Source organism: Nocardioides sp., from assembly GCF_025965415.1.
Taxonomy (GTDB): Bacteria; Actinomycetota; Actinomycetes; order Propionibacteriales; family Nocardioidaceae; genus Nocardioides.
On record NZ_JAOPWY010000107.1, the window covers coordinates 1 to 56,189 of the forward strand.

The following is a 56,189-nucleotide window of genomic DNA, read 5'->3' on the forward strand; positions in this document are numbered from 1 at the left end:
GAGACGCCCACGTCGAGCACCGCCGCACCGGGCTTGACCATGGCGGCGGTGATGATGCCGGGTACGCCGGCTGCGGCGACCACGATGTCGGCCTGCCGAACGTGCGCCGCCAGGTCTCGGGTGCCGGTGTGGCAGAGCGTGACGGTGGCGTTCTCGGAGCGGCGGGTCAGCAGCAGGCCGAGCGGGCGTCCGACGGTGAGGCCGCGACCGACGACCACGACCTCCGCGCCGGCGATCTGCACGTCGTGGCGGCGCAGCAGCTCGATCGCGCCGACCGGGGTGCAGGGCAGCGGACCGGACTCCCCGAGGACCAGCTTGCCGAGGTTCATCGGGTGCAGGCCGTCGACGTCCTTGTCGGGGTCGACCCGCGAGAGCAGCGCGAACTCGTCGAGCCCCGTCGGCTGCTGCACGAGGAAGCCGGTGCACTCGTCGTCGGCGTTCAGCTCGTCGATGACGGCCTCCACCTCGGCCTGCGTGGCCGTGGCGGGCAGGTCGCGGCGGATCGAGGTGATGCCGATCTCCGCGCAGTCCTTGTGCTTGGCGCCGACGTACCACCGCGAGCCGGGGTCGTCGCCGACGAGCACCGTGCCGAGGCCCGGGGTCACCCCCTGCTCCTTGAGGGCGGCGACGCGCTGCGCCAGCTCTGCCTTGATGGTCCGCAGCGTGGCTGCGCCGTCCAGGGTCTGTGCCGTCACGGCGGCCAGTCTAGGGCGGGTGCGCCTAGGCACCGACCGGCGCACCGATCGTGACCAGGTGCCGCTCGGCGGCACGGGCCGCGGGGTGCGCCACGACCGCCGCAGGGACCCCGATCAACGCCGGTGGTCCACCCACATTCTCGGCACGCGGAACGTGGCTGGACCACCGGTGTGACCGGACACGTGCGAGATCGCCTGCGTGGCGGTGGTCCACCCACACTCTGCGGCCCAACAATGTGGCTGGACCACCGCCCGAGGCGCAGATCAGTGGAAGAAGTGCCGCGTCCCGGTGAAGTACATCGTCACGCCGGCCGCCTCGCACGCGGCGACGACCTCGGCGTCGCGCACCGACCCGCCGGGCTGCACGATCGCCTTCACGCCGGCGTCGATGAGGATCTGCGGGCCGTCGGCGAAGGGGAAGAACGCGTCGGACGCGGCCACGGCGGACGAGGCCCGCTCCCCCGCGCGCTCGACCGCGAGCCGGCACGAGTCGACCCGGTTGACCTGGCCCATGCCGATGCCCACCGAGGCGCCGTCTGCGGCGAGCAGGATCGCGTTGGACTTCACCGAGCGACAGGCGCGCCAGGCGAAGGCGAGGTCGGACAGGACCTCGGCGGAGGCGGCCTCACCGGTGGCGAGGGTCCAGGCCGCGGGGTCGTCACCCTCGGCCGAGATCACGTCGCGCGCCTGGAGCAGGAGCCCGCCCGAGATCGACCGCACCTCCGCACCACCGCGCACCAGCGGCGGGCACTCGAGGATCCGGATGTTCTTCTTCGCCTGCAGCGCCTCGACCGCACCGTCCTCGTAGCCCGGGGCCACGATCACCTCGGTGAAGATCTCGGCCACCTGCTGGGCCATCTCGACGGACACCGGCACGTTGGTGGCGATGACGCCGCCGAAGGCACTCACCGGGTCGCACGCGTGGGCCAGGCGGTGCGCGGCGGCCACGTCGTCGGCCACCGCGATGCCGCACGGGTTGGCGTGCTTGATGATCGCGACGGCAGGCTCGTCGAAGTCGTACGCCGCCCGGCGGGCCGCGTCGGCGTCGACGTAGTTGTTGTAGGACATCTCCTTGCCGTGGTGCTGCGTCGCCTGGGCGAGGCCGGGCCCCTCAGGCAGGAAGCCGTTGGCGTAGAGCGCGGCGCGCTGGTGCGGGTTCTCGCCATAGCGCAGCACCGCCTCCTTGTTCCAGGTGGCGCCCATCCAGGCCGGGAAGCCGGAGCCCTCGCTGGTGTCGGTCAGCACGTTGCCCATCCACGACGCCACGTGGACGTCGTACGTCGCGGTGTGGACGAAGGCCTCCGCGGCCAGGCGCTGCCGCTCGGCCAGCGTGAAGCCGCCGGCGGCCACGGCGGCCAGCACGGCGTCGTACGCCGCGGGCGAGGTCACGATGGCGACGCTCGGGTGGTTCTTGGCGGCGGCGCGCACCATCGACGGACCGCCGATGTCGATCTGCTCCACGCACTCGTCGGGGCTGGCGCCCGAGGCGACGGTCCGGGTGAAGGGGTAGAGGTTGCTCACCACGAGGTCGAACGGCTCGATGCCGAGCTCCTCGAGCTGCGCGACGTGCGACTCCAGGCGACGGTCGGCGAGGATGCCGGCGTGCACGCGCGGGTGCAGCGTCTTGACCCGGCCGTCGAGGCACTCGGGGAAGCCGGTGAGGTCCTCGACCTTGGTCACCGGCAGGCCCAGCGACTCGATCAGTGCGGCGGAGCCGCCGGTGGAGACCAGCTCGACGCCGGCCTCGTGCAGGCCGCGGACCAGGTCGTCGAGACCGGCCTTGTCGTAGACGGAGACGAGTGCTCGGCGGATCGCGATGCGGGACTCGGGCTCAACAGGTGACACGGGACTCCTCGGATGGTTGCGAGTCGAGGCACCCAGGCGTTCGATGCTCTCGCGCGTCACTCCCTGGTGGTGGCCCACCTGCGCCAGTCGTGTGGCAGCAGACTATCGACTGGAGGCCCCGATGCGAACCCGGCGACCCTCCACCGTGATGCCCTCGCGGGCGATCCGCCCGACGGAGTCGACCAGCATCGCGCGCTCGGCCGTCTTGATCCGCTCGTGCAGCGACGCGACGTCGTCGTCCTCGGCCACCTCGACGGGCACCTGGGCGACGATCGGACCGTCGTCGACACCGGCGTCGACGACGAAGAGCGTCGCCCCGGTGACCTTGACGCCGTGCTCGAGCGCGTCCCGGGGGCCGTGCATCCCCGGGAAGGCCGGGCAGAGCGCCGGGTGCGTGTTGAGGGTGAGGAAGCGCTCGAGGAAGTCGGCGGAGACGAGCTTCATGAAGCCCGCCGAGACCACCAGGTCGGGCTCGAAGGCGCCGACCTTGTCGGTCAGTGCCCGGTCCCAGTGCTCGCGGGAGGAGTAGTCGTCGACCTTCGCCACGAAGGTCGGCACCCCGGCCCGGTCCGCGCGCGCCAGGCCCTCGATGTCGTCGCGGTCGGCGCCGACGGCCACCACGCGGGCGCCGTACGACGACTCGGCGCACGCGTCGAGCAGGGCCTGCAGGTTGGTGCCGGCCCCGGACACCAGGACGACGAGACGGGCGGGTCGGTTCACGACACCGGAGTCTAGGCGCGGTGGGAGGGAGCGGCCGCCGCCGTCCGCCGGTCGCGGACCAGCCGCCCCGCGACCAGGGCCGCGATCGCGGTCGTGAGGGGCACGGCGGCGAGGATGCCCAGGCCGCCGACCAGGCCCCGCACGACCTCCTGCGCCACCACCTCCTGGCTGACGGCGATCCCGAACGGCAGCTCGAGGGCGGAGAAGACCAGCATCAGCGGCAGGGTCGCGCCGACGTAGGCGAGGACGAGGGTGTTGACGGTGGAGGCGGCGTGCGAGCGCCCGATGCGCATGGCGCGCACGAACAGGGTGCGGGTGCTGGCGTCGGGATCGACGTCGGCCAGCTCCCACACCGCCCAGGTCTGGGTGACGGTCACGTCGTCGAGCACACCGAGGGCGCCGATGACGAGGCCGGCGAGCAGGAGCCCGCGGAGGTCGACCTGCGCTGCGATGCCGGAGATGTACTGGCTGCCCTCGTCGACCACGCCCGTGAAGTGCCCCACGCCGGTGAAGACCCAGCCGACGACGCCGATCACCAGCAGCGAGACGAGCGTGCCGAGCATGGCCACCGTCGAGCGGACGTCGAAGCCGTGCGAGAGGTAGAGCGTGACGACCATGATCGCCGCGGCGGTCACGACCGCCACCGCGAGCGGCGACGAGCCCTCCATGATGGCCGGCAGGGTGAAGACCGCGATCAGGACGAGGGAGTACGCCAGGCTCGCGAGCGCGCCGATGCCGCGCCACCGCGACAGGGCGAGCACCCCGACCGCGAACAGGAGCGTGAGGACGAGCAGCGGCGGTCCGCGGTCGAAGTCCTGGAAGGCGTACTGCTCCCCCTCCGGGGCCTGACCTGCATAGGAGACGATGATCCGGTCGCCCGGCTCGACGACGGGCGCCTGCGAGCCGTAGGGCAGGAGTGCCTCCGCCGTCCCGGGCGCGCCCGGTCCGGTCAGCAGCTCCACCGTCGCGAGGCTGCAGCCCTCCACGTCCTGGCGGCAGGCACCGATCGACTGCACCTCGGCCGTGCCGCGCTGCACGTCGGCCCCGGGCGCGGTGATCTCCAGGTCACCGTCGGGCCACAGCAGCGCCAGCCCGACCACGGTCGCCAGCACCAGCGGACCGACCAGGAGGCCGATGAGCAGCCGCAGGTCGCGCGGGGCGGGACCGAGGGAGGGTCGCTCGCCGTGGCCGTGACCAGCGCCCACGCTCAGTCCTCCGAGCGGTCGGCGTCGCCCCAGGCGCGGGCCGCGCGCCAGACCAGCAGCGCCACCACCCCGGCGCCGAGGAGGGCGCCGATGCCGCAGGCGGGTACGCCGTGCACGAGCACGTCGCGGGTGAACGGGCCGACGAAGCGCATCCGGCCGGGGCCGGCAGCGCCGCCGGACAGCGAGGCGAGGAGGGCGAAGCCGACGCCCGCCACGAGGCCGCCACCGCAGCCGGCGAGCGCGACCCGGTCCCAGGTGAGCGGCCGGCGGCGCAGGCTCCGGAACGCCGCGACGGCCGCCGTCAGCGGGGGCAGCACCATCAGGCCGCCGATCCAGCCGGCGGGTGTGCCGACGGCCGGCAGGGCCGCGACCAGGGGCACGAGGGGCAGCGGTCCCAGCACGACGGCGCTCGGGGAGACGACGGTGGCCCCACCGACGGCGAACCCGGGTCCGAGCAGGTAGGAGCCGGCGAAGAGGGCGGCGTTGGGGCCGAAGGCCGCGTTGACGAGGGCGTAGAGCACGGCCTCCCCCGGGCTGGGGTGCAGCTGTGCGGTCACGGTCGCCGCGTCGTCGAAGGAGACGGCGAACGCCACGAGGAACACGAGCGCGGACACGATCAGGAAGGTGCTGAGCACGGCCCCGGCCACCGCGGCGCCCGCACGCACGGTCGCGGGCATGAGGGCCGTCCAGATCGCGGCGCGGCCGGACCCGACCGCGATCGCGGGGGCAGCGACGAGCGCCGTCATGGCGATCGTCCAGGCCAGCACGCGTGGCACGGACGGGTCGGCCGTGGAGCCGGCAGCGAGCGTGGCGACGACGACGGCCACCACGGCGTAGCCGGCGAAGAAGGTCGCGATCGCGATGGGCACGGTGAAGTCGCGCTCGCCGTCGGAGATCCGGTCGGCATCCGGGCCGTGGCCCGACACCGCGTCGCCGACCCGGTGGCCCAGGCGCCACATCGACCACACCGAGATCGCGGTGATGCCGAGGGGCACGATCGTGATCCGGGCGCCGAGCACGGTCAGGCCGGAGCCGTGGCCGGCGAGCCAGGCGAGCGCACCCATCCGCATGCCGTCGCGCGGTGCACCGTGCACGCCGGCGTCGGTGACGAACCACCCGATCACGCCCACCGCCAGCAGCACCACCAGCGGCCCCAGGGCGGCGAGCACGCCGCCGAGGGTCGCGACCAGCACCAGCGGCCGGGGGCGGGCAGCGTCGGTCCGGGCGCTGTCGGGTCGGGTGAGGAGCGACGTCATGGCCGGGTCATCATCACCCGGCCCGCAGCGCGGATCGCGCTCCCACGCCGCCCGGCGCGGGCAGGGGGAGCGATGTGCGCCGTGTGTGTGGCTCCCGTACCGTGGAGCGGTCATGAGGAGCCCGGAAACCTTCGACGCCTACTACGGCGAGACGCGCACGCGACTCCTGCACGAGGCGTACGCCCTGACCGGCGACGCGCCGGCGTCGCGGGCCGCCGTGCGGGACGCGTTCGTCGTGGCCTGGCACCGCTGGCGCAAGATCGGCGTCCTCGACGACCGCGACGCCTACGTCCGGCCCCTCGCCTTCCGCCGCGCCCGTCGCCGGCACACCGCGCGCATCTGGCACCGGGACAAGTCCCTGGCCCCCGAGGCCCGGTCCACGCTCGACGCCCTGTCCAAGCTCACCACGCGCCAGCGCGAGCTCCTCGTGCTCAACGGCCTCTCCGCGCTCTCGCTCAACGACATCGGCCGGATGGTCGGGCTGCCGCGCTCCGACGCCGAGCGCGAGCTGCAGACCGCCACCTCCCAGTTCTCGCTGCACCGCGACGTCCCGACGACCGAGGTCCGCCGGCTGCTCGACGACCTGGCCGAGCCGCTGGAGTCGATCCGTTGGCCCCGCGCCACCGCGATCCGCCGCGCCGGGGCCGCCCGACGGCGTACGCACACGGTGATCGGTGCCGGCCTGGCCACCGCCGCACTCGTGGTCTCGGGGTCGCTGGTGGCGACGGGGTCGCAGGCGGAGGCCACCAGCCTCAGCGACGAGAAGGCCACCGCCGGTGTCACCGTCCACGCTCCCGCGTCGGCCACGGGCGAGGAGATCATCGACGAGGGGTCGCTGCTCTCCGCCGCGCAGCTGTCGCGCTTCGGCCCCGGGCTGGAGTGGGCAGAGACCGCCACAACCGACAACCTCGCCGGCGACGGGCTCCTGGCGCCGTGCCAGCGCGAGCGCTTCTCCGACCCCGACGGCATCACCGCCCTCGCGCGCACCTGGGAGGGCTCGGCGACCCGCACCGTGACCACGCAGGTCGGCAAGGGCGACCAGCGGCGCACCCGCAAGCGTCGGGTGACGCGCACCGAGTCGACGGCGGTCCAGATCGTCGAGATGTCCCGCGACGCTGAGCAGGCCGTGCAGAGCTTCGAGACCGCCTCGATGTGGTACGCCGGCTGCATCGACCCCCGCACCCAGCTGATGTCGACCCGCACGGTGAAGCGGGTGGGCGACGACGCCCGCGCGTTCCGGTTGCGGGCGTGGGGCAGGTCGCCGGCCACGATCAGCGTCGCCGTGGCCCGCACCGGCAACCTCGTGGTCACCAACGTCGTCCGCAGCCAGGGGCGACCGGTCAGCGACAAGGCCACCCAGACCGCCCTCGCCGCAGCCGTCAACGGCCTCTGCGGCTCCGACGGCGCCGCCACCTGCGCGGGGCGCTCCCGGTCGCGCTCCGTCGTGCCACTGGACATCGGCATGCCTCCGGGTCTGCTCTCGTCCGTGGACCTCCCGCCCGTCTCGGGAGTGCGCGGCCCGTGGGTCGGCACCGACCCCGAGCGCGCCCGCACGAACGACGCCGCGACCCGCTGCGACCGCACGAGCTTCACGGGCCCCGGCATCCGCCGCGCGCTGACCCGGACGTTCCTCTTCCCCGAGACCCGCAACGCCCGCCAGCTCGGCCTCACGCAGACCGTCGGCGCGATGCGCCCGGGCGCGGCCCGCGACTTCGTCGAGACCGTCCGCACCCGGATCCGCCAGTGCGGCCAGGCCAACCTCGGCACCAGCGTCACCCAGCTCGCGTCCACGTCGACGCAGGCGCGCGACCTGAGCGTGTGGTCGCTGTCGATCGAGCTCAACGACACGCAGTCCTTCCCGTTCCTCATGGCGATCGCGCGCGACGGGACCGCTGTCTCCCAGCTCGGCTTCACCCCCGACCCCGGCATGACGATGTCGCGCACCGACTTCATCGCCCTGTCGCGCCGCGTCCTCGAGCGGCTCGAGGCGCTGCGCAGCAAGACCTGACGCAACCTTTTCGCCGCCGGCGGTGTCCTACCTGCCATGAGGCTCCGCTCGACGCTCCTGACCGCCGCCCTGGCGGGCACGCTCGCCGTGGGCGCGTGCGGTGGCGGGTCGCCGGAGGACGCGACCGACAGCGCCAGTCCGACGGGCCCGTCCGGGGGGTCCGCCGCGGTGCCGGAGACGCCCGGCCCCGGCACCGAGATCCCGGACGACTTCCCGCTGTCAGCCGGCATGGGCGGTCCGCAGGACGCCATCCCCACGTCCCGGACGGGCACGGGGCTGCGGGACCTGGCCCTCTGCGGCACGGCCCCGCTGCGCGGCCTGGGCGTCCGCGACCGGATGATCGCCGACAACAGCGGCGGCGAGTCCGCCAACACCCGCGAGCTGGTGCTGCTGGGCAGCCCCGACGAGGCGGCGCTGGTCGCCCGGGCCTTCACCGACCTGCCGTCCGGGTGTCGGACCCCGACCGTCAACGGCGACATGGAGACGGTCACCGAGGTCCGCCGGTCGCCGTTCGGCCCGACTCCGGCGGTCACCCTCATCCAGACCTACACGTTCGACGGCGAGCCCGGCACGGGTGCGACGGTCATCCACGTCGTGCCCGTAGGGGCCGCGCTCCTGATCACCTCGACGTACGGCGAGTGGACCGACGCCGCCCTCGAGCAGGGTGTCACCGACACGGTCGACGCCATCCGCGAGACCGTCGCGGGCCTCGACCTGTTCGCCGAGGGCACGCCGAGCGGCGGGGCCTCCCCCGAGCCGACCGAGTCCCCCGAGGCCACGGAGCCCACGGAGCCCACCGCACCCGCCACGGCAGCGCCGGACGGCGTCACCGAGATCCCCGCGGACTTCCCGCTGGGCGTCGGGCTGCCGGAGGGCGACGGCGAGACGCGGGTGTCGACGCCCTCCGCGGACGGCGAGGGCGTGGGCGAGGTCGAGATATGCGGCACTGTCGCCTGGCCGCGCGACGGCACCGCCGGGGGCGTACGACGCCTCGTCACGAGGGCGCTCGGGCCGGAGTACTTCGACGGCCGCGAGCTGCTCGTCCACGCCGACGCGGAGGTGGCCGGCAAGGCGATGGCCGCCGTCCGCCAGGCGGCGGAGAGCTGCCGCAGCCTCGACAACCAGGTCTGGACCGTGCTGGACCGCGACACCGGCCACGACACGGTCACGATGGGCCTGACCTACGACCAGGGACTCGGCAGCTCCGTCTTCCAGGTCACTCGCGTCGGTTCGGCACGGCTGATGGTCAGCACCTACGGTGAGGGCTCGCTCGCATCGCTGGACGAGCAGGCCGACCAGGTCACGGGGACCACGGGGAAGATCGTTCCGGCGATGTGTGTGTTCACGAGAACGGGGTGCTAGACATGTCCATTCCTTCGACGCTGGCCAGCTCGGCCTGCCCGACCCTGCCGTCGCCTCGCCGTGTCTCCGCGGTGGCGCCGGTCCGCCTCCTCGGGGCGCACGTCGTGTGGCGCGTGCTCTGGGAGGCGGGACGCCACCCGCGCCCCGAACGCCGGACGGGCCCCGCAGGTGGACCTGCGGAGCCGTCTGGAGTGAGCCGGGGGCCCACGGGGTGGTTCAGAGGTTCGCGAGGACCTCGCGCATCAGCTCGGCCGTCTCGGACGGCGTCTTGCCGACCTTGACCCCGGCGGCCTCGAGGGCCTCCTTCTTGGCCTGGGCGGTGCCCGAGGAGCCGGAGACGATCGCCCCGGCGTGACCCATGGTCTTGCCCTCGGGGGCGGTGAAGCCCGCGACGTAGCCGACGACCGGCTTGGTGACGTGGTCCTTGATGTAGGCCGCGGCACGCTCCTCGGCGTCTCCACCGATCTCGCCGATCATCACGATCGCCTTGGTCTCCGGGTCGTTCTCGAAGGCCTCGAGCGCGTCGATGTGCGTGGTGCCGATGATCGGGTCACCACCGATGCCGATGGCGGTCGTGAAGCCGTAGTCCTTGAGCTCGAACATCATCTGGTAGGTCAGCGTGCCCGACTTCGACACGAGGCCGACCGGGCCCTTGCCCGCGATGGTGTGCGGCGTGATGCCGGCCAGGGACTCCTCCGGCGTGATGATGCCGGGGCAGTTGGGGCCGATCATCCGGGTGGACTTGCCGTCGAGGTAGGCGACGACCTCGGCCGTGTCGAGGACCGGCACGCCCTCGGTGATCACCACGAGGAGCGGGATCTCGGCGTCGATGGCCTCGATGCACGCGTCCTTGGTGAAGGCGGGGGGCACGAAGGCCACCGACACGTTGGCGCCGGTCTCCTTCATGGCTTCCTCGACCGTCCCGTAGACGGGCAGCTCCTTGCCTCCCAGCTCGACGGTGGTGCCGGCCTTGCGCGCGTTGACGCCGCCCACGATGTTGGCGCCGGACTCGACCATGAGGGTGGTGTGCTTGGCACCCATCCCGCCGGTCATGCCCTGGACGATGATCTTGGAGTCCTTGTTGAGGTAGATAGACATCGTTTCTGTTTCTCTCTCTCAGGCCTGGTGGGCGAGCTCGGCGGCCTTGTCGGCCGCGCCGTCCATGGTGTCGACCTGGGTGACCAGCGGGTGGTTGAGCTCGTCGAGGATCGCGCGACCCTGCTCGACGTTGTTGCCGTCGAGGCGTACGACGAGCGGCTTGGTGGCCTCGTCGCCGAGGATCTCGAGTGCGCCCTTGATGCCGTTGGCGACCTCGTCGCAGGCGGTGATGCCGCCGAAGACGTTGACGAAGACGCTCTTGACCTGCTCGTCGTTGAGGATCACGTCGAGGCCGTCGGCCATCACCTGGGCGTTGGCGCCGCCGCCGATGTCGAGGAAGTTGGCGGGCTTCACGTCGCCGTGCGCCTCACCGGCGTACGCGACGACGTCGAGGGTGCTCATCACGAGGCCCGCGCCGTTGCCGATGATGCCGACCTGGCCGTCGAGCTTGACGTAGTTGAGGCCCTTGTCCTTGGCCTTCGCCTCGAGCGGGTCGGCCTCCTCGCGGATCTCGAACTGGGCGTGGTCGGGGTGGCGCACCTCGGAGGCGTTCTCGTCGAGCGAGACCTTGCCGTCGAGCGCCTCGAGCTTGTCGCCCTCGAGGCGGGCCAGCGGGTTGACCTCCACCAGGGTGGCGTCCTCCTCGACGTAGACCTTCCACAGCGCCTGGACCATCTCGATGGCCTGGTCGCGCAGCTCGGCGGGGAACTTCGCCTCGTCGACGATCGCGGCGGCCTTCTCGGGGGTCACGCCCTCGAGGGCGTTGATCGGAATCTGCTTCACGGCGTCGGGGTTGGTCTTGGCGACCTCCTCGATCTCCACGCCGCCCTCGACCGATGCGATGCACAGGTGCGAGCGGTTGGAGCGGTCGAGCAGGAAGGAGAAGTAGTACTCCTCCACCGGCGGCGTCGCCGGGGTGACCAGGACGCGGTTGACCCGGAGCCCCTTGATCTCCATCCCGATGATGTCGCGGGCGTAGGACTCGGCCTCGTCGGCGGTCTTGGCGATCTTGACGCCACCCGCCTTGCCGCGTCCGCCGGCCTTCACCTGCGCCTTGATGACCGTCACGCCGCCCATCTCCTCGGCGGCGGCGCGCGCGGCCTCGGGGGTCTCGGCGATCACACCCAGGGTGGTCACGACTCCATGCTTGGCGAAGAGCTCCTTCGCCTGAAACTCCATCAGATCCACGACGTACCCAGTCCTTTTCGTCTGCAACAGTGCGCGGGATTTCCTCTCGGCACCCTAGACCTGTCGCTGGGCTCGCACGAGTTCGGGCCACCGTGGTGCTGGTCACCCCGGGCTACGTTGTCGGGCATGTCCTCCCCGACCTCAGCGGTGATGTGGTTCCGTCGCGACCTGCGGGTGCGGGACAACCCCGCCCTGCTGGCCGCGCTCGACGACGGATCGGTCACGGCGCTCTTCGTGGTCGATCCCGCGATCTGGGCGGGCGCCGGTCCGGCCCGGCAGGCGTGGCTCGCGGCCAACGTGCTCTCCCTCGCCGAGCGGATCCCGCTGACCATCCAGCTCGGCGACCCGGCCGACGTGGTGCCGCGCGTGGCCGCCGGCCGACGCGTCCACGTCGCGGCGGAGACCACGCCCTACGGCCGGCGCCGCGACGAGGCGGTCGGGCAGGCGGTCGAGCTGGTCGCCACCGGGTCGCCGTACGCCGTCGGGCCGGGCCTGGTGCGCAACGGCAGCGGCAACCCCTACCAGGTGTTCACCGCCTTCGCCCGCGGCTGGCGCGAGCACGGCTGGCCAGAGCCGGCCCCCACTCCCCGCTCCCCCGACGTCGAGCCGGCCGAGTCGCACCAGCGGGCTGTCAGCATGCTCGAGAAGGCCGTCGCCGACGCGCCGTTCGACCTGCCCGCCGCCGGCGAGGACGCCGCCTGGCGTCGCTGGCACGACTTCGTCCGCGACGACATCGCCGACTACCCGCGGGAGCGCGACCGCCCCGACCACGACGGCACCTCCCGCCTCTCCCCCTACCTCCACCTCGGCGTGCTGCACCCGCGCTCCCTGCTGGCCGAGATCGACACCCGATCGACGTACGCCAACGAGCTGGCCTGGCGGGAGTTCTACGCCGACGTGCTGTGGCACACCCCGGCGTCGGCCTGGTCGGACCTCAAGCCGGCACTGGAGGGGATGGCGTACGACGAGCCGGACGACGCCGTCGAGGCGTGGCGGACGGGCACCACCGGCTTCCCGATCGTCGATGCCGGGATGCGCCAGCTGCTCCACACCGGCTGGATGCACAACCGGGTCCGGATGATCACCGCGTCCTTCCTGACCAAGGACCTGCACGTGTGGTGGCCGGTCGGCGCGCGGCACTTCCTCGACCTGCTCATCGACGGCGACGTGGCCTCCAACAACCACGGCTGGCAGTGGGTCGCCGGCACCGGCACCGACGCCTCGCCCTACTTCCGGGTCTTCAACCCGATCACGCAGGGCCTCAAGTTCGACCCGCAGGGCGACTACGTACGCCGCTGGGTGCCCGAGCTCGACCACCTCCCGGGCAAGGCGGCGCACGAGCCCTGGATGTCGGACGTGGGCTACGAGAAGGACTACCCGCAGCGGATCGTGGACCATGCCGACGAGCGGCGCGAGGCGCTCGATCGCTACCAGGCCGCCCGCGGCTGAGCACGGCCCGCGTGGTCGTCCCTCGTCCGGATATCGACCACCCGGCGGGGTGAGGTGAACAAATTGGTCGCTGGTTGCACTATCTCGTGATCTTTCCGTTACAGTCGTGCGCGGTCTGGCCGACCACCCCCCTGAACCGGCAGATTGGTAATCACCCCTATGGGCAACCACCGAGCGGAGCGCGCTCCCCAGCGTCGCACCTCGGCACCGGCAGCTCCCGTGACCGGAAAGCGCCGTGCCACCACGCCGCCCCGCCGCTCGCTGGTCAGCAGCCTGCCGTCCCTCCCGCTCGTGGCGGGCGTCGCCGTGCTGGCGATCTCCGCCGGCGGCGCGGTCACCGCGTCCGGGGTCGGTGCCACCGCCCTCACCTCCGGCTCCTCGCTGGACGCCTCCGGCTCCGTCGGCTCCGCCGCCGGGCAGGCGCTCTCGCGCCGCGGCGCCGTCGTCAGCCGTGACTACACCCGCGACACCGACGTCGAGGCCACCGACCCCGAGCTCGTCGCGCTGGCCGAGAAGCAGATGGCCGAGCGCACCGCCAAGCTCGACCAGATGCGCCAGGCAGCCGAGAAGCAGGCGGCGAAGATCAAGGAGAACAAGTGGGTTCTCCCCCTCGCCAGCTATCAGATCACCGCGACCTTCGGGCAGTACGGCCTCTGGGCCAGCTATCACACCGGCCTCGACTTCAACGGCAACACCGGTGACCCGATCATGGCCATCGCCAACGGCACCGTCACCTCCACGGGCTACGACGGCGCCTACGGCAACAAGACCGTGGTCACCCTCGACGACGGCACCGAGATCTGGTTCTGCCACCAGACCTCGATCTACGTCTCGGTCGGCGACAACGTCACCGGCGGCGAGGTCATCGGCACCGTCGGTGCGACCGGCAACGTGACCGGCTCCCACCTGCACGTCGAGGTCCGCCCCGGTGGCGGCGGCCCGGTCGACCCGTTCCAGGCCTTCGTCGAGCACGGCATCGTTCCCTGACCGACTCGCGGAGCGAGTCGGAAGTCAAGGGAGATTGAGCAAGCCGCGGCTGAGGAACGAAGTAGCCACGGCGCACGTCGAGATCTTCGACCAGTCGGCGTCACCGCCCGAGTCACGGCGATCAGCGGCTGAGGAACGAAGCCGCGGAGGGCGTGACGCTCGAAGCCTCGGTTTCGACACGCTCGCTGCGCTCGCTGCTCAACCAGCGGCAGGCTGCGCTCGCTGCTCAACCAGCGGCAGGCTGCGCTCGCTGCTCAACCAGCGGCGGGCTGCGCTCGCTGCTCAACCCGCGGCGGGCTGCGCTCGCTGCTCACCCAGCGGCAGGCTGCGCTCGCTGCTCAACCAGCGGCAGTCCGCACCCAGCCGCCGGTTGAGCCGGGCGAGGAACGAGCCCGAGTCGAAACCAAGGCCCCCCGCCCGATGACCTACAGCTTCTCCACCGGCGCATACCTGAGCAGCAGCCGCTTCACGCCGTCGGACCCGAAGTCGATCGACGCCACGGACTTCTCCGCGACCCCGTCGACGGCGACGACCGTGCCCATCCCGAACGAGTCGTGCACCACCCGGTCACCCGGTGACAGGCTCGGGATCTCGCGCGCCGGCTTGGACTTGGCGGCGACGTCGGCCCGCATCGCGGCCGAGGAGAAGTTGCGCCGACCGGCGTCGGTGGGGGTGCCGAGGCGGGTAGAGCCGCCGGTGTGGTCGGGCCGCCCCCACCGCGTCTGCTCCGCCGCCGTACGACGCCAGTCGACGAGGTCGACGGGCAGCTCGTCGAGGAACCGGCTGGCGGGGTTGTGGCTCGGCGCCCCCCACGCGGACCGGACCAGGGCCCGGGAGATGTAGAGGCGCTGCTCGGCACGGGTGAGCCCGACGTAGGCGAGGCGGCGCTCCTCCTCCAGCTCGGTCTGGTCGCCCAGCGAGCGCTGGTGCGGGAAGACCCCGTCCTCGAGGCCGGTGAGGAAGACGACCGGGAACTCCAGGCCCTTGGCGGTGTGGAGGGTCATGAGGGTGACCACGCCGGAGTCGTCGCCGTCGGGCGCGTCGGGGATCTGGTCGGCGTCGGCGACCAGGGCCACCCGCTCGAGGAAGTCGCCCAGGCCGACCGCGACGGTGCCGGCCTCGACCTCCGCGGGATCGGCACTGGGACCGGGCTGCGGGTCCTCGGCGAACTCGCGAGCCACCGCGACCAGCTCGGCGAGGTTCTCCACGCGGGTGCCGTCCTGCGGGTCCTCGCTGGCCTCGAGCTCGGTGAGGTAGCCCGAGCGCTCGAGCACCGACTCCAGGATCACGTCGGGGCGCTCGTCGGCCGCCACCATCGACTGCAGCTCCTGCACCATCGCGACGAAGGCCTCGATGTTCTTGAGGCTGCGGGTGGCCAGGCCGGGGGCCTCCGCCGCTCGCGTCAGCGCCTCCCAGAACGTGATCCGGTCGCGGTCGGCCAGGGCGGCGATGCAGGCCTCGGCGCGCTCGCCGATGCCGCGCTTGGGGGTGTTGAGCACGCGGCGCAGCGAGATCTCGTCGGCGGTGTTGACCAGCATCCGGAGGTAGGCCAGCGCGTCGCGGACCTCCTTGCGCTCGTAGAAGCGCACCCCGCCCACGACCTTGTAGGGCTGGCCGGTGCGGATGAACACCTCCTCGAAGACGCGCGACTGCGCGTTGGTGCGGTAGAAGACGGCGACGTCGGCCGGGCGGATGGCGCTGTCGTCGACGAGCCGGTCGATCTCCTGGCTGACGAAGCGGGCCTCGTCGTGCTCGTCGTCGGAGACGTAGCCGACGATGCGCTCCCCCTCCCCCGCGTCGGTCCACAGCCGCTTGGCCTTGCGGCCCCGGTTGTTGGCGATCACGGAGTTGGCCGCGGTGAGGATGGTCTGCGTGGAGCGATAGTTCTGCTCGAGCAGGATCGTCGTGGCGTCGGGGAAGTCCTGCTCGAAGTCGAGGATGTTGCGGATGTCCGCACCACGGAACGCGTAGATCGACTGGTCGGCGTCACCGACGACCATCAGCTCGCTCGGCTCGACACGCTCCGCGGCCTCGTGCCCGTCCTCCTCGAACGCTGTGTCCATCTCGAAGGACGCGCCGCACAGCTGCTGGATGAGGCTGTACTGCGCGTGGTTGGTGTCCTGGTACTCGTCGACCAGCACGTGGCGGAACCGGCGGCGGTAGTTCTCGCGCACGTCGGGGAAGGCCTGCAGCAGGTGGACCGTCGTCATGATCAGGTCGTCGAAGTCGAGCGCGTTGGCGTCGCGGAGGCGGCGTTGGTAGTGGGTGTAGGCCGAGGCGTAGGCCTCCTCGAAGCTGTTGCGGGCCTCCTTGGTGGCGTCCTCGGGGTCGCGCAGCTCGTTCTTCTGGTCGGAGACCCAGTGCAGGACGGCGTTGGGCTGGTAGCGCTTGGGGTCGAGCTCGAGGTCGCGCAGCACCAGCGTCATCAGGCGCTTGGAGTCGGCGGCGTCGTAGATGGAGAAGTTCGACTTGAAGCCGACCCGGTCGATCTCCTTGCGCAGGATGCGCACGCACGAGGAGTGGAAGGTCGAGACCCACATGATCTTCGCCCGGTTGCCGACCAGGTGCTGCACGCGCTCCTTCATCTCGGCCGCGGCCTTGTTGGTGAAGGTGATCGCCAGGATCGAGCCGGGGTGCGCCTTGCGCTCCGAGATCAGCCACGCGATGCGGCGGGTCAGCACGCGGGTCTTGCCCGACCCTGCGCCGGCGACCACCAGCAGCGGGGCGCCCGCGTGCGTCACGGCCGCCCGCTGGGGGTCGTTGAGACCCTCGAGGAGGGGGTGGTCGATCAGGGCTGCGTCGGGGGCGTCGGTGGGGCTCATGTCGAGCCAACCCTATGCGGCGGGTGGGACACCCGCGTGCCCGCGCCCGGCGCTGCGGATCAGGCGTGCACGGGCGACCAGAACACGGCCACCGCGATGTTGGCGATCGTCAGCGCGAGGAGTCCGAAGTAGAGGCCCTTCGGGATGCTCGGCTTGCGCATGTTGACCATCACGAGCACCAGGATGACGAGCCCGACGGCGAACTTCACGCCGATCTTGGCGTGGTCGGGCGTGCCCAGGCTCTCGAGCACCCCCACCAGCAGCAGGCCGGCCAGGAACGCCGTACCGATGCCGTCGCGCATCAGCGAGTTGACCACCTTGGTCTCGTCGCGGACCTGCACCAGGAGGCCGCCGAGCAGCGCGGCGTAGCCGAGGATGTGGACGAAGAGCAGCACCAGCCGCAGGGTCTCCATGCGGACACCCTAGCCAGCCGGCGGGTCAGCCCTTGCGCTTCGTGCGCGGCGCGGGACGTACGACGAGCACCGGGCACGGCGCGTAGTGCTGCACCCGCTGGGCGGTGCTGCCCACCAGGACGCTGTCGCTCAGGCCACGGCCACCGGCGGCCACGACGACGAGGCCGGCGTCGTACTGCTGGGCGGCCTTGATGATCTCGTTGGCCGCCGACCCGCTGCGGATCCGCTTGTGGACCTTCGGGCCCCAGCCGTCGTAGACCTTGGCGATCGCGTCGACCGCGCTCTGCGCGGCCTCGCGGAACGACCCCGCGGCCGGCCACTTGCCCTCGGAGAGGTCGTCGGCGAAGGCGACCGAGGCCAGGGGCCGGATCACCGCGACCACGGAGATGTCCGTGATCTTGGCGGGGTCGGCGAACGCCTTGAGCTGCTTGGCGGCGGCCAGCGACTGCCGCGAGCCGTCCGTGGCGACGATGACGTGCATGTCAGGCCTCCTCGAGGTCGGGCGTGCGGGACCCGGTGCCCCGGCTGCCGAAGAAGTACTCAGCGAGGAAGAGCACGCCACCCACGCCGAGCAGGCCCGCGCACCAGATCAGCGAGTGCGGGTCGTCGTAGACGGTGAAGCCCAGGATCGCGAGGTTGCCGACCAGGCCGACCATCAGCAGCGGCGCGCTGGCGTGGAAGATCTCGTCGTGCTCGTCCTGCCCGCGGAGCTTGAGGCAGGAGACGATCACCAGGGCGTAGATGGCGAGCAGCAGCACGACGGTGACCGTGGCCAGTCGGCCGACCAGGTCGATGCCGCCGCCGGACGCGGTGACCAGGGTGCCGATGACGAGCAGCAGGCCGACCACCAGGCCGCTGAAGAGCAGCCCCACCCACGGGCTGCGCCGGACCGGGTGGATCTTGGCGAAGACACCGGGTACGACGTCCTCGCGGGCCATGCCGTAGAGGATGCGCGGCTGCGTGACGATCGTGACCAGCGTGGTGTTGGTGATCGCGATCAGGGCGATGACCGAGAAGACGGTGGTCATCAGGTCGGTCGAGAAGGGCAGGATGCCCGCCTTCACGACCTCGAGGAGCGCGGCGTCCGAGTTGGCCAGCGTCTCGACCGGCACGGTCAGCGCGGCGGCGATCGAGACCAGCACGTAGACGAGCCCCGCGACGAGCATGCCGCCGACCAGCGAGCGCGGGAACGCCTTGTAGGGCTCGATGGTCTCCTCGGCCACGTTGACGGTGTTCTCGAAGCCGGTCATGGCGAAGAAGGAGAAGGAGATGCCGGCCAGGACCGCGAGCGCGGGGCTGCCGTAGTCGCCGGAGGCGTCGATGTGCGTCAGCACGCCGAAGTCGGCGTTGCCCTGGGCGACGTAGACGATGCCGATGACCAGCACGACCACCAGTCCGAAGACCTCGACGAAGGTCATCAGCATGTTGATGACGACCGACTCGGTGATGCCGATGTAGTTGACGACCACGAGCAGGGCCACGAAGACCAGCGAGACCAGCAGCGCGGGCGGACCGGCCCACAGCTCGGCGAAGTAGGACGCGAAGCCGGTCGCCAGCGAGCCGGACGCCGCCATGCTCGCGGCGAGGAAGGACACCGTGATCAAGAAGGTGAGCGCACGGTTGCCGAAGGCCTTGTTGACGTAGAGCGAGGCACCGGCGGCCTGGGGGTACTTCGTCACCAGCTCGGCGTACGCCGCCCCGGTGATCGCCGCGACCGCGACGCCGAGGGCGAAGGCGACCCAGAAGGCACCTCCGACCGCCGCCGCGACCAGTCCGATGAGGACGTAGATGCCCGACCCGAGCACGTCGCCGAGGGTGTAGAAGAACAGCAGGCGGCCGGTGATGGAGCGCTTGAGCTCGCTCTCGTGCTCGTCCGGACGGGGGACGGTGGCGGTGTCTGACATCCCCCGACCCCACCGTTCGGGGCGGGAGTTGTCAAACGTCGCCCACCCCGTTGGAGGGCATCCCGCCTAGAGCAGTCGACGGTCCGAGGCCCACTTCGTCAGCTCGTGACGACTCGAGAGCTGGAGCTTGCGCAGCACCGACGACATGTGGGTCTCCACGGTCTTCACCGAGATGAAGAGCTCCTTGGCGACCTCCTTGTAGGCGTAGCCGCGGGCGATCAGGCGCATCACCTCGCGCTCGCGCTCGGTCAGCCGGTCGAGGTCCTCGTCGACGGCCGCGACGTCGATGGAGCCGGCGAAGGCGTCGAGCACGAAGCCGGCCAGGCGCGGCGAGAAGACCGCGTCTCCCCCGGCGACCCGGGTGATCGCGTCGACCAGCTCGGGGCCGGTGATCGTCTTGGTGACGTAGCCGCGCGCGCCGCCGCGGATGGTGCCGATGACGTCCTCGGCCGCGTCGGACACCGACAGCGCGAGGTAAAGGGTGTCGGGCGACGGCTGGCGGCGCATCACCTCCACGCCACCCCCGCCGGGCAGGTGCACGTCGAGCAGCACCACCTGGGGCTGGAGGTCGCGGACCACCGCGATCGCGGCGTCGGCGTCGGCCGCCTCGCCGACCACCTCGACCAAGCCGGCGCCGGTCGCGGCCAGCTCGGAGCGGACCCCTGCCCGGAACATCGCGTGGTCGTCCACCAGGACGACGCGCACGGGTCCCCGGGCCGAAGCGGTGGGCTGGCTCAGGCTCATCGGTTCTCCTCGTCGTGTGCACCGGAGCTGGTGCGGGGCATGTGCAGCCGGACCTCGGTGCCCTCGCCGGGAGCCGAGCGTACGTCGGCCCGGCCGCCGTGGCGCGCCATCCGGTCCACGATGCTGTTGCGGACGCCCTGGCGGTCGGTCGCGACCGCGTCGACGTCGAAGCCCGCGCCGCGGTCGCGGACGAAGACGTCCACCGCGCCGCCCGAGGTCTCGGCGAACACGTCGGCGCGCTGCGTGCCGGCGTGCTTGGCGACGTTGACCACGGCCTCGCGGGTGGCGTGCACGAGCGGACGCAGCGACTCGTCCAGCGGGCAGTCGCCGACGGTCACCACGTCGACGACCACGTTGTGCTGGGACTCGACGTCGGCGGCCATCTCCTTGAGGGCACCGGCCAGCGTGGTCGCGTCGCTGGACTCGGCCTCGAAGAGCCACTGGCGCAGGTCGCGCTCCTGCGAGCGGGCCAGCCGGGCGACGGTCGTCGCGTCGTGGGCGTTCTTCTGGATCAGGGCGAGGGTCTGGAGCACGGAGTCGTGGAGGTGGGCGGCCATGGCGGCGCGCTCCTGGGTGCGGACCCGCTCGGCGCGCTCGGCGCCGAGGTCGTTGATCAGCCGCACGGCCCACGGGCCGACCACGATCGCCAGTCCGAGCAGGCCCAGCAGCCCGGCGACCAGGACCGGCACCGCGAAGGTCGCCTGGCCGGCCGCCACCGCGAAGACGATGAGGGCGGTGACGATCAGGCCGAGCCCGGCCGCGATCCGGCCGTAGGCCGCCCACCCGCCGTTGCCGAAGACCGCGCGGAACGGGTCGATCCGTCCCGAGGAGTCGATCCAGCGCTCGCGCTGCGCCTCGTCGGCCTGGCGCCACAGCAGGGCGATGCCCGCGATGCCGAGGACGACCGGCCAGAAGAGGACGCCCTGGCCGAAGATGCCCTCGAAGCCCAGCACCACGCCGAAGAACAGGGCACCGAGCGCGATCGCGGGGCCGGCGTCGCGCAGTCGCGACCGACGGCCGGGGCGCTTGCCGGTGCGGGTGGCGCTCTCGAGGCCGGGGGCGCTGACCTCGAAGCCCTGGTCGGCCGGCAGGAACACCCACAGGCCGGCGTAGAGCATGAGGCCGAAACCGCCGAGGAACGCCGTCGCGACGAAGAAGCACCGCACCCAGAGCACCGGCACCGCCAGGTGCGCGGCCAGGCCTGCCGCGACACCCCCCACGATCGGTGAGTGGGTGTCGCGGTAGGCGCGGCGGGCCTGGCCGGCCCGGGGCGAATGTGTCTGCGTCATCGTGTCTCCATCGTCGCAGGCGCGCACGTGCGCGACCATGAGGACTGACCCCGAGCCGACCCTGAGTCCGTCCGGGGTGGAGGCAGCCGCAATCAGGGCTGTCCCCGATGGTGCGGCCGGCCGCCGCGGACGAGAGTTGAGCCATGGACAACGCCAGCACCGAACCCACCACCGGCACCGCCACCGGCGCGAGCGAGCAGCCCACGCCGCCGCCCACCGGTCCCCGCGTCGACCGGGACCAGATGAGGGACCTCGGCCGACTGCGCCGCAGCGTCACCGACCGGCACATCGCCGGTGTCTCCGGCGGCATCGCCCGGCACCTCGACGTGGACCCGATCATCGTCCGGGTCGCCCTGGTGGTGGCGGCCTTCTTCGGCGGTGCCGGCCTGCTCGCCTACGTCGGCGCATGGATCCTGGTCCCCGAGGAGGGCACCGACGACCAGCCGCTGGGCCTCGACGAGCGCAGCCGCTCGCTCGCCCTCGCCGGGGTCGGCGTCCTCGCGCTGCTCTGCGCGGTCGGCGACTGGGCCGGCGCCTTCTGGTTCCCGTGGCCGCTGGCGATCGTCGCGGCCCTCGCCGTGTGGTTCCTGCACCGCAAGGACCGCTCGTCGCCCGGCCGCAGCCCCCGCCAGGGCTACGACTACGGCCACGGCTACGGCTACGGCTACGACCAGCCCGTGCCTCCCGGCGGGACCGCCGCGAGCGAGACGTCGTACGCAGCTGCGACCGACGACCCGACGGCTCCCCCGACCTACGGTCCGGTCGTCGAGCCGGCGCAGTGGGGCGAGTACACCCGCGAGCCGCGCCGGCCGCGCAACCCGCGTCGCCGCGGACCGATCCTCTTCTTCTTCACGCTCGCGCTGGTCGCGCTGGCCGAGGGCGTCCTCGGTGTGGTCGACCTGGCCGGCGCGTCCGTCGCCGACAGCGCCTACCCCGCGCTGGCCCTCGGCCTCATCGCGACGATGCTGCTGGTCGGCTCCTTCTGGGGCCGTGCCGGGGGCCTGATCGCCCTGGGCGTCGTCGCCGCGGTGGCGACCGCCGGTGCCACCCTCGGCAACGACTTCCCCGACGACCGCTTCGACTACGCCCCGACGAGCGCCGCGCAGGTCGAGGACAGCTACGACTTCGGTGGTGGCGTGCTCACGCTGGACCTGTCCGACGTCTCCGACGTGGACGCCCTCGACGGCCGCGACATCGCCATCGACGGCGTCGGGGGTCGGGTCGAGGTGATCGTCCCCGACGGGATGGACATCTCCGTCACGACCCAGGTCGTGGCCGGCGACAGCCGGGTCTTCGACCGCCAGCAGGACGGCTTCGACGTCGCCCTCGACAACATCCGGGACGGTGGGGACCAGGTCCCCGACATGTCCATCGCCATCGACCTGGTCGCCGGCGAGATCATCGTCCGCGAAGCCGCCTGAGGAGCACACCATGACCGACAACAGCTATGACACCGACCTCTACGGCTACGACGAGCCGATGACCGGCCCGCTCGACGCCCCCTCGAAGCCCTCCGGACGGCACCCGGTCAACATCACCCAGCTCGTCATGGGCGTCGCCTTCGCCGGCATGGTGCTGGTCTGGGCGCTCGTGCAGGGCGACGTGGTCGACACCAGCGAGCTGCGCTGGCTCCTGCCGATCCCGTGGCTCGCCGCCGGCGCGGCCGGGCTCGCCGCCACGGTGTGGCCCTCGCGCTCGCGCTGAGCTCCTACCCGTCGACCTTCGTCGGGATGGGGGTGGTCTCGAGCGAGCAGGCGGGCAGGGCGAACCACCTGAGGTCGTCGAAGTCGGCGCCGAGGTGCGCCGGGTCCGACCAGTCCGGAGCCGATGCGGCAGCCATGATCGCGCGGCCCTCGTCGAGGTGCTCCCTGAGCACCGAGACGGGGGCCGTCGTCGTGTGCGAGGGCCACGTCATCGTGCCGTCGGCGGCGTACGACACGTCGGCCAGGCGCAGCGGCGGCTCGACGGCGCCGGTGCGGTGGTGCCACAGGCCGGTCAGCGGGTCGAAGCGGTAGTCGCCCAGCAGCCGCCAGCCCTCGCGCGCCACGAGGCGGACGGCCTCCACGACGTAGGTGAAGACCTCCTCGTCGACGAAGTAGTTGAAGTTGACCCGCACCCAGCCGGGCTTGATGCCCTCGCAGCCGCCGGCGATCTGGGCCTCGAACTGGTGGCTGGTGGCCAGGTCGATGTCGAGCAGCCGGTGGCCGTAGGGGCCGGCGCAGGAGCAGCCGCCGCGGGTCTGGATGCCGAAGAGGTCGTTGAGCAGCGCGACGACGTAGTTGTGGTGGAGGTAGGACCCGTCGGGCGCCTTGAGCACGAAGGACACGATGGAGAGGCGCTGCGACTCGAGGTTGCCGAGGATCTGGATGGTCGGCTCGGCCACCCACGCCGCGACGGCGCGGCGCAGCATCTCCTCCTCGTGTGCCTGGATCGTCTCGACCCCGACGGCCTCCTTGAGCTGGAAGACCAGCCCGGCGCGGATCGACTCGACGATCGCCGGGGTGCCGCCCTCCTCGCGGTGCGCCTTGTCGTCGAGGTAGCGGTGCTCGGTCGGGTTGACGTACATGACGGTGCCGCCGCCGGGCACCACGGGCACGCGGTTGGTCATCAGCTCGCGGCGCACGACGAGCACACCGGGCGTGCCGGGTCCGCCGATGAACTTGTGCGGGCTGAGGAAGATCGCGTCCTTGCGCGAGCGGCCGGGGCCGTACATCTCGATGTCGACGTAGGGCGCGCAGGCGGCGAAGTCCCAGAAGCTCAAGGCCCCGTGCTCGTGCAGCAGGTCGGCCACGCCCTCCGTGTCGGTGACGATGCCGGTGACGTTGGAGGCGGCCGAGAAGGAGCCGATCTTGAGCGGCCGGTCGGCGTGCCGCTCGAGCTCCTCGCGCAGGTGGTCGAGCGAGACCCGGCCGTCGGCGTCCTCGTGGATGGTCACCACGTCGGCGATGGTCTCGCGCCACGGGATCTCGTTGGAGTGGTGCTCGAAGGGCCCGATGAAGACGACCGGGCGCTGGTCGGCGGGGATCTGGGCGCTCAGGTCGTAGGCGTCGTCGAGCGCCGCCGGGATGCGCAGGCCGAGGATGCCGATCAGCTTGTCGATCGCGGCGGTGCTGCCCGACCCGCAGAAGACGACGACCGTCTCGTCGTCGCCGCCGACCCCGTCGCGCACGAGCCGCCGCGCGTCCTCGCGCAGCCGCGTCGTCTGCAGGCCGGTGCCGCTCGCCTCGGTGTGGGTGTTGGCGTAGGCCGGCAGCACCTCGTGGCGGATGAAGTCCTCGATGAAGCTCAGGCTGCGGCCCGACGCGGTGTAGTCGGCGTACGTCACCCGGCGGGGGCCGTAGGGGCCCTGCATCACCTGGTCGTCGCCGATGACGGACGCGCGGATGCGCTCGAGGAGGGCGGACGCGGCAGCCGAGTCGTGCTTCACGGTCCGAGGGTACGCCGGTGCGAGGGGGCGCCTTCCATCAACGGAAGCCGGCGCCGCGCACCTCCGCCAGCGCCGCCTCGGGGTGGTCGGTGATGACCCCGTCGACGCCGGCGGCGAGCAGCGCCCGCACCTCCGCGGCCATGTCGCCCAGCGCGTCCGGGGCGTCCCCGTGGCGGAGATTGCTCGGCAGGAAGCGGTTCTCGCCCCTCACCGTCCACACGTGGACGGTCAGCCCGCGGCGGTGGGCGTCGCGGACCAGGCTCGAGGGCTCGCCGATCGCCCCGGTGCGGTCACGCGGCAGGACCAGCGAGGTGTGCGGCCCGATGCCGTCGGCGTACTCGTCGATCCCGTCCAACGCCTCCGGGGTCAGCTCGTCCCCGACCTCGATCAGCTGGATCAGCGGCAGCCGGGTCCGGCCGGCGAGCCGGCGGAGGATGGCGGACTCGAACGACAGGAGTCCGACCCGCGCCCAGGGATGGTCGAGGCCCTGGCGCGCCAGCCCGCGCAGCAGGGGGACGTCGAGCGGCAACCCGATCGCGTCGTGGTGGGCGGCGTGCTTGAGCTCGAGGAGCACCCCGACCGGACGGCCGCGACGGATCGACTCCGCGCCGACCATGGCCAGCACCTCGGTGAGCGTCGGGATGCCCTCGGCACCGTCGTACGCCGTGTTGCCGGGGCGCGTCGACGGCATCCGCTCGCGGGTGGCGAGCGTCTTGAGCTGCGGAAGGGTGAGGTCCTGCACGAACCAGCCGTGCTGCTCCTCCCCGTCGACGGTGAGGGTGCGGCGCAGGTCGGCGAGCTCGGTGCGACCCGCGACGTCGGTGGTCGCGCTGAGCTCGAGGTCGTGCCGGGCGACCAGCACCCCGTCACGCGTGGCGACGAGGTCCAGCTCGATGTCGTCGACGCCCATCCGGATGGCCGTCCGGTAGGCGTCGAGGGTGTGCTCGGGACGGTGCCCGCTCGCACCGCGGTGCGCGACCACGGCAGGCGTGAGGACCAACGACGGGGCCGACTCGAGCGCCTCGCGGGTCACCGTCATGCCCACAGGCTGCCGGGCCCCGGAGGCCGTCCGGCGACCTCAGGGTGAATGGCGCATGATGAGCGCGTGACGCTCCCGAGCTTCCCGGCCCTGACCTCCCTCCCCGCCGTCGACCACCCCGACCTGGTGGCCCCACCCGTCGCCGCGGCGCTCGCCGCCTGGCCGGGTGCGGCCGGGATCGCCGTCGTGGACATCGACCCGGACCTCGCCGACACCGCGGCGATGAGTGAGGCGTACGACATCTCGATGACCGCGGGCGGCAACTGCGTCGTCGTCTCGGGGGCGCGGGCCGGTGACGAGCGGATCGCGGCGTGCGTGGTCCGCGCCGACACCCGCGCCGACGTCAACACGCTCGTGCGCAAGATGCTCGACGTCCGCAAGGCGTCGTTCCTGCCGATGGAGCGGGCGGTCGCCGAGACCGGGATGGAGTACGGCGGCATCACCCCGCTCGGGCTGCCCGACGGCTGGCGGGTCCTGGTCCACGACGCGCTCCTCGAGGAGCCGGTCGTCGTCATCGGCAGTGGCGTACGCCGCTCCAAGCTCCTGGTGCCGGGGCGGCTGCTGGCCGACCTGCCGGGCGCCGAGGTGGTGCCGGACCTCGGCCGGTGAGCTGCTGCCGGGCATGACGCACGTCGGCTCGGGTACTGCCGGGACCCACCACCTCGACCACTGGAGACTCCTTGTCCGACCGCCCGGATCCCCGGCCCTCCCGGAGGGGCGGACCCCGCCTGCTCTCCGTCCGGTCGGCCCCCGACCCGGAGGGCATCGTCCTCGTGCTGCACGGCGGCGCGCACCGCGGGGAGCAGGCGATGGTGAGCCCGACCCAGCTGTCGGTGCTGCGGATGGTGCCGGTCGCGCACCGCATCGCCCGCGCAGGACGGTCGCGCCTGGCGGTCCACCGGCTGCTCAACTCCCACCGCGGGTGGGACTCGGGCACGACGCCGGTCATGGACGTCGCGTGGGCGCTCGACCGGGTCACCGAGCAGCACGGCGACGTGCCGGTGGCCCTCGTCGGCCACTCGCTCGGCGGCCGGGCCGCGCTGCTGGGCGGTGACGCTCCGCAGGTGCGCACCGTGGTGGCCCTCAACCCCTGGGTGCTCCCGAGCGACCGGGTCGACCTGAGCGGTCGCCGGGTCCTGGTCGTGCACGGCAGCGAGGACCGCATCGCCCTCCCCGCACGGTCCGCGGAGATGGCACGTCGGCTCTCGGGGGACGCCTCGGTCGGCTACGTCTCCGTGCCCGGTGCCCGCCACGCGATGCTGCGTCAGGGCCGCACCTTCGAGACGCTCGCCGCCGACTTCGTCACCGCGACCCTGCTCGGGGCAGAGCCGCGCACCCGCGCCGTGGCGGCGGTCCTCGACGGCGACACGTTCGTGGACGCCTGACGCTCGATAACCATTCGTTGACCGGGCCCTCCCGAACCTAGGATCGGGCCAGTGAGAACACTGCCTGTCGCCGACCCCGGAACACCGGACCACCGCACCCCCGGCAGGTTCCTGTGGTGGCTGGCCCGGCAGCAGGTGCCCACCCTGCTCGGCGGGATGGCGTTCGGGATCGTGTGGATGTCGTGCCAGGCCGTGATGCCTGCCGTGCTGGGGCGCGCGATCGACCGCGGCGTGGCCGACAAGGACCAGGGACAGCTCGTGCTCTGGGCCGGCGTGATGCTCACGATCGGGCTGCTCCAGGCGGTCACCGGGATCATGCGGCACCGGTTCGCGGTGACCAACTGGCTCACCGCCTCCTACCGGATCGTGCAGCTCACCACCCGGCAGTCGGTGCGGCTGGGCGGCTCGCTGCCGCGCAAGGTCAGCACCGGCGAGGTGATCGCGATCGGCACGACCGACCTCGACCACATCGGCAACGTGATGGACGTGACCGCCCGTTTCGCCGGTGCGATCGTCTCGTTCTTCCTCGTGTCGGCGATCCTGCTCAGCACGTCGGTCCAGCTCGGCCTGCTCGTGCTGCTCGGCGTGCCGCTGCTGCTCCTGGTCATGGGACCGATCCTCAAGCCGCTCCAGGCACGCAGCGCCACCGAGCGCCAGATGCGGTCCGACCTCTCCAACACCGGCACCGACATCGTCGGCGGCCTCCGCGTCCTGCGCGGGATCGGCGGTGAGGGCGTCTTCCTCGACCGCTACCGCCGCGAGTCGCAGGCAACCCGGACGGCCGCCGTCAACGTCGCCAAGCTGCAGTCCGTCCTCGACGCCCTGCAGGTCTTCCTGCCGGGCATCTTCGTGGTGCTCGTGGTCTGGCTGGGCGCCCGCTCGGCCGTGACGGGCGCGATCTCCGCCGGCGAGCTGGTCGCGTTCTACGGCTACTCCGCGTTCCTGATGCTGCCTCTGCGCACCGCGACCGAGTTCGCCAACAAGCTGATCCGCGGCCGCGTCGCCGCCTCGCGCGTGTGCCGCGTGATGGCGCTGGAGCCCGACGTCGTCGAGCCGGTCTCCCCGGCCGCCGTCCCCGCGCCCGGCTCCGAGCTGTACGACGCCCGCTCGGGCCTCCGGGTCCGACCGGGCCTGCTCACCGCGATCGTCTCGGACCAGCCCGACGACTCCGCGCTGCTGGCCGACCGGCTCGGGCTCTGCTCGGCCCAGCAGGACGACGAGGTGTCCCTGGGCGGGACGCCGCTGACCTCGCTGCGCCACGCCGACGTCCGCGAGCGGATCATGGTGTCCGACACCGGCGCGGCCCTCTTCGCCGGCCGGCTGGCCGACCGGATCGACGAGCGTGGCAACGGCGACGTCGAGAAGGCGCTGTTCACCGCGTCGGCCGAGGACATCCTCGAGGCGCTGCCCGAGGGCCTCGACTCCGTCGTCACCGAGAAGGGGCGCTCCTTCTCCGGCGGCCAGCGCCAGCGCCTCGTCCTGGCCCGGGCGCTCGCGGCCGACCCGGAGATCCTCGTGCTGGTCGAGCCCACCAGCGCGGTCGACGCCCACACGGAGGCGCGGATCGCCGCCCGCCTGCGGGCGCACCGCGCGGGTCGGACGACGGTCGTCACGACGGTGAGCCCGCTGCTGCTCGACGCCGTCGACGAGGTGGCCTTCCTGGTCGACGGCCGGGTCGTCGCGGTCGGCACCCACGCGGACCTCCTGTCCGAGGTCGCGGCCTACCGCCGGGTCGTCGTACGCGATGTGGAGGCAGTCGTATGAGTGTCACCACCAGACTTCCCATCGCCGACGGCAAGGCCGTACGCCGTTACGTCGGCCGGGTCGCGCACCGGCACCCCCGCCTCCTGTGGACCGCGCTGGGCCTGCACGTGCTGGCCGCGCTGAGCGCACTGGCCGCGCCGCGCCTGCTCGGCGGGCTGGTGGAGGCGGTCGAGAAGGGGACGACCCGCGCCCACGTCGACCAGATCGTCCTCTGGCTGGCGATCTTCCTCGTGCTGCAGTCGGTGCTGACCCGCTACGCGCGCTACCGCTCGCAGGTGATGGGCGAGCTGGTGCTGGCCGAGCTCCGCGAGGACTTCGTCGCCAACACGCTCGCGCTCCCGGTGGGCACCGTCGAGGCCGCCGGCTCCGGCGACCTGCTCACCCGCACGGGCTCGGACATCGACCGGCTGGGCTGGTCGGTGCGCTGGGCGCTGCCCGAGTGGACGATCGCGGTCGTCTCCGCCGTCCTGACCTTCGGCGCGGCGCTGAGCGTCGGCTGGTGGGTGGCGCTGCCCTGCCTGCTCGCGCTGCCGCCGCTGGTGATCGGGCTGCGGTGGTACCTCGCGCGAGCCAAGGACGGCTACCTCGCCGAGACCGCGTCGTACTCCCAGATCACCACGACGCTGTCGGAGACCGTCGAGGGCGCCCGCACCGTCGAGGCGCTCGGGCTCGGCGAGAAGCGCGTGGAGCTGGGCGATGACGACTGCGCGAAGTCCTTCACCGCGGAGAAGTACACACTGCACCTGCGCACCGTCTTCTTCCCCAGCATGGAGCTGAGCTACCTGCTGCCCGTGGTGGGCACCCTGCTCTTCGGCGGCTGGCTCTACACGCGCGGCGACGTCTCGCTGGCCGAGGTCACCACGGCGACGCTCTACGTGCAGATGCTCATCGACCCGGTCGACCGCATCGTGTCCATCCTCGACGAGCTGCAGCTCGGTGCCGCCGCCCTGGCCCGGCTCCTCGGCGTGGCCCAGGTGCCCGACGACCGGACCGTCTCCGGGCGCGTGCCGGGCTCGGAGAAGCTCGACGCGGAGGACGTCCGCTTCTCCTACGTCGAGGGGCGCGACGTGCTGCACGGCATCGACCTCGACGTCGGCGTCGGCGAGCGAATCGCGATGGTCGGCCCCTCCGGCGCGGGCAAGTCGACGCTGGGCCGGCTGCTCGCCGGCATCCACCCGCCGCGCACCGGTGCGGTGACCGTCGGCGACGTCGGGCTGGTCGAGCTGCCGCTCGGCGACCTGCGCGGACATGTCGCGCTCGTCACCCAGGAGCACCACGTCTTCGTGGGCACGCTGCGGGAGAACGTCGTCCTGGCCCGGCCGGGCGCCCCCGACGACGCGGTCCGGGCCGCCCTCGGTGCCGTCGACGCGCTCGAGTGGGTGGACGCCCTGCCGGCAGGGCTCGACACCGTGGTCGGCTCCGGCGGCCGGGCGGTGACGGCCGCGCAGGCCCAGCAGATCGCCCTGGCCCGGCTGGTGCTCGCCGACCCGCACACGCTCGTGCTCGACGAGGCCACCTCGCTCATCGACCCGCGCGCGGCCCGGCACCTCGAGCGCTCGCTCGCGGCGGTGCTCGAGGGGCGGACGGTCATCGCGATCGCGCACCGCCTCTTCTCCGCCCACGACGCCGACCGGGTCGCGGTGGTGGAGGACGGAGTCATCTCCGAGTTCGGCTCGCACGACGACCTCGTCGCCGCGGGTGGGTCGTACGCCGCGCTCTGGGAGTCGTGGCACGGGACGAGCTGACCCGCCGTCCGGGGCGGTGCTCCAGCCACATTTCCCGGGTCCCGAGTGTGGCTGGACCACCGCTGCAGGGCGTGTCGTACGACGACGCGCGCACCAGAGGCGATCCGGGCGACGGTTGCACCGTGACAGTTCCACTGTCACGATTGATCCATGCGCCTCGCCACCCTCCTGATGTACGACGGCAACCCCCGCAGCGCGGCCGACCAGGTGGTCGCCCTGGAGAGGGCGGGCCTCGACAGCGTGTGGGTCGCGGAGGCCTACGGCTTCGACTCCCCCACGCTGATGGGCTACCTCGCCGCCAAGACCGAGACGGTGCAGATCGGCTCGGGCATCCTCAACATCTACTCCCGCACCCCCGGTGCCCTGCTGCAGACCGCTGCCGGCCTCGACAACGTCAGCCAGGGTCGCGCGATCCTCGGCCTCGGCGTGAGCGGCCCGCAGGTGATCGAGGGCTTCCACGGGGTCCCCTACAAGAGGCCGATGGCGCGGACGGCGGAGGTCATCGAGATCATCCGCAGCGGCCTCATGCGCGAGCCGTTGAGCGCCGACGGCGAGTTCCACCTCCCGCTCACCAAGGAGGACGGCGCCGTCACCGGGCTCGGCAAGCCGCTCAAGCTGCTGACGAAGCCCGAGCGCGACACCATCCCGATCTGGATCGCCTCGCTCGGCCCCAAGAACGTCGAGCAGACCGCCGAGATCGCCGACGGCTGGATCCCCCACCTCTTCCATCCCGAGAAGGCCCACCTGGTCTGGGGTGACGCGCTCGCCGCGGGCAACGCGAAGCGCCAGGCGGGGCTCGCTCCCCTGCAGGTGATGGCCGGCGGCATGCTCGCGATCGGGGAGGGCCAGGAGACCAAGGCGCTGCTCGACTTCGCGCGGCCGATCTTCGCTCTCTACGTCGGCGGCATGGGCGCGAAGGGCAAGAACTTCTACAACGACGTCGCCCGCTCCTACGGCTACGAGAAGGAGGCCGAGGAGATCCAGGACCTCTACCTCTCGGGCAAGAAGAAGGAGGCCGAGGCGCTCGTCCCCACCGAGTGGCTCGAGGCCGCCAACCTCGTCGGCCCCGAGTCCTACATCAAGGAGCGCATCGCGGCCTTCGAGGAGGCCGGCGTCACCGACCTCAACATCACTCCCGTCTCCGACGACCCGGCGGCCACCCTCGCCCAGGTCAAGGAATGGGTGTCCTGAGCTCGTGCACGCCCCGGGTCGCTACGCCAACCTGCGCCGGATCCAGTCCCTGGACCCGGAGGTCGACCACGACGAGATCCTCCGGCTGACGGCCCGCCACGAGTTCCCGTGGGACTACGTCCAGGGCACCGGCATCGCCTTCATGCGCGACTACGGCATCCCCTCGATCGCGGCGCTGCTCGACCGGACCCGCGAGTTCGAGGACCACGGGGTCAAGCGCTACGACGACACGATCCTGATCGGAGACGAGGCGACCCTCGACGGCATCGACTCCCCGCGCTCGCACGCCGCGCTCCGTCGGCTGAACCGGATCCACGGCCACTACGACATCCCGCAGGACGAGCTCGCCTACGTCCTCGCCACCACGATCGTCGGCCCGGGGCGGTGGATCTCCGCCTACGGCTGGCGCCCGCTCGACCCCCACGAGCTCGCCGCCATCGCCAAGGTCACGACGCGCTTCGGCGAGCTGATGGGCATCAAGGACCTTCCGACGACGTACGACGGCTACCTCACGCTGCTCGTCGACTACGAGCGACAGCACTTCGCGCACACCCCCGCGAGCACCCGCCTCGCGGAGGCGTCGATCCGGATCGCCCGCGAGGTCGCCCCGCCGCCGCTGCGACCACTGCTGCGCCGGGCGACGATCGCGATGATGGACGAACCCCTGCGCGAGGCGCTCGGCCTGCCGCGCCAGCCCCGGTGGTTCGTCCGTGCGGTGCACGGCGCCCTCCGGCTGCGAGCCCGCGTGCTGCGCCTCGCGCCCCCGCGCCGTACGCCGTACGTGCACCGCCCCACGACCTATCCCGGCGGCCACCGGCTCGAAGACCTGGGCCCGACCGCGATGCTCGACGCCCTCGACGCCCCCGCCCACGGAAAGAGATCACATGCCTGAGCGCCCCAGCATCCTCGAGCAGGAGCACGAGGACTTCCGCGCCATCGCCCGCGTCTTCTTCGAGAAGGAGGTGGTGCCCTTCCACGAGCAGTGGGAGCGCGACGGCATCGTCGACCGCGAGGTGTGGCGCAAGGCGGGTGAGCGCGGGTTGCTGTGCTTCGACGTCGAGGAGGAGTACGGCGGCGCGGGGATCAGCGACTTCCGCTACAACATGGTGCTCGCCGAGGAGTCGGCGCGCGCCGGCGCCTCGGGCCCGGGCTTCGCGGTGCACAGCGACATCATCGTCCCCTACATCTCCTCGCTCGGCACCGACGAGCAGAAGCAGCGCTGGCTGCCCGGCTGCGTCTCGGGCGACCTCGTCACCGCCATCGCCATGACCGAGCCGGGGGCGGGCTCCGACCTGCAGGGCATCCGTACGACGGCGGTCGACGCCGGCGACCACTACGTCCTCAACGGCTCGAAGACCTTCATCTCCAACGGCATCCTGTCCGACCTGGTGATCGTGGTGTGCCGCACCGACCCGGACGCCGGCCACCAGGGCATCTCGCTGCTGGTCGTCGAGCGAGGCATGGAGGGCTTCGAGCGCGGGCGCAACCTCGACAAGATGGGCCTGCACGCCCAGGACACCGCCGAGCTGTCCTTCACCGACGTCCGCGTCCCCAAGGAGAACCTGCTCGGCGCCGAGGGCTCGGGCTTCGTCTCGCTGATGGAGAACCTGCCCCAGGAGCGGATCTCCATCGGCTGCATCGCGGTCGCCGCGATCGAGCACGTCCTCGACCTGTGCCTGGCGTACGCCAAGGAGCGCGAGGCCTTCGGCAGACCGATCGGCACGTTCCAGCACAACCGCTTCGTGCTCGCCGAGATGGCGACCGAGGCCCACATCGCCCGGGTCTTCATCAACGACTGCGTGCTGCGGCTCAACGCGGGCGACGTCGACACCGCGCTCGCCTCGATGGCGAAGTGGTGGACCACCGAGCTGCAGAAGCGCGTGGTCGACGCGGGCGTCCAGCTGCACGGCGGCTACGGCTACATGAACGAGTACCCGATCTCCAAGGCCTACACCGACTCGCGGATCCAGACGATCTACGGCGGGACGACCGAGATCCAGAAGGAGATCATCGGCCGCATGCTGGGGCTCTGAGGCTCAGCGCAACCGGACGTCGACCTCGCGCCGGAGCACCTGGGTTCCGTCGGCTGTCCGGACCTTCAGCACGACCCGCACGACCGACCCGCGGGCTAGCCCGCGGGCGTCGAGCACCGCCACGAGCCGGTCGGCCTTCCGGTCGTAGCGGAAGCACGTCGGGTCGGCGTCGCCGACACTCATCGTCACGCGGCACTCGCGGCCCATCTCTGCGCTGATGTTGCGCGGCACGACGGCCTGCGCGGCGTCGCGGAGGTGGAGGCTGACGGGCGTGCGGGAGCCCTTCTCGACGACGCCCTTGCCGGCATCAGCGGCGAGCGCCCAGGTGAGTCCACGGAGGCCGTAGCGGACCCGGAGCTGCCCGTCGGTCGTGGTCACGGAGTAGTTCGGTGAGGTCGCCCCGGCGCACGCGACGGCGTACGTCCCGGCCGGGCTGTCGACACCCGCGGAGCTGGCGCAGGTGGCCGGCGTGGTCAGGTCCTGCGCGTCGTCACCGTTGGCGAAGCCGCGGTAGGACGGCACGAGCGCGGGCTCCGCAGCGCCGTAACGTCGTACGGCCGAGGGGGCCATGACGGTCAGTGCCGCGCGCGCGATGGTGAAGGTGCGAGTCACGGAGCCAGCAGGGTCGAGGCCCTCGCCACCCGCCGCCTGGGCGGCGGTCACCGTGCAGGTGCCGGCGCGCAGGAGCGTGAGCCGGGTGCCGGCGACGGTGCAGGCGCCGGTCGCCGTGAAGGTGACCGCGCGTCCGGAGGCACCGCCCGAGCCCTGCAGCAGGACGTCCGGGTCGCCGTACGTCTTGTCGGTGAGGGCGTCGAACGCGATCGTCTGGGACGCCTTGGTGATGTGGACGGAGCGCGTGACGGTCGCCGGGAGGTGGTTGGCGTCGGCGGCCTTGGTGACGGTGAGCTCGCAGTCACCGGCAGCGCTCGGCGTCACGGTGCGACCGTCGACGGAGCACGGGCCGCTGGCCGTCACGGTGACGGCCCCCGGACCCTGGTCCGTCACGACGAGGTCGAACGGACCCTGCGCAGAGGTGCGGTCCGCGATCGGGGCGACGACCAGCTGCTGCGGGGCCCGCGCCACCGTGAGCGTCCGCGACGCGGTCGCCGTCGTGTGGCGGCCGGGGTCGGCCGGGGTGAAGGCCACGCCCAGCTGTCGGTCCTGGCCCGCACCGGGCACGGTCGTCGCATCGACGACGTCCCCGTCGAGACGGTAGGTCCAGCTCCCCCGGGCGTCGGTCGACGCGTCCAGCAGGTCAGCGAGGGTGTCGCCGTAGGTGAGGGAGGCCGCGGAGCCCCAGGTGATGACCGGGGTGCGGTGGTGGGCGGTGACCGAGCGCTGCACGACGGGCGAGGCGGTGCGGGACGGGGTCTCCGCCTGGCCTGCCTCGAGGACGCAGGAGCCGCTGCCGGTGACGGTCACGGTGGCCGCGCCGGCCGTTCCGGCGCTGTGGTCCACCACCGTGCAGGAGCTGTGTGTGGCGGCCGAGATGGTGACCGCGCCACCACCCTGGGTGCCGTCCGCGGTGACCTCGAACGGCGCGTCGTCCGCAGTGACGTCGGTCGGGACGTCACCGAAGGAGACCTCCTGCGGCGCCTTGGCGACGTCGATGATGACGGTCCGCCACGCGGGGAGGTAGTGACTCCGGGCTGCCGCGTCGGGCTCGTAGTGTGCGACGAGCAGCTGGCCGGTCCCGACGCCGAGCACCTCACCGCGGGCCGGCGTCACGCCGTCGGCGAGGTAGTAGTCGATCGTGCCCGTGGCACCCTCGGGGCTGGTCGTGGCGTCGAGCTGGTCGTCCCCCAGCGGGGTGCCGAAGACGATCGTCGCCGGAGGGTCCCACGAGATCGCGGGCAGGACCGGGGCGACCGTCACAGTGACGGAGCGGGTCTCGGACGTCCAGCGGTCGGCGCTGGCGCCGGTGGGCATCCACCGGACGTCGATCACGTGGTCACCGGGCTCGAGGACGGCTCCGTCGGCCGGCGACCCGTCAGCGAGCGTGTAGGTCAGCTCGCCCTCGGGCGCGACCGCGGAGTCGTCGACCTCGGCGGACACGGTGGCATCGAGCTCCTCAGCGCCCAGCGCGTCGCCGTACGACAGCCCCTCGGGCTGCTGCCAGTCGAGGGTCGGCTCGCCCTTGGCGACGTGCAGGGTGCGTACGACGCTCGCCGGGACGTGGTCGGCGTCGCCCGCCTTCGAGACGGTGACCTCGCAGTCGCCGGCGGCGGACGGCGTGACGGTGCGACCAGTGGCCGAGCACGGCCCGGTCACGTCGACGGAGACGGCGCCCGGTCCGTCGTCCGTGACGTCGACCTCGAACGGGGCCTGGCCGTAGGTCCGGTCGGCGAGCGGGGAGACGGAGAGCTGCTGGGCGGCGCGGTGCACGTCGATGGCGCGGGTGGCCGCGGCGGTGGTGTAGCGGTCCGGGTCGGCGGGGCTGAAGACCACCTCGAAGACGCGATCGTCGCCCGCCCCGGGGATGGTGGAACCGTCCACCTCGACTCCGTCGAGGCGGTAGGTCCAAGTGCCTGCAGCGTCGGTGGCCGCGTCGAGCTGGTCCGCCAGGGGCGTGCCATAGGTGATCTCGGTGTCGGGGTCCCAGGTGATGACCGGCGTGCGGCGCGCGACGGTGACCGACCTCTCCACGACGGGTGAGGCCGTGTGGCTCGCGGTCTGGGCCTGGCGCGCCTCGAGCACGCACGCGCCGTTGCGGATGACCGTCACGGTGGCTGCACCTGTCGTGCCAGTGCTGTGGTCGGCGACGGTGCAGGCGCTGCCGGCGACGCGGGAGACGGTGACGTCGCCACCGCCGGACGTCCCGGACGCGGTGACCTCGAAGGGAGCATCGTCGACGGTCGCGGTGGCGGGGACCGTCCCGAAGGTGACGGCCTGAGCCAGGCGTACGACGTCGACCGTGCGCGTCGTGCTGACGGGCGTGAAGGCCGGGGCGGACGGACCGGTGGGCACGAACGTGGCGGTCAGGACCTGCCCGTCCCCCGCCGTCAGGATCGAGCTCGGGGTCAGCACGTTGTTCGCGGCATCGGTGTAGGTGAGGGACCCGGTGAGGTTGGCGGGCGAGACCGTCGCGTCCAGCACCGAGCCCAGCGGCCTGCCCGCGACCACCTGGCCGGGCGTCCAGGCCAGGGTCGGGGTCGCCCTGTCCACGCTCACGGTGAGGGTGCCGGTGCCCGTCTTGCCGCCGTTGTTGGTGGCCGAGCAGCTCACCGTCGTGGTGCCGGGCGCGAAAATGCTGCCCGACGCCGGGGTGCAGGTGGCGCCGTAGGTGCCGTAGTAGTTGTCGGACCCGTAGGCAGAGAAGGTGACCGGGGCGCCCTGCTCGCTCGTCGCCGTCGTCACCACGTTGCCCGACGTGACGACCGTCGGCGTGGGGGCGACCACGGAGACATTCCCCGTCATGCTCATCGTGCCGCCGGTGCTGAGGGTGAACCCAACGACGATCGCGTAGGTGCCGGGCGAGGGCATCTGTCGGTTCGCGTACTGACAGCTGCCGGTCTGGAAGTTGCCCCCGAAGCTGTTCGTGAGGTTGTTGCCGTCCGGGAACGTGGCGAAGCAGCCGGTGATCCTCGCGCCGAGGAACGTGTTCGCGGTCCCGGTCCACGCGAAGCTGACGGACTGGCCGGCCTGGGCGGTCGCGGGCGGGGCTGCGGTCCACGCGATGGTCTGGATCGCGGACGCGGGCGAGCTCGGGACGACGACCAGCGCGGCGGTCGCCAACAGGGAGGCGAGGGCGCCCAGGGCGACGCGTGCGAGGGACGAGCGGGGGGTACGGGAAGTGGCGGGCACGAGCGCAACCGTAGGGGTGGACGCCGATCCCACGTGGGCGAAAGGCACTTCTGTGGCTCTCTGTGGCTCTGTTGTGGATGATCACCCCCCAAGGGGGTGTGCTCGGCGCGGTAGCGGGCCAGCAGGCGGTCGAGCAGCGCCTCCTCCTCGCGGCGAGCGCAGTACTCGCCGGCGGTGCCCACCCGCTCGCTACGGTCGGGGCCATGGACCTCTTCGAGATGGACGAGACCCGCACGATGACTCGCGAGGAGGCCGCGACCAAGCTGCGCGCCCTCGCCGACTCCCTGGCCAAGCACAACTCCGTCGAGTTCGAGCGCGACGGCGGCCGGATCACCGTCGCCGTCCCCGATCGGGTGAACCTGAAGGTCGAGGTCGAGCTGGGCGAGTCCAACGAGGTGGAGATCGAGCTCACCTGGTGAGCCGGTGCGGGCCGAACCGGTCGCCGATCGTCCTCAACTGCTTCTAGCCTGCCGTCATGACCGACTTCACCGAGCAGGACCTGGCCGGCGCGACCTTCCGCCGGGTGAACCTCGCCGGCGCGACCTTCCGAGAGGCCCGCCTCAACGATGCCGTCCTCCAGGACGTCGACCTGAGCGGCACCCGCATCCGGGCGGCCTACCTCGACGGCGTCCGGATGACCGGCGTCGAGGTGCCGGACCTCGAGATCTACGGCGAGCTCGGCCGGCTGCTGGTCAACGGGGTGGACGTCGTCCCGCTGGTCGAGGCCGAGCTGGACCGTCGTACGCCCGAGCGTGCGCTGATGCGCCCGACCGACGCCGACGGGTTCCGCGAGGCCTTCGGCGTGCTGGACCGGCTCTGGGACGGCACCGTCGAGCGCGCTCGCGCGCTCCCGCCGGAGTCGCTGCACGAGCAGGTCGCCGGCGAGTGGTCCTTCACCGAGACGTTGCGCCACCTCGGCTTCGCGCACGCCTGCTGGGTCGGCGGCGTCGTCCTCGCCGATCCCTCGCCGTGGCACCCGCTCGACCTGCCGTGGGACGAGGCACCGACGGTGGAGGGGGTGCCGTGGGACCGCGACGTACGCCCGACGCTCGACGAGGTGCTCGCCGTGCGGGCGGCCCGGCGGGCGACCGTGGCCGCGGTGCTCGACGCTCTCGACGACGAGGGCCTCGCCCGGCCGGTCACCTCCGCGACGCCGTTCATGGCCGACGCCGACTCGCTGACCGTCGCCCAGTGCCTGCGGGTGGTCCTCAACGAGGAGTGGGAGCACCGGCTGTACGCCGAGCGCGACCTGGCGGTGCTGTCCGGCTGACCATGCGCGACGGCTGTGACAATCAGTCGCATGGCCGTCTACCTCGCTTGGACCGCAGCCGCACCGGACACCCTCGAGGGGCCGTGGGCGGAGGCACGGCAGATCGCTCCCGGACTGGTGCTGCTGGACAGCACCGAGCCGCTCTCGGTCGTCTACCACGCCGTCAAGTGGTCGCTCCCCGATGACGCCGCGCTGATCGTCACGCCCGTGCCGACGACGCCCAAGTCGCGCGGCATGGCGCCGGGCACCACCAGGTGGTTGCGCGACCGGACGGACCGACCGCGGGGATAGCGTCCACGCCCGTGCGGGTGGACACTTGCGCGATGACCGCCAGCCTGGGCAGCCGCCTGGCCCACGCCATCGCCACGAAGGACGAGACCGCGCTGCGCGGACTGCTCGCCGCCGACGTCGACTTCAAGGGCCTGACACCCGGCCGCGTGTGGGAGGGCACCGGGCCCGACGACGTCGTGCGCACCGTGCTCGGCGCGTGGTTCGAGGAGTCCGACGAGATCGTCGCGGTCCTCGACGTGACCGACGGGGAGACCGTCGCCGACACCGCACGGGTCAGCTACCGCTTCGACCTGGCCAACGCAGACGGCACCTTCGTGGCCGAGCAGCAGGCCTACTACCGCGGCGCCGAGGTCATCGACCACCTCCGGGTGCTCTGCTCGGGCTTCAGACCGCGCTGAGGCGCCGGGCGAGCTCGCGACCGAGCCGCGCCCCCGAGAGCCACGCCGTCTCCACCTTGGGCTTCGGACCCCACCCGTCCCCGCACGCACCGACCAGCCCGCGGGGACCGTCGACCAGGACGTACGGCTCCTCCCGCTCGCCGGTCGGCCGGGCGAAGGTCCAGCGGTGCACGTGCACGTCCGCCGGCTCGTCGAGGTCCATCAGCCGACGCAGCGCAGCGACGATCCCCGGGCCCGCCCCGGCCGGATCCGCGAGGTGCCGGGCTGCCAGCTCGGGGGTGGAGTGCACCACCAGCACTGGTGCGTCGTCGCCGCGGCGCCGGCCGTCGTCGGCCACCCACCCGACGGCTGCGTCACCGTTGACGAAGGCGCCGTCGAAGCGGCCCGCCGGGCCGAGGTGGTCCCAGGTGCGCTCCGGCCAGCGCGCGGCCAGCGCGATCACCGGCTCCCACGCGCGGGTCAGGACCTCGGTGACGGGGTGGTCCCCACCAAGGCGGCGGGCCTGCGGGTCGGGCATCGCCAGCACGATCGCCGACGCCGTCACGTCGGCCAGGGAGGTCAGGTCAGCCTGCTCCACGTCGAGGTCGGCCGCGAGGTCCTCGACGAGCGAGCGCAGGCCGCTCGGGGCACCCCAGCGCATCGGACCCGTCGTCGTCCTCGGCTCCTCCCCCAGCACGCTGAAGGTGTCGGTCCACGGCGTGGCCAGGCCGCGGGCCGCCCAGTCGTCCACGACGGCTCCGAACCCCGGGTCCGACACGGTGAGGTAGGACGCCCCGAGGTCGGTCGGGCGCTCCCACAGCCGGCGCGAGGCCATCCGTCCGCCGACGCGATGGCCGCGGTCTAGCAGGCGTACGCCGACGCCAGCGGCACGCAGCTCTCGTGCGCAGGCGACGCCCGCGAGACCGGCGCCGACCACCACGACGTCCGACGGCATCACAGGATCGCCTCGGCACGCAAAGTCTGCGCGCAGCGCAGCCCGGCGAGCCCCGCTCCCACGACCACCACGCCTGCGTCCACGCGACGACCCTAGTGAGCCGGTCCTAGGTCGTCGGGACGGTCCGGGTGGTGACGATCTGCTCGGCCAGCACGCGGAGCTTGAGGTTCTTCTGCTGCGACATCCGGCTGAGCACGGAGAAGGCCCGGTCGGGGGTGAGGTCGAAGCGCTCCATCAGGATGCCCGTGGCCTGGCCGATCACCGTGCGGCCGCCGAGCGCCTTCTCCAGCTGCTCGACCTCCTGCGCCGCAGCCAGCGCCACGCCGACGTGGGCGGCGAGGGCCAGGCCGTCGTGGATGTCGTCGGCGGTGAAGGCCGACGCCTCCCTGCCGTAGAGGTTGAGCGCGCCCAGGTCCTTGTCGTTGGAGTACAACCGATAGCTCACGCTGCTGTGCATCCCCAGCCGCTCGACGACCTCGGGGCCCCAGGTCGGCCACCGGTCGTCGGTCGAGAGGTCGTTGCTCACGACCGTCTGGTCCTTGCGCAGCGCGTCCAGGCACGGGCCCTCGTCGAGCTCGTGCTGGAGTGCGTCGACCTGCCGCAGATCGTCGGTGCTCGTGGCGTGCGTGTCGATCCGGTCGCCGCGGTAGACGATGCACACCCCGGCTGCGTCGCACCCGGGGATGATCCTCGTCGCGACCACGACCGCTCGCTCCATCGCCTCCTGCGGACTGTCGTCGTCCTGCATCTCACGGGCAGCAGCGGCCAGCTCGTCGCGGAAGTCGTCGTGGGGAGGCACGGGTGAATCATGACCGACGAGCGCAACCCTGCCGAGGCACTGTCCGGCTAACGTGCAGGGCATGGCCATCAAGCTGGAGAACGTCGCCATCGCGGTGCGCGACCTCGACGAGACCATCGCCTTCTTCACCGACCTCGGACTCTCGGTGCTCGGTCGCGACACGGTGAGCGGCGAGTGGACCGACACCGCCGTCGGCCTCGACGGCAACCACGCCAAGATCGCCATGCTGCAGACGCCCGACGGGCACGGCCGGCTCGAGCTCTTCGAGTACATCCATCCCGACGCGATCGAGACCGAGCCGACCCTGCCCAACGAGATCGGCATGCACCGCGTGGCCTTCTCGGTCGACGATCTCGACGCGGCACTGGAGGTCGCCGCGCGCCACGGGTGCCACCCGCTGCGGGGCGTGGCGACCTACGAGGACGTCTACAGGCTCACCTACGTCCGTGGGCCCAGCGGCATCATCGTCATGCTCGCCGAGGAGCTGAGGAAGGCCTGACGCACGCGCTGTCCACCCCCAACGGGTAGACATGAGCCATGGCTTCCTCGCTGGTGCGTCCCCGTCAGGGCAAGATCATCGCCGGCGTGTGCGCCGGCCTCGCCGACCGGTTCGGCATCTCCCGCGGCCTGGTGCGCCTGGGCTTCGTCGTCTTCGGCATCGTCGGCGCGGGCGAGATCGCCTACATCATCGCGTGGATCGTCATGCCGAAGGGCGACTGACCGCGGCCCTCACCCAGCCGCCTGCAGTGCCTTGACCTCGTCGCGTGCGGCGACCACGGACGCCCGCTGGCGCTCGACCACGGCCCGGAAGCCGGCGCTCAGGTCCATCTCGAGGGCGTCGTCGTACTCCGACACCGCGTGGTCCTCGCCCGTCGACGCGGCGGCGAGGACGCTGCTCGCGTCGTCACCCGTCAGCGCGTCCTTGAGCGAGATCCAGCCACGGTGGACGGCCGCGGCGACCGTCCCGCTCTCGTCGACGTCGTCGCCGTACTCGTGCCCGAGGTCGACGATCTCCCGCCGGAACCCGGCGCGCTGCTCGGACAGGCGCTGCAGGGTCGTCGCCCACTCCGCGTGGTCGCTGTCGCGCAGCTTCTCCGCAGCGGCGGCGAAGCCTCGCTCGCCGTCCTTCAGTGTCTCGACCAGCTCCTTGGCGGCCTTCGCGTCGTCCGACATGTTCGCTCCTTCGTGAGGGGTGTGCCTCCACCCTCACCGAAGCGGCGTCGCGAGTGACCACCCTTGGGGATGACGCTTTCGTGCCGCGGACGTCGCGCCCCAGTCGTGCCTGCGACGGGGACCGTCCTCACCCGGACGCGTCGCCCTCGCGCCGCTCGTGCAGCCGCTGCTGCGCGGCGGCGAGGAAGGCCAGACAGGGCGCGTCCTCCCCCGGGTGCTTCTCCACGAGGTGGAACGTCCAGCGGTCCATGGCGGCCATGAAGCCGTTGTCGCCGCCGGCCCGGTGCGTCGACCAGGCCCGGTGGCCGCGGGCGACGCACGTCGAGCAGCTGATCCGGTAGAGGAACTGCTGCTCGCCGTCGAGGTCGATCGTGACCTTTGCGAGCGGCCCCGCCTGCGCAGCAGCCTTCCTCTCGCGGGCCGAGCGGCTCGCGACCATGTCGTCTCCAGGGGTGTCGTGGTGGAAGGGGAAAGCGAGCGACGCCTAGAGCGCCACGTCCTCCGGGATCACCCGGAGCACGGAGACCGTGCCGGCCTCGCGACCCACGACGACCTTGACGCCGTCGAGCCGACCCAGCGCCGAGCGCACGTCGTCCACCTCGAGGTGGGTGTCGACGGCGATGTCCGCGTCGCGCACGGGCACCGTCTCGCCCGGCCACAGGTCTGAGGGAACCTCGAAGGGGTCGAAGTCGGTCTGGGCGGCCGCCCAGAGCTGGAGGGCGGACTCGGCGACGATGTCGTCGGTGGTGGCGTCGTCAGCATGCATGGGGTCGACGGTACTTCCCCCCACCGGTTGACTGTCGCCATGCCCACCCGACTCCTCATGGTCGCCGACACCCACGTCCCGCAGCGGGCCCGTCACCTGCCCGACCAGGTGTGGCAGGCGGTGGACGAGGCGGACGTCGTGGTGCACGCGGGCGACTGGGTCGACGTGCGCCTCCTGGACGCGCTCGAGGCACGGTCCCGCCGGCTCGTTGCGGTCTTCGGCAACAACGACCACGGCGAGCTGCGGGAGCGCCTGTCGGAGGTGGCGCGCGCCGAGATCGAGGGCGTCCGGCTCGGCGTGGTGCACGAGACCGGGCAGGCCGCGGGCCGCGAGGAGCGGATGAGCGCCCTCCACCCAGACCTCGACGTCCTCGTCTTCGGTCACAGCCACATCCCATGGGACACGACGACGGCCACTGGCCTGCGCCTGCTCAACCCCGGCTCCCCCACCGACCGCCGCCGCCAGCCCCACTGCACCTACCTGACGGCCACCGCCGAGGGCGGCGACCTGCGCGACGTCACCCTCCATCGGCTTCCACCGAGGAGGTAGGCGCCCACGCGCGGAGGTGCGCCGCCTCAGGCTCCGGGTCCTCCCGGGCGCAGCGAGGGACAGTCGGGGTTGGTGCACTCGCGCACGTCCACGGTGGGGTCACCGCCGCCCACGACACCGTCCTCCGGGCCCGCCGGGCCGTCAGGCACCTCGTCGGGGACGCCCGGATGGGGCAGGAGCCGGACCGCAGCGCCGCAGACGGCGCACTTCTCATAGTCGGAGTACACGTCCAGACCCTAGCCAGCCCAGCCCACGGCCCACCATGATGTGACCCCCGCCACTCTCGGATCACCCCAGGAGAGCCCGATGCCCGACGAGATCCCTGCCGAGGTCGCGGCAGTCCGTGAGCAGTACGAGGCCCGCATCCTCGGGCTGCACATGCCGGCGACGGTGCGCCAGGCGGCGGAGAGGTACGGCGACCAGCCGGCGTTCTCCGACAGGTTCGACGTGCCCGAGGGCGAGACCTGGTCGACCCTGACCTGGGCCGGGACATGGGAGCAGACCGAGCGGGTGGCGGCGGCGCTGATCGACCTCGGCGTCGAGACCGGCGACCCGGTCGCCATCATGGCCAACAACCGCACGGCCCACACGCTCGTCGACTACGGCGCGATGACCGCGGCCGCGGTGCCGATGTCGGTCTACAACACCCTCGCCCAGGACCAGGTCGCCTTCATCGCCGCGGAGGCGCGGCCGGTCGTCGTCGTCCTCGAGGACCACGACCGCTACCAGCGCTGGGAGAGGGCGCTCACCGAGGTCGACTCGATCCGCCACGTCGTGATGTTCGGCGACGCCGAGCGCGTCGACGACGAGCGGGTGATGACGTGGACCGACTTCCTCGCCCGCGGTGGGGACGCGAGCGGCGTCGAGGCGCGGATGGACCGGATCACTCCCGACCTGCCCGCCACCTTCCTCTACACCTCGGGCACGACGGGCAACCCCAAGGGCGTCGTGCTCACCCACCACAACGTGATGTACGAGGCGGTCTCCACCCTCGACGCCGCCGGCCTGGTGGGCCAGCAGCGCACGATCAGCTACCTCCCGCTGGCGCACATCGCCGAGCGGGTGCTGGCGACCTACGGTCCCCCGTTCCTCGGCAGCCACGTGCACGCGATCCCGGACCCGGCCGGACTCCTCGGTGCCCTCGGCGAGGTCCACCCGACGGCGTTCTTCGGCGTCCCGCGGGTGTGGGAGAAGATCAAGACCGGCATCTCGGCCAAGCTCGCCGAGGACCCCGACCCCGACAACCAGACCATGGTCACCAACGCCATGGCGGCCGGCCTGGCCTGGACGCAGGCCCACGAGTACGGCAGCTCGATGACGCCGGAGGTCGAGGCGGCGTACGCCCGGGCCGACGAGGGGATCCTGGCCTTCCTCCGCCTGCTGCTCGGCCTCGACCAGGTGCAGTGGGCCGCCAGCGCCGCGGCGCCCATGCCGCTGGAGGTCGCCAAGTTCATGGGCGGCCTCGGCCTCAAGGTGTACGACGTCTACGGCATGACCGAGACGACCGGCGCCTTCACCTCCAACGGCCCCGACCACTTCAAGCTCGGCACCGTCGGGGTGCCCAATCCCGGCATCGAGGTGCGACTCGGCGAGGACGGCGAGATCCTGTGCCGCGGGCCGGTCAACACCCCCGGCTACTACCGCCAGGAGGCCGCGACCCGGGCGCTGATCGACGACGACGGCTGGATCCACACCGGCGACATCGGCACGGTCGACGAGGACGGCTTCTACTCGATCATCGACCGCAAGAAGGAGCTGATCATCACCTCGGCGGGCAAGAACATCGCGCCCTCCAACATCGAGAACTACCTCAAGGAGTCGCCCATCGTCGGCCACGCGATGGCGCTGGGCGACAACCGCTCCTACGTCGTCGCGATCCTGACGCTCGACGGCGAGATCGCTCCCCTGGTGGCGGCCAAGCTCGGTGTCGAGTTCACCGACCTGGCCGACCTGTCGACCAAGCCGGAGATCCGCGCGATGGCGCAAGCGGCCGTCGACAAGGCCAACGAGCGGCTCTCGCGGCCCGAGCAGGTCAAGGCCTGGGAGCTGCTGCCCCACGAGTGGACGGCCGAGTCCGAGGAGCTCACCCCGACGCTCAAGCTCAAGCGCCGGGTCGTCAACACCAAGTACGCCGACGTGGTGGAGAAGCTGTACGAGTGAGCCGGGACCACGCGTTCGACCTGCAGGCGCACCGCGGCGGTGCGGGGCTCTGGCCGGAGAACACGCTCGAGGCCTTCGGCCGCGCCCTCGCGCTCGGCGTCTCGACGCTGGAGCTCGACGTCCACCTGACGGCCCAGGACGACGTCGTGGTCGCCCACGACCCGGCCCTCGCGGACGCCCGGCGGATCCGCCGACTCACCCGCGCCGACCTGCCCCCGACGATGCCGCTGCTCCGCGACGTCGCGGCGCTGCTCGAGGAGCGCGGCGCCGATCCGGTGCGGATCAACCTGGAGATCAAGTACGACGCCCTCGACGCCGCGGGGCTCACCAGCCGGGAGGCCTTCGTGGGCAAGGTCGTCGACGCGCTGCACATCGACGGCCTCGTCGGGCGCGCCAGCATCCAGTGCTTCGACTGGGGCGTGCTCGACCGGGTGGGCGACGCCGAGCCGGCCCTGGCGCGCAACCTCCTGGTCTCGCCGAAGTACCTCCGGGCGACCGCCGAGGCCCCCTCCCCCTGGTTCGACGGGCTCGCCGTCGACGCCGACTACGTGCGTACGGCGGCGGCCGAGGGCTTCACCGCGATCTCCCCCATCCACGGCTCCCCCTTCGCGTCCGGCGTGACCGACCCGGCGTACCGGCCCTTCGCGACGGAGTCCCTGATCGCCGAGGCCCACGGCGCCGGCCTGGCCGTCATCCCCTACGTCGTCGACGACGAGGCCACGATGCGCCACCTGGTCCGGATCGGGGCCGACGGGCTGATCACCAACCGCCCCGACCGGCTGCGCGAGATGCTGGCCGACGAGGGGCTCGACGTCCCGCCGAGCTTCGGCCACCCTTGAGGCAACCGACGGAGGACTTGATGCGTCTCCCCATCATGAGGACCCTGTCCCGCACCACGCTCCTGGCCGCGACCGCGCTCACGCTCGCCGCCTCCCTCGCCCCCGCCACGCAGGCGCTGCCGGGCACGACGGGCCGGGCGACGCCTCGCACCGTGCTCGACGTACGCAACCTCGAGCAGGGGGCGCCCCCCGCCCTCGCGTGGAGCGAGCGGCGCTCCGGTCGGACCGTCGTCCACGGTGTCGGCGGCACGTCGACCCCCGTCCCTAACGACCTCACCGAGCTCGCCCCGATGGGCTCCGGCTACGTCATCCAGACGGCCGGCAACCGGCCCACGACCACCCGGTGGGTCGCCGCCGACGGCACGCCCGGCCGACGCGAGTGGCGCACGGGCAACGGGCTCGCCGTGTCCGCACAGGGCAGGGCGGTCGCCTTCTCGGGCAGGCGCGGCAAGGTCTGGACCATCGACAGCGAGGGCGACCGGGTCCTGAGGTTCACCCCCGTGCCGATCACCGGCAAGGGGCAGGCCGTCGCACTCTTCGGTGAGGACTGCAAGGAGAGTGGGACCAGCACCGGCTGCACGATCTTCGTCAACGGCGCGCGTGGCTGGCTCACCTCCTCGCACGGGATCGTCGACCGGGCACCGCACGTCCGGCTGACCTCGACCGGCCGCGGGCGCTGGCTCGGCGGCATCACCTCGGTCAGCGACACCGGCACGTGCAGCGCGATGCTGCGCAACGCCCGGGTGGCGTGGCGCACCTGCGACAACCGGTTCGCCGACATCTCCCCGGACAACCGCCACGTCCTCGGCCTCCCGGCGTACGGCGACGGGTTCGGCCCGCAGACGCTCGACCTGCTGGCCACGGCCGACGGCTCGGTGGTCCGGTCCTTCACCGCCGCGCGCAACGGTCGCTCGGCGACGTACTTCGAGGAGGTCTGGGAGGACGCGGGGCACGTGCTCGTCGTGACGTTCCAGGACGGTGAGTGGGCGGTCGTGCGGCTCGGCGTCGACGGGTCCATGGAGTACGCCGTGGCGCCGCGGGCCGGATCGTCCGACGTCCGGTCGCCCTTCCAGCTCCAGACCCGATGAGGCGTTGCCCGGTCTAGACCTCAGGGGAATCACCGATGCACGATGTCGGTCCCTCCTGCTCGACTGGACCCATGCATCGACAGATCGCGGGATCCCTGACCGGGCGGGTCACCAAGTGGGTCGTCCTCGTCTTCGTGCTCGTCCTCACCGGCTTCATGGCCTTCTTCTCGTCCAAGCTGACGTCCGTGCAGGACAACCAGGCCTCCTCCTGGCTGCCCGGGTCTGCGGAGTCGACCAAGGTGCTCGACGAGCTGTCGCAGTCCGTCGACCCCAACGACATCCCCACCCTCGTGGTCTACCACCGCGACGGCGGGCTGACCGACGACGACCTCGCCACCATGGAGGCCGACGGCCCGGAGATCGCCGCGCTCGACGGCGTCACCGACCAGGGCGTGCTGACCCCCGCTGCCGCTGAGGCGGCGGCGGCGCAGGGTGCCCCGGTCCCGACCCTGGTCTCCGAGGACGGTGAGGTCGCCTACCTCTACTTCGTGCTCAACTTCGGCGCGGACGGCTGGAACGCCATTCCCGACGCGGCCGCCGAGATCCGCGACATCAGCACGCTCGACGGGGGCGAGGTCCACCTCGCCGGCTACGGCGGGCAGGCCGCCGACTCCGCGGCGGCGTTCGAGGGCATCGACACCAACCTGATCCTGGCCACCCTCGGCGTGGTCATCGTGATCCTCCTCTTCACCTACCGCAGCCCCATCCTGTGGCTGCTGCCGATCCTGTGCGCGGTGTCCGCCAACTTCATCGCCACCGGGCTGGTCTACCTCCTCGCGAAGTACGCCGGGCTCACCGTCAACGGACAGAGCCAGGCGATCCTGAGCATCCTGGTGATCGGCGCAGGCACCGACTACGCCCTCCTGCTGGTGGCGCGCTACCGAGAGGAGCTCCGTCGTCACGAGGACCGCCACGAGGCGATGGCCTTCGCTCTGCACCGCGCCGCCCCCGCCATCCTGGCGAGCGCCGCGACCGTCGCCATCGGCATGCTGTGCCTGTCCTTCGCCGAGCTCAACTCCACCGCCGGCCTCGGTCCGGTCCTCGCCATCGGCGTCGCCGTGACCATGCTCGTGATGGTCACCCTGCTGCCCGCGCTGCTCGTGATCTGCGGCCGGTGGGTCTTCTGGCCCAAGCGGCCGTCGTTCCGGAGTGCCGAGCCGACTGCCGACGGCCTGTGGGCGCGGGCCGGCCGGTCGATCAGCCACCGCCCGCGACGGGTCTGGATGACGACCGCAGGGCTGCTGCTGCTCGCCTGCCTCGGCCTCTTCCGCCTCGACACCTCGGGGCTGTCGACCGAGGACACCTACACCAAGGAGTTCGACTCCATCAAGGGTCAGCGCCTGCTCACCGACCACGGCCTGTCCGACAACTCCAACACCGTCCAGGTCGTCGCCGACACCGAGCAGGCCGCCGACGTGGCGAGCTCGCTGGCCGGGATCGACGGGCTCGGCGAGCCCGGCGAGGTCCAGCCGCTGGCCGACGGACGCTCCTGGTTCGAGGCGACGATCAACGCCGACATCTCCTCCAGCACGGCCGCCGACATCGTCGAGGCCTCCCGCGACGCCGCCCACGGCGTCGACGGCGCCGACGCCCTCGTCGGGGGCGGCTCGGCGTTCTACCTCGACACCAAGATCGCCTCCGAGCGCGACAGCCTGGTCATCATGCCGCTCGTCCTGGTGGTGGTGCTGCTGATCCTCATCGGGCTGCTGCGGGCGATCCTCGCCCCGGTGATCCTGATGGCGACCGTGGTGCTGTCCTTCGGGGCGGCGCTGGGCATCTCGGCGCTGCTCTTCGAGTACGTCTTCGGCTTCGCCGGGTCCGATCCGGGGTTCCCGCTGTTCGCCTTCGTGTTCCTCGTCGCGCTGGGCATCGACTACAACATCTTCCTGATGACCCGCGTGCGGGAGGAGACCCTGACCCACGGGACCCGCAAGGGCTCGCTCATCGCGCTGGCCTCGACCGGTGGTGTGATCACGTCCGCCGGCGTCGTGCTGGCCGCGACCTTCCTGGTGCTCGGCTCACTGCCCCTGGTGTTCCTCGCCGAGCTCGGGGTGGCGGTGGCGCTCGGCGTCATGCTCGACACCCTGATCGTGCGGTCGGTCCTGGTCACGGCGCTCAACCTCGATCTGGGCGGGAAGATCTGGTGGCCCAGCACGCTCGACTCCTCCGACGCGCCGCTCACCCCCGCGGAGGCCGAGGCCCCGCTGGAGACGGTGCACTAGGCAGGCGCGGCCACGGACGTCGGAAGCGTCAGGATCTCCGCGCCGTCCTCGGTGATGGCGATCGTGTGCTCGCTGTGGGCGGTGAGGCATCCGGTCGCGCTGCGCAGCGTCCATCCGTCGTCGTCGGTGACGAGCTCGTCGGTGTCGACCATGATCCACGGCTCGAGCGCCAGCAGCAGGCCCGGTCGGAGCCGGTAGCCCCGGCCGGGGCGGCCGTCGTTGGAGACGTGCGGGTCCTGGTGCATCGTCGTACCGATCCCGTGGCCGCCGAACTGCATGTTGATCGGGTAGCCCGCGGCTCGGAGCACGGTCCCGATGGCGTGCGACAGGTCGCCGATCTTCGCCCCGGGGACGGCGGCGGCGATGCCGGCGGCCAGCGCCCGCTCGGTCGTCTCGATCATCTCGACGCTGCCGGCCGGCCGGCTGTCGCCCACGACGAAGCTGATCGCGGAGTCGGCGGCGACACCGTCGAGGCGTACGGCGAGGTCGAGGGTCAGCAGGTCACCGTCGGCGAGGCGCTGGTCACGCGGCCGGCCGTGGAGCACCGCGTCGTTGACCGACGTGCAGACGTAGTGGCCGAACGGACCCTCGCCGAACGACGGGGCGTAGTCGACGTAGCAGGACTCCGCGCCGGCCTCGCGGATCAGCTCCGCGGTCCAGTGGTCGAGGTCGAGCAGGTTGGTGCCGACCCGGCTGCGGGTGCGCAGCGACTGGAGGATGTCGGCGACGAGGGCGCCGGTGGCGCGTGCCTTGTCCACCTGGGCAGGAGTGAGGATCTCGATCATCGCAGGCCCAGCCTTGCACAGCGCTTCCCCGTGGCACCGCTGCAGAGGTCGTCGAGGGTGACGACGCCCTGGGCCACGAGCACCGAGGTGAGCGTGTCGATCGTGACGTCCCGGTCCCGGTAGAGCCAGGACTCGACGCCGTCGACCTCTTGGCCGTCGTCGACCGGCACGTCGGCGAGGAAGGCCACGGAGACGTCGGCGGCCCGCTCGCTCATCGCACGCGTCGGCACGTAGGTCATCGAGGTCTCGTCGCCGAGCAGGACCTCACGGGCCGCCTCGAGGTCGGTGCCGGTCTGGCGCGGGACCTCGCCGTGCTCCAGGCCGACGAACCTGTCGGAGCCCGGGACGACGGTGCCGAGCGAGACGACGGGGAGGTCGCGACCCGTCATGGTCGCGAGGTCGTCGGGATCGACGGGCACCACGACGATGACGTCGGCCGAGGTCGCCTCGGCCTGGCGGGCCTGGCTCTTCTGCGTCTCGGCGCTGCCCTCGGCGTCGTAGACCGTGACCACGCACTCGTCGCAGGTGGCCTCGACCCGGTCGGTGAAGGCCTCGACGTCGACGGCCCGGGAGGTGGAGTCCGCGCCGTCGGCGACCAGCAGGGCAACGGTCGGCTCGGCGCCGGCGCACCCGGAGAGCAGGGGTGCGACGGCGAGGACCGTGAGCAGGGCGAGGCGGGCGCGGAGCATCCCGAGGAGGTTATCCGGCGCGGGCGACTCAGTGCGCCGGTGGGCGCTTGCGCTGCGGCCCCGGGCGGGTCGGGTCGTCGTCGGGGCGGTGGACCTCGCTCGGCACGACGATCGGCTTGAGCCGCGCCCATCCGATGAAGAACGCGCCCACCACGAGCAGCGCCAGACCCGTCCAGAGGTTGGCGTTGACGCCGCCCGTCTTCTCGGGCTCGTGCTCGCCGAGCAGCCCGGCGAGCGTGAGGATCACGCCGTAGGTGCCGAGCAGCGCGCCGATGATGTTGCGGATGTCGAAGACACCCGCCTTGTGGGGCGCGGTGCCGGACGTGGTGTCGGAGTCTTCGGACATGGTGCCCCTCTCTCAGAAGGCGGCGTTGAGGACGATGACCATCGCTAGCGCGATGCCGGCCAGGGGGACCGTACGACGCCACCACGGCATCGAGGCCTCGTCGGGATCGGTGCGGTCCTCGCGTGGTGTCTCGGAGTAGACCAGCCCCCGGAGCTCGGAGGCGGGCTTCGGCTTGGTCACCAGCGACACCACGATGCTCAGGACGATGTCGACGACGAACGCCGTCGAGGCGGCGAGGAAGGCCGCCCCCTGGCCGGGCAGGTCGATGACGCCGGCCGCGGCCAGCCGGTCGACCGCGACGGCCGACAGGGTGCCGGCCACCAGGCCGACCCATCCGGCGGTGGGCGTCATCCGCTTCCAGAACATGCCGAGGATGAACGTGGCGAAGAGCGGCGCGTTGAAGAACCCGAACAGCGTCTGGAGGTAGTTCATGACGTTGTCGTAGCCCATCGCGATCTGGGCGGTGAAGATCGCGATGACGGTGGCGCCGACGGTGGCGAGCCGGCCGATGCGCAGGTAGTAGTCGTCGGTGTGGTCCTTGCGGATGTAGCGCTGCCACAGGTCGTAGGAGAAGACCGTGTTGAAGGCCGAGATGTTGGCGGCCATGCCGGCCATGAAGGCCGCGAGCAGGCCCGCGATCGCCAGCCCGAGCAGTCCGTTGGGCAGCACGTCACGCATCAGCAGCAGGAGGGCGTCGTTGTAGGCGACGCCGTCGCCGGAGGCCCCTCCGGTCGGCGACCCGCCGTTCTTGAGGTCGATCATCTCCTGGACGAGCACGGCCGAGACCATGCCGGGGATGATCACGATGAAGGGGATGAACATCTTGGGGAACGCGCCGATGATCGGCGTCTTGCGAGCGGCGGAGATCGAGTCCGACGCCATCGCGCGCTGCACCTCGACGAAGTTCGTCGTCCAGTAGCCGAAGGACAGCACGAAGCCGAGGCCGAAGACGATGCCGATCACCGAGAACAGCGGGGAGTCGAAGCCGGACAGGGCCTGGCCGGGCCACGACTCGAGCTGCTGGGCCGCGGACGCGACGCCCGCATCGGCGGGCGCGCTCTCGGCCGCGGCGGTGATCTTGTCGTTGAGCCCGTCCCAGCCACCGACGCGGTGGAGGCCGATGAGGGTCAGCGGCAGCAGCGAGGCCACGATGACGAAGAACTGCAGCACCTCGTTGTAGATCGCCGCGCTCAGTCCGCCGAGCGTGATGTACGACAGCACGATGGCGCCGGCCACGACCAGGGCGATCCAGATCGGCCAGCCGAGCAGGGCGTGCACGATGCCCGCGAGCAGCGCGAGGTTGACGCCCGCGATGAGGAGCTGGGCGACCGCGAAGCTGATGGCGTTGACCAGGTGGGCGCCGGTGCCGAACCGCCTGAACATGAACTCCGGCACCGAGCGGACCTTGGAGCCGTAGTAGAACGGCATCATCACGACGCCGAGGAACAGCATCGCCGGGACCGCGCCGACCCAGAAGTAGTGCACGGTCGGCAGGCCGATCTCCGCACCGTTGGCCGACATGCCCATGATCTCGACCGCGCCGAGGTTGGCGGAGATGAAGGCGAGGCCCGTCACCCAGGCCGGAAGCGAGCGACCGGAGAGGAAGAAGTCGATCGAGTCGGACACCGATCGTCTCGCCATCACACCGATGCCGATGACGAATCCGAAGTAGATCGCGACCAGCAGGTAGTCCAGCCAGGTCGCGTCGATCAAGGTCTCTGAGCTCACGGGTGCCTCCGAGGTGCTGTTTGGGCCACCGGACAACCTAGACCGGCTGGCAGCGCAGCGCGACCACCCCAGGGGGTCACCCGGGCATGATGAACTGGCTCAGGGTGAGCTCACGTGCCAGTGCGGCTGCTCGTCGCCCTCCAGTCCGGTGGCACCGCCGATCGCGTCGGCGAAGCCCTCGGGCGCACCCGCCTGACGGGTGCGGATGTCCGGGTCGACGGTGGACTCGAGGTGGTCGCCGTAGCCCGGCACCGTGATCATCGCGCCGGCGTCGGGGCCCATGTCCTCCACCTCCCACCCGAACACCGTGCGGTAGAAGTCGAGATCGCGCTCGACGTCGGGCGTGTGGAGGTCGCTGAAGTTCCAGGAGCCGGGTGCGTTGTTGACCTGCGAGCCGAGCCGCTTGCGCGCCTGCCACAGGCGGAACACCGCCCCCTGCGGGTCGCGCAGCTCCGCCCAGCGACCGCCCGGCCCGGCGTCGTGGGGACCGTCGACCAGGTCGATCGCGGCCGCGTCCAACCCGTCCAGCGTGGCGATCAGGTAGCTCGCAGGCACGTCGGGAGGCAGCGCGTCCTGGGTCTCCCAGCCCAAGAGCTCGCCGTAGAAGGCGGCTGCGGCAGGCGCGTCCGGCACCTGCGCGTCGATCCAGCAGGTGACGCCCTGCGGGTAGGTGTGCGGGTTGTCCATGGTTCCCGAGGCCATGTCTCGCACCCTACGCCGGGCCACTGACACCGGTCGCCGGCTCAGTCGCCGACGACGACCTCCACCTCGAAGCCCTCCGAGCTCTCCAGGTAGAGCGCGACGTGCTCGTCGCCGCCCGCGTGCGGGTAGCGGTCGGCGTACATCTCGTGCCACCCGTGCTCGGTCGACTCCGCGCGCATCCGGTCGAGCTCGTCGCGGGTCTCGACGACCATCGCGAGGTGGTTGATCCCGGGGCGCAGGCGGTCGTGCTCACCGTGCTGGTCCGACGAGTGCTCCATGAAGATGTAGGTGCCGTCGGCGTGCAGCCACGACAGCATCCCCTCCTCGCGCTGCCAGCCGCACCAGGCGAGCAGCCAGCCCCACTCCCCCTCGGCCGTCGCGACGTCGTCGACCCACAGGTCGAGGTGGTGGAGGGCGCGGGTCATGGGGGTCAACCTAGCCCGGAGGGCTCGCGGAGGTGGGCGGCCACATCGGGTCGGCGAGCTGCTGGAGACGCGGTGGGTCGAGGGCGAGCAGATCTGGCTGCGGCGCTACGCGGTGCTGGCAACATGACCATGGAGCTCTGGTGTCGGATATCGGCCCAGGAGCTCCACGATCCCGGAGCGACCTGCGTGCCTGTGGTCTGATCACGGATCGAAGAGCCCGACCCCAGGTGGCCGCACCGCTACGCCGAGCTCGAGGGCCTGATCTCGGCGGTCCTCGGTGAGCGGATGCTCGCCATCCAGCACATCGGCTCCACCTCGGTGCCCGGGCTGCCGGCCAAGCCCATCATCGACATCGACGTGGCCGTGGCGGACCCCGTCGACGAGGCGGCGTACGTGCCCGCGCTCGAGTCGCTCGGCCTCGTCCACTGGCTCACCGAGCCCGACTGGCACCAGCACCGGCTGTTCAAGATGCTGACCGAGCCTCGGGCCCACGTGCACGTCTTCGGGTCCGGGTGTCCCGAGATGGTCAGGCACCGGATGTTCCGCGACTGGCTCATCGACAAACCCCGGGGACCGCGAGCTCTATGCACAGGTGAAGCGCTCAGCGCTCGCCCAGCTCGACGCTGTCGGCGACGACCACGGCGCGTTGGGCTTCTGGATGCGCTACAACGCTGTCAAGCAGCCCGTCGTGCGCGAGATCTACGAGCGCATGTTCCGGGCCGCCGGACTGGCGTGACGTCGCCGCCTACTCCCACTCGATGGTGCCCGGCGGCTTGGACGTGATGTCGAGGGTGACCCGGTTGACCTCGGCGACCTCGTTGGTGATCCGGGTCGAGATCCGCTCCATCACCTCGTAGGGCAGGCGCGCCCAGTCGGCGGTCATCGCGTCCTCGGAGGTGACCGGGCGGATGACGACGGGGTGGCCGTAGGTCCGCCCGTCACCCTGGACGCCGACGGAGCGGACGTCGGCGAGCAGCACGACCGGCATCTGCCAGATGTCGCGGTCGAGGCCCGCGCGGGTCAGCTCCTGGCGGGCGATCGCGTCGGCGCGGCGCAGGATGTCGAGCCGGTCGGCGGTCACCTCGCCGATGATCCGGATGCCGAGGCCCGGACCGGGGAACGGCTGGCGCCACACCATCTCGGCGGGCAGGCCCAGCTGCTCGCCGACGAGGCGGACCTCGTCCTTGAAGAGGGTGCGCAGCGGCTCGACGAGGGCGAACTCGAGGTCGTCGGGCAGGCCGCCGACGTTGTGGTGGGACTTGATGTTGGAGGTGCCCGCCCCGCCACCGGACTCGACGACGTCGGGGTAGAGCGTGCCCTGCACCAGGAAGCCGACCTTCTCGCCGTGCTCGGCGGCCTCGCCCAGCACCGCGGCCTCGGCCGCCTCGAAGGCGCGGATGAACTCACGCCCGATGATCTTGCGCTTCTCCTCGGGGTCGGTGACGCCGGCGAGCGCCTCGAGGAAGACCTGCTGGGCGTCGTAGACGTGGAGGTTGACCCCGGTCGCGGCGACGAAGTCGCGCTCGACCTGCTCGGCCTCGCCCTCGCGGAGCAGTCCGTGGTCGACGAAGACGCAGTGGAGCCGCTCGCCGATCGCGCGCTGCACGATGGCCGCGGCCACCGCGGAGTCGACGCCGCCGGAGAGGCCGCAG

54 protein-coding genes and 1 pseudogene (1 of these 55 running past the window's edge) are annotated in these 56,189 nt (G+C 72.0%); 26 read left to right on the top strand and 29 right to left on the bottom strand.

Going from position 1 to position 56,189, the window contains the following annotated elements:
- From JWN97_RS11015 to JWN97_RS11035, 5 genes are all read right to left on the bottom strand, one after another.
- Positions 1-695, bottom strand: a 695-nt coding sequence (locus JWN97_RS11015; RefSeq protein WP_297622410.1) for a tetrahydrofolate dehydrogenase/cyclohydrolase catalytic domain-containing protein, incomplete at its 3' end; no start/stop codon positions are given.
- 264 nt (positions 696-959) lie between these two features.
- On the bottom strand, positions 960-2,540 hold the full coding sequence (purH, locus tag JWN97_RS11020; RefSeq protein WP_297622412.1) for a bifunctional phosphoribosylaminoimidazolecarboxamide formyltransferase/IMP cyclohydrolase: 1,581 nt from the start codon (positions 2,538-2,540) through the stop codon (positions 960-962).
- Positions 2,541-2,642: 102 nt separating this feature from the next.
- Positions 2,643-3,260 carry a phosphoribosylglycinamide formyltransferase gene (purN, locus tag JWN97_RS11025; protein WP_297622413.1) on the bottom strand — a complete coding sequence of 206 codons (618 nt, stop codon included), beginning with the start codon at positions 3,258-3,260 and terminating at the stop codon, positions 2,643-2,645.
- A gap of 11 nt (positions 3,261-3,271) precedes the next feature.
- Positions 3,272-4,465 (bottom strand): YibE/F family protein, encoded by a 1,194-nt coding sequence (locus tag JWN97_RS11030; protein ID WP_297622415.1) that lies wholly within the window; start codon positions 4,463-4,465, stop codon positions 3,272-3,274.
- 2 nt (positions 4,466-4,467) lie between these two features.
- A complete protein-coding gene (locus JWN97_RS11035) occupies positions 4,468-5,721 on the bottom strand; it encodes a DUF6350 family protein (RefSeq protein WP_297622417.1) in 1,254 nt (417 codons plus the stop codon).
- Positions 5,722-5,833: 112 nt separating this feature from the next.
- Between JWN97_RS11035 and JWN97_RS11040 the strand changes: the two genes are divergently transcribed.
- Together JWN97_RS11040 and JWN97_RS11045 are read left to right on the top strand one after the other, a co-directional pair.
- Positions 5,834-7,729, top strand: coding sequence for a hypothetical protein (locus tag JWN97_RS11040; protein WP_297622419.1), 1,896 nt, complete (start codon positions 5,834-5,836; stop codon positions 7,727-7,729).
- Positions 7,730-7,765: 36 nt separating this feature from the next.
- Positions 7,766-9,091: a hypothetical protein gene (locus JWN97_RS11045; RefSeq protein WP_297622421.1), complete on the top strand. Its 1,326-nt coding sequence runs from the start codon at positions 7,766-7,768 to the stop codon at positions 9,089-9,091.
- Between the two features lie 216 nt (positions 9,092-9,307).
- Here JWN97_RS11045 and sucD read toward each other — a convergent pair whose 3' ends face one another.
- Together sucD and sucC are read right to left on the bottom strand one after the other, a co-directional pair.
- The gene (gene sucD, locus JWN97_RS11050; RefSeq protein WP_297622423.1) at positions 9,308-10,189 is read right to left on the bottom strand and encodes a succinate--CoA ligase subunit alpha; all 882 of its coding nucleotides are present in this window, start codon (positions 10,187-10,189) and stop codon (positions 9,308-9,310) included.
- 18 nt (positions 10,190-10,207) lie between these two features.
- A complete protein-coding gene (gene sucC, locus JWN97_RS11055; protein ID WP_297622425.1) occupies positions 10,208-11,377 on the bottom strand; it encodes an ADP-forming succinate--CoA ligase subunit beta in 1,170 nt (389 codons plus the stop codon).
- A gap of 126 nt (positions 11,378-11,503) precedes the next feature.
- Here sucC and JWN97_RS11060 point away from each other — a divergent pair, with 126 nt between their 5' ends.
- Both JWN97_RS11060 and JWN97_RS11065 read left to right on the top strand, forming a co-directional pair.
- The gene (locus JWN97_RS11060) at positions 11,504-12,826 is read left to right on the top strand and encodes a deoxyribodipyrimidine photo-lyase (RefSeq protein ID WP_297622427.1); all 1,323 of its coding nucleotides are present in this window, start codon (positions 11,504-11,506) and stop codon (positions 12,824-12,826) included.
- A 219-nt stretch (positions 12,827-13,045) separates the two neighbouring features.
- Complete coding sequence (locus JWN97_RS11065; protein WP_297622429.1) at positions 13,046-13,813, top strand: M23 family metallopeptidase; 768 nt, start codon at positions 13,046-13,048, stop codon at positions 13,811-13,813.
- 425 nt (positions 13,814-14,238) lie between these two features.
- Here the strand turns inward: JWN97_RS11065 and pcrA are convergent, their stop codons facing one another.
- The 6 genes from pcrA to JWN97_RS11095 all read right to left on the bottom strand — a co-directional run bounded on the left by pcrA (position 14,239) and on the right by JWN97_RS11095 (position 20,985).
- Positions 14,239-16,635 carry a DNA helicase PcrA gene (pcrA, locus tag JWN97_RS11070; protein WP_297622431.1) on the bottom strand — a complete coding sequence of 799 codons (2,397 nt, stop codon included), beginning with the start codon at positions 16,633-16,635 and terminating at the stop codon, positions 14,239-14,241.
- A gap of 59 nt (positions 16,636-16,694) precedes the next feature.
- Positions 16,695-17,048: a hypothetical protein gene (locus JWN97_RS11075; RefSeq protein ID WP_297622433.1), complete on the bottom strand. Its 354-nt coding sequence runs from the start codon at positions 17,046-17,048 to the stop codon at positions 16,695-16,697.
- A gap of 25 nt (positions 17,049-17,073) precedes the next feature.
- Entirely contained in the window at positions 17,074-17,529 is a 456-nt protein-coding gene (locus tag JWN97_RS11080) for a universal stress protein (protein ID WP_297622435.1), read from the bottom strand.
- Between the two features lies 1 nt (position 17,530).
- On the bottom strand, positions 17,531-18,952 hold the full coding sequence (locus JWN97_RS11085) for an APC family permease (protein WP_297622437.1): 1,422 nt from the start codon (positions 18,950-18,952) through the stop codon (positions 17,531-17,533).
- Positions 18,953-19,018: 66 nt separating this feature from the next.
- Positions 19,019-19,696 (bottom strand): response regulator transcription factor, encoded by a 678-nt coding sequence (locus JWN97_RS11090; protein WP_297622439.1) that lies wholly within the window; start codon positions 19,694-19,696, stop codon positions 19,019-19,021.
- Positions 19,693-20,985: an ATP-binding protein gene (locus JWN97_RS11095; protein WP_297622441.1), complete on the bottom strand. Its 1,293-nt coding sequence runs from the start codon at positions 20,983-20,985 to the stop codon at positions 19,693-19,695. The genes JWN97_RS11090 and JWN97_RS11095 overlap by 4 nt, the downstream gene beginning before the upstream one ends.
- Before the next feature lie 143 nt (positions 20,986-21,128).
- On the opposite strand from JWN97_RS11095, the gene JWN97_RS11100 reads away from it, so the two are divergent.
- Both JWN97_RS11100 and JWN97_RS11105 read left to right on the top strand, forming a co-directional pair.
- Positions 21,129-22,406, top strand: coding sequence for a PspC domain-containing protein (locus JWN97_RS11100; protein WP_297622443.1), 1,278 nt, complete (start codon positions 21,129-21,131; stop codon positions 22,404-22,406).
- Positions 22,407-22,416: 10 nt separating this feature from the next.
- Positions 22,417-22,689 carry a hypothetical protein gene (locus JWN97_RS11105; RefSeq protein ID WP_297622445.1) on the top strand — a complete coding sequence of 91 codons (273 nt, stop codon included), beginning with the start codon at positions 22,417-22,419 and terminating at the stop codon, positions 22,687-22,689.
- Positions 22,690-22,693: 4 nt separating this feature from the next.
- Here the strand turns inward: JWN97_RS11105 and JWN97_RS11110 are convergent, their stop codons facing one another.
- Together JWN97_RS11110 and JWN97_RS11115 are read right to left on the bottom strand one after the other, a co-directional pair.
- Entirely contained in the window at positions 22,694-24,412 is a 1,719-nt protein-coding gene (locus tag JWN97_RS11110; protein WP_297622447.1) for an aminotransferase class V-fold PLP-dependent enzyme, read from the bottom strand.
- 37 nt (positions 24,413-24,449) lie between these two features.
- Positions 24,450-25,451: a glycerophosphodiester phosphodiesterase family protein gene (locus tag JWN97_RS11115; protein WP_297622449.1), complete on the bottom strand. Its 1,002-nt coding sequence runs from the start codon at positions 25,449-25,451 to the stop codon at positions 24,450-24,452.
- A 48-nt stretch (positions 25,452-25,499) separates the two neighbouring features.
- Here JWN97_RS11115 and JWN97_RS11120 point away from each other — a divergent pair, with 48 nt between their 5' ends.
- From JWN97_RS11120 to JWN97_RS11150, 7 genes are all read left to right on the top strand, one after another.
- A complete protein-coding gene (locus JWN97_RS11120; RefSeq protein WP_363321281.1) occupies positions 25,500-26,060 on the top strand; it encodes a YbaK/EbsC family protein in 561 nt (186 codons plus the stop codon).
- 71 nt (positions 26,061-26,131) lie between these two features.
- The gene (locus JWN97_RS11125) at positions 26,132-26,836 is read left to right on the top strand and encodes an alpha/beta hydrolase (protein ID WP_297622453.1); all 705 of its coding nucleotides are present in this window, start codon (positions 26,132-26,134) and stop codon (positions 26,834-26,836) included.
- A gap of 51 nt (positions 26,837-26,887) precedes the next feature.
- The gene (locus tag JWN97_RS11130) at positions 26,888-28,600 is read left to right on the top strand and encodes an ABC transporter ATP-binding protein (protein ID WP_297622455.1); all 1,713 of its coding nucleotides are present in this window, start codon (positions 26,888-26,890) and stop codon (positions 28,598-28,600) included.
- Positions 28,597-30,345, top strand: coding sequence for an ABC transporter ATP-binding protein (locus JWN97_RS11135; RefSeq protein WP_297622456.1), 1,749 nt, complete (start codon positions 28,597-28,599; stop codon positions 30,343-30,345). Before JWN97_RS11130 ends, JWN97_RS11135 begins: the two co-directional genes overlap by 4 nt.
- A 150-nt stretch (positions 30,346-30,495) precedes the next feature.
- Positions 30,496-31,536, top strand: a complete 1,041-nt coding sequence (locus JWN97_RS11140; protein ID WP_297622458.1) for an LLM class F420-dependent oxidoreductase — start codon at positions 30,496-30,498, stop codon at positions 31,534-31,536.
- 4 nt (positions 31,537-31,540) lie between these two features.
- A complete protein-coding gene (locus tag JWN97_RS11145; protein ID WP_297622460.1) occupies positions 31,541-32,428 on the top strand; it encodes an oxygenase MpaB family protein in 888 nt (295 codons plus the stop codon).
- Positions 32,421-33,569, top strand: coding sequence for an acyl-CoA dehydrogenase family protein (locus tag JWN97_RS11150; protein WP_297622462.1), 1,149 nt, complete (start codon positions 32,421-32,423; stop codon positions 33,567-33,569). The genes JWN97_RS11145 and JWN97_RS11150 overlap by 8 nt, the downstream gene beginning before the upstream one ends.
- A 3-nt stretch (positions 33,570-33,572) precedes the next feature.
- Here the strand turns inward: JWN97_RS11150 and JWN97_RS11155 are convergent, their stop codons facing one another.
- The gene (locus JWN97_RS11155) at positions 33,573-37,373 is read right to left on the bottom strand and encodes an MBG domain-containing protein (protein WP_297622464.1); all 3,801 of its coding nucleotides are present in this window, start codon (positions 37,371-37,373) and stop codon (positions 33,573-33,575) included.
- A 203-nt stretch (positions 37,374-37,576) separates the two neighbouring features.
- Here JWN97_RS11155 and JWN97_RS11160 point away from each other — a divergent pair, with 203 nt between their 5' ends.
- Genes JWN97_RS11160 through JWN97_RS11175 form a run of 4 tightly spaced genes read left to right on the top strand, consistent with a single transcriptional unit; the run spans position 37,577 to position 39,332 of the window.
- The gene (locus JWN97_RS11160) at positions 37,577-37,792 is read left to right on the top strand and encodes an amphi-Trp domain-containing protein (protein ID WP_297622466.1); all 216 of its coding nucleotides are present in this window, start codon (positions 37,577-37,579) and stop codon (positions 37,790-37,792) included.
- Between the two features lie 56 nt (positions 37,793-37,848).
- Positions 37,849-38,643, top strand: coding sequence for a DinB family protein (locus JWN97_RS11165; RefSeq protein WP_297622468.1), 795 nt, complete (start codon positions 37,849-37,851; stop codon positions 38,641-38,643).
- 30 nt (positions 38,644-38,673) lie between these two features.
- A complete protein-coding gene (locus JWN97_RS11170) occupies positions 38,674-38,934 on the top strand; it encodes a hypothetical protein (RefSeq protein WP_297622470.1) in 261 nt (86 codons plus the stop codon).
- A 32-nt stretch (positions 38,935-38,966) separates the two neighbouring features.
- Positions 38,967-39,332: a hypothetical protein gene (locus JWN97_RS11175; protein ID WP_297622472.1), complete on the top strand. Its 366-nt coding sequence runs from the start codon at positions 38,967-38,969 to the stop codon at positions 39,330-39,332.
- Here JWN97_RS11175 and JWN97_RS11180 read toward each other — a convergent pair.
- Both JWN97_RS11180 and JWN97_RS11185 read right to left on the bottom strand, forming a co-directional pair.
- Positions 39,319-40,266 (bottom strand): NAD(P)-binding protein, encoded by a 948-nt coding sequence (locus tag JWN97_RS11180; protein WP_297622476.1) that lies wholly within the window; start codon positions 40,264-40,266, stop codon positions 39,319-39,321. The genes JWN97_RS11175 and JWN97_RS11180 overlap by 14 nt on opposite strands.
- Positions 40,267-40,372: 106 nt before the next feature.
- Entirely contained in the window at positions 40,373-41,065 is a 693-nt protein-coding gene (locus JWN97_RS11185) for a GAF and ANTAR domain-containing protein (protein ID WP_297622478.1), read from the bottom strand.
- 61 nt (positions 41,066-41,126) lie between these two features.
- On the opposite strand from JWN97_RS11185, the gene JWN97_RS11190 reads away from it, so the two are divergent.
- Both JWN97_RS11190 and JWN97_RS11195 read left to right on the top strand, forming a co-directional pair.
- Positions 41,127-41,564 (top strand): VOC family protein, encoded by a 438-nt coding sequence (locus JWN97_RS11190; RefSeq protein WP_297622480.1) that lies wholly within the window; start codon positions 41,127-41,129, stop codon positions 41,562-41,564.
- A gap of 38 nt (positions 41,565-41,602) precedes the next feature.
- Positions 41,603-41,785, top strand: coding sequence for a PspC domain-containing protein (locus JWN97_RS11195; RefSeq protein ID WP_297622483.1), 183 nt, complete (start codon positions 41,603-41,605; stop codon positions 41,783-41,785).
- A 9-nt stretch (positions 41,786-41,794) separates the two neighbouring features.
- On the opposite strand, the gene JWN97_RS11200 is transcribed toward JWN97_RS11195, so the two are convergent.
- From JWN97_RS11200 to JWN97_RS11210, 3 genes are all read right to left on the bottom strand, one after another.
- Positions 41,795-42,238, bottom strand: a complete 444-nt coding sequence (locus tag JWN97_RS11200; protein ID WP_297622485.1) for a PA2169 family four-helix-bundle protein — start codon at positions 42,236-42,238, stop codon at positions 41,795-41,797.
- Positions 42,239-42,365: 127 nt separating this feature from the next.
- Positions 42,366-42,677 carry a hypothetical protein gene (locus tag JWN97_RS11205; RefSeq protein WP_297622487.1) on the bottom strand — a complete coding sequence of 104 codons (312 nt, stop codon included), beginning with the start codon at positions 42,675-42,677 and terminating at the stop codon, positions 42,366-42,368.
- Positions 42,678-42,722: 45 nt separating this feature from the next.
- Positions 42,723-43,004, bottom strand: coding sequence for a hypothetical protein (locus tag JWN97_RS11210; RefSeq protein WP_297622489.1), 282 nt, complete (start codon positions 43,002-43,004; stop codon positions 42,723-42,725).
- Between the two features lie 39 nt (positions 43,005-43,043).
- Here JWN97_RS11210 and JWN97_RS11215 point away from each other — a divergent pair, with 39 nt between their 5' ends.
- Positions 43,044-43,553, top strand: coding sequence for a metallophosphoesterase (locus JWN97_RS11215; RefSeq protein ID WP_297622491.1), 510 nt, complete (start codon positions 43,044-43,046; stop codon positions 43,551-43,553).
- Between the two features lie 26 nt (positions 43,554-43,579).
- Here JWN97_RS11215 and JWN97_RS11220 read toward each other — a convergent pair whose 3' ends face one another.
- Positions 43,580-43,780: a hypothetical protein gene (locus JWN97_RS11220; RefSeq protein WP_297622493.1), complete on the bottom strand. Its 201-nt coding sequence runs from the start codon at positions 43,778-43,780 to the stop codon at positions 43,580-43,582.
- Between the two features lie 79 nt (positions 43,781-43,859).
- Between JWN97_RS11220 and JWN97_RS11225 the strand changes: the two genes are divergently transcribed.
- The 4 genes from JWN97_RS11225 to JWN97_RS11240 all read left to right on the top strand — a co-directional run bounded on the left by JWN97_RS11225 (position 43,860) and on the right by JWN97_RS11240 (position 49,862).
- A complete protein-coding gene (locus JWN97_RS11225) occupies positions 43,860-45,713 on the top strand; it encodes an AMP-dependent synthetase/ligase (RefSeq protein WP_297622495.1) in 1,854 nt (617 codons plus the stop codon).
- Positions 45,710-46,552 (top strand): glycerophosphodiester phosphodiesterase family protein, encoded by an 843-nt coding sequence (locus JWN97_RS11230; RefSeq protein WP_297622497.1) that lies wholly within the window; start codon positions 45,710-45,712, stop codon positions 46,550-46,552. Before JWN97_RS11225 ends, JWN97_RS11230 begins: the two co-directional genes overlap by 4 nt.
- Positions 46,553-46,572: 20 nt before the next feature.
- On the top strand, positions 46,573-47,640 hold the full coding sequence (locus tag JWN97_RS11235) for a hypothetical protein (RefSeq protein ID WP_297622499.1): 1,068 nt from the start codon (positions 46,573-46,575) through the stop codon (positions 47,638-47,640).
- A gap of 71 nt (positions 47,641-47,711) precedes the next feature.
- On the top strand, positions 47,712-49,862 hold the full coding sequence (locus tag JWN97_RS11240) for an MMPL family transporter (protein WP_297622501.1): 2,151 nt from the start codon (positions 47,712-47,714) through the stop codon (positions 49,860-49,862).
- Here the strand turns inward: JWN97_RS11240 and map are convergent.
- From map to JWN97_RS11270, 6 genes are all read right to left on the bottom strand, one after another.
- A complete protein-coding gene (gene map / locus JWN97_RS11245; protein ID WP_297622503.1) occupies positions 49,859-50,647 on the bottom strand; it encodes a type I methionyl aminopeptidase in 789 nt (262 codons plus the stop codon). The genes JWN97_RS11240 and map overlap by 4 nt on opposite strands.
- On the bottom strand, positions 50,644-51,336 hold the full coding sequence (locus tag JWN97_RS11250) for a hypothetical protein (RefSeq protein WP_297622505.1): 693 nt from the start codon (positions 51,334-51,336) through the stop codon (positions 50,644-50,646). Before JWN97_RS11250 ends, map begins: the two co-directional genes overlap by 4 nt.
- A gap of 28 nt (positions 51,337-51,364) precedes the next feature.
- A complete protein-coding gene (locus tag JWN97_RS11255; RefSeq protein WP_297622508.1) occupies positions 51,365-51,682 on the bottom strand; it encodes a hypothetical protein in 318 nt (105 codons plus the stop codon).
- 12 nt (positions 51,683-51,694) lie between these two features.
- Positions 51,695-53,410, bottom strand: coding sequence for a sodium:solute symporter family protein (locus JWN97_RS11260; protein WP_297622510.1), 1,716 nt, complete (start codon positions 53,408-53,410; stop codon positions 51,695-51,697).
- A gap of 99 nt (positions 53,411-53,509) precedes the next feature.
- Entirely contained in the window at positions 53,510-54,112 is a 603-nt protein-coding gene (locus JWN97_RS11265; RefSeq protein ID WP_297622512.1) for a hypothetical protein, read from the bottom strand.
- Between the two features lie 41 nt (positions 54,113-54,153).
- Positions 54,154-54,537 (bottom strand): VOC family protein, encoded by a 384-nt coding sequence (locus JWN97_RS11270; RefSeq protein ID WP_297622514.1) that lies wholly within the window; start codon positions 54,535-54,537, stop codon positions 54,154-54,156.
- A 261-nt stretch (positions 54,538-54,798) separates the two neighbouring features.
- Between JWN97_RS11270 and JWN97_RS11275 the strand changes: the two are divergent.
- Both JWN97_RS11275 and JWN97_RS11280 read left to right on the top strand, forming a co-directional pair.
- Positions 54,799-55,044 (top strand): annotated as a pseudogene (locus JWN97_RS11275) (GrpB family protein); the annotation flags it as partial.
- Between the two features lie 85 nt (positions 55,045-55,129).
- Entirely contained in the window at positions 55,130-55,273 is a 144-nt protein-coding gene (locus JWN97_RS11280) for a hypothetical protein (protein WP_297622516.1), read from the top strand.
- A 9-nt stretch (positions 55,274-55,282) separates the two neighbouring features.
- Here JWN97_RS11280 and guaA read toward each other — a convergent pair whose 3' ends face one another.
- Positions 55,283-56,189, bottom strand: partial view of a glutamine-hydrolyzing GMP synthase gene (gene guaA / locus JWN97_RS11285; protein WP_297622518.1) — the 3' portion only. The gene runs 671 nt beyond the window's last position; the window shows 907 of its 1,578 coding nt (coding positions 672-1,578); the start codon falls outside the window, past its right edge; its stop codon occupies positions 55,283-55,285.

What these genes read in the sequence shown, in the direction of transcription:
- JWN97_RS11035 (WP_297622417.1), bottom strand. Translation starts at nt 5,721, where the DNA reads ATGACGTCGCTCCTCACCCGACCCGACAGCGCCCGGACCGACGCTGCC.
- JWN97_RS11040 (WP_297622419.1), top strand. Translation starts at nt 5,834, where the DNA reads ATGAGGAGCCCGGAAACCTTCGACGCCTACTACGGCGAGACGCGCACG.
- JWN97_RS11045 (WP_297622421.1), top strand. Translation starts at nt 7,766, where the DNA reads ATGAGGCTCCGCTCGACGCTCCTGACCGCCGCCCTGGCGGGCACGCTC.
- sucD (WP_297622423.1), bottom strand. Translation starts at nt 10,189, where the DNA reads ATGTCTATCTACCTCAACAAGGACTCCAAGATCATCGTCCAGGGCATG.
- JWN97_RS11060 (WP_297622427.1), top strand. Translation starts at nt 11,504, where the DNA reads ATGTCCTCCCCGACCTCAGCGGTGATGTGGTTCCGTCGCGACCTGCGG.
- pcrA (WP_297622431.1), bottom strand. Translation starts at nt 16,635, where the DNA reads ATGAGCCCCACCGACGCCCCCGACGCAGCCCTGATCGACCACCCCCTC.
- JWN97_RS11075 (WP_297622433.1), bottom strand. Translation starts at nt 17,048, where the DNA reads ATGGAGACCCTGCGGCTGGTGCTGCTCTTCGTCCACATCCTCGGCTAC.
- JWN97_RS11080 (WP_297622435.1), bottom strand. Translation starts at nt 17,529, where the DNA reads ATGCACGTCATCGTCGCCACGGACGGCTCGCGGCAGTCGCTGGCCGCC.
- JWN97_RS11085 (WP_297622437.1), bottom strand. Translation starts at nt 18,952, where the DNA reads ATGTCAGACACCGCCACCGTCCCCCGTCCGGACGAGCACGAGAGCGAG.
- JWN97_RS11090 (WP_297622439.1), bottom strand. Translation starts at nt 19,696, where the DNA reads ATGAGCCTGAGCCAGCCCACCGCTTCGGCCCGGGGACCCGTGCGCGTC.
- JWN97_RS11095 (WP_297622441.1), bottom strand. Translation starts at nt 20,985, where the DNA reads ATGACGCAGACACATTCGCCCCGGGCCGGCCAGGCCCGCCGCGCCTAC.
- JWN97_RS11100 (WP_297622443.1), top strand. Translation starts at nt 21,129, where the DNA reads ATGGACAACGCCAGCACCGAACCCACCACCGGCACCGCCACCGGCGCG.
- JWN97_RS11105 (WP_297622445.1), top strand. Translation starts at nt 22,417, where the DNA reads ATGACCGACAACAGCTATGACACCGACCTCTACGGCTACGACGAGCCG.
- JWN97_RS11115 (WP_297622449.1), bottom strand. Translation starts at nt 25,451, where the DNA reads ATGACGGTGACCCGCGAGGCGCTCGAGTCGGCCCCGTCGTTGGTCCTC.
- JWN97_RS11120 (WP_363321281.1), top strand. Translation starts at nt 25,500, where the DNA reads ATGGCGCATGATGAGCGCGTGACGCTCCCGAGCTTCCCGGCCCTGACC.
- JWN97_RS11135 (WP_297622456.1), top strand. Translation starts at nt 28,597, where the DNA reads ATGAGTGTCACCACCAGACTTCCCATCGCCGACGGCAAGGCCGTACGC.
- JWN97_RS11140 (WP_297622458.1), top strand. Translation starts at nt 30,496, where the DNA reads ATGCGCCTCGCCACCCTCCTGATGTACGACGGCAACCCCCGCAGCGCG.
- JWN97_RS11150 (WP_297622462.1), top strand. Translation starts at nt 32,421, where the DNA reads ATGCCTGAGCGCCCCAGCATCCTCGAGCAGGAGCACGAGGACTTCCGC.
- JWN97_RS11160 (WP_297622466.1), top strand. Translation starts at nt 37,577, where the DNA reads ATGGACCTCTTCGAGATGGACGAGACCCGCACGATGACTCGCGAGGAG.
- JWN97_RS11165 (WP_297622468.1), top strand. Translation starts at nt 37,849, where the DNA reads ATGACCGACTTCACCGAGCAGGACCTGGCCGGCGCGACCTTCCGCCGG.
- JWN97_RS11170 (WP_297622470.1), top strand. Translation starts at nt 38,674, where the DNA reads ATGGCCGTCTACCTCGCTTGGACCGCAGCCGCACCGGACACCCTCGAG.
- JWN97_RS11175 (WP_297622472.1), top strand. Translation starts at nt 38,967, where the DNA reads ATGACCGCCAGCCTGGGCAGCCGCCTGGCCCACGCCATCGCCACGAAG.
- JWN97_RS11180 (WP_297622476.1), bottom strand. Translation starts at nt 40,266, where the DNA reads ATGCCGTCGGACGTCGTGGTGGTCGGCGCCGGTCTCGCGGGCGTCGCC.
- JWN97_RS11190 (WP_297622480.1), top strand. Translation starts at nt 41,127, where the DNA reads ATGGCCATCAAGCTGGAGAACGTCGCCATCGCGGTGCGCGACCTCGAC.
- JWN97_RS11195 (WP_297622483.1), top strand. Translation starts at nt 41,603, where the DNA reads ATGGCTTCCTCGCTGGTGCGTCCCCGTCAGGGCAAGATCATCGCCGGC.
- JWN97_RS11200 (WP_297622485.1), bottom strand. Translation starts at nt 42,238, where the DNA reads ATGTCGGACGACGCGAAGGCCGCCAAGGAGCTGGTCGAGACACTGAAG.
- JWN97_RS11205 (WP_297622487.1), bottom strand. Translation starts at nt 42,677, where the DNA reads ATGGTCGCGAGCCGCTCGGCCCGCGAGAGGAAGGCTGCTGCGCAGGCG.
- JWN97_RS11210 (WP_297622489.1), bottom strand. Translation starts at nt 43,004, where the DNA reads ATGCATGCTGACGACGCCACCACCGACGACATCGTCGCCGAGTCCGCC.
- JWN97_RS11215 (WP_297622491.1), top strand. Translation starts at nt 43,044, where the DNA reads ATGCCCACCCGACTCCTCATGGTCGCCGACACCCACGTCCCGCAGCGG.
- JWN97_RS11225 (WP_297622495.1), top strand. Translation starts at nt 43,860, where the DNA reads ATGCCCGACGAGATCCCTGCCGAGGTCGCGGCAGTCCGTGAGCAGTAC.
- JWN97_RS11235 (WP_297622499.1), top strand. Translation starts at nt 46,573, where the DNA reads ATGCGTCTCCCCATCATGAGGACCCTGTCCCGCACCACGCTCCTGGCC.
- JWN97_RS11240 (WP_297622501.1), top strand. Translation starts at nt 47,712, where the DNA reads ATGCATCGACAGATCGCGGGATCCCTGACCGGGCGGGTCACCAAGTGG.
- map (WP_297622503.1), bottom strand. Translation starts at nt 50,647, where the DNA reads ATGATCGAGATCCTCACTCCTGCCCAGGTGGACAAGGCACGCGCCACC.
- JWN97_RS11250 (WP_297622505.1), bottom strand. Translation starts at nt 51,336, where the DNA reads ATGCTCCGCGCCCGCCTCGCCCTGCTCACGGTCCTCGCCGTCGCACCC.
- JWN97_RS11255 (WP_297622508.1), bottom strand. Translation starts at nt 51,682, where the DNA reads ATGTCCGAAGACTCCGACACCACGTCCGGCACCGCGCCCCACAAGGCG.
- JWN97_RS11265 (WP_297622512.1), bottom strand. Translation starts at nt 54,112, where the DNA reads ATGGCCTCGGGAACCATGGACAACCCGCACACCTACCCGCAGGGCGTC.
- JWN97_RS11270 (WP_297622514.1), bottom strand. Translation starts at nt 54,537, where the DNA reads ATGACCCGCGCCCTCCACCACCTCGACCTGTGGGTCGACGACGTCGCG.